This is a genomic window from Candidatus Mycobacterium wuenschmannii (assembly GCF_030252325.1).
In the GTDB taxonomy this organism is placed as follows: domain Bacteria; phylum Actinomycetota; class Actinomycetes; order Mycobacteriales; family Mycobacteriaceae; genus Mycobacterium; species Mycobacterium wuenschmannii.
This window is the reverse complement of record NZ_CP126981.1, coordinates 3,706,084-3,763,754: the sequence shown is the minus strand read 5'-3', so window position 1 is coordinate 3,763,754 and position 57,671 is coordinate 3,706,084. Positions and strand designations below refer to the sequence as shown.

The following is a 57,671-nucleotide window of genomic DNA, read 5'->3' as shown; positions in this document are numbered from 1 at the left end:
ATCACGGTGGACGACGGGTTGGTGCGGGTCGTGGTGGACCTGAGCCAGATCGACCAGCCGCTCGACCTGCTGATCGACGCGCTGCTGGCGACGGCGCACCGCTTCCTGGGCTGGGCGATCGGACGCAAGGTCCCGCTGCACCACATCGAGGTGCCGTACTCGCGGCCCGACGACGTCGACGACTACGACCTGATCTTCGGCGCGCCGGTGCTGTTCGACGCCGCGTCGGCGGCGCTGGTCTGTAGCGCGGACGTGCTGACCGCGCCGCTGGTCCGCTCCGAGGCAGAACTCGACGACTTCATCCGCAATTCACCGGGCGACCTGCTGGCCCGCCGCGACTACGGCACCTCGCTGGCCGACCAGGTCCGCAACATGATCAAACCCGGCCGCCAGGAACAACTTCCGAGCATGGACGACATCGCGGCGCGGCTGGCGATGAGCCCGCAGACGGTCCGCCGAAAGCTGCGCGAGGAGGACACGTCGCTGCGGGAGATCCGCGACGACATTTTGCGCGACGCGGCGATCGCGTCGCTGTCACGGGGCGACGAGACCGTCGCGGCCTTGTCCGAGCGGCTCGGCTTCTCCGAGCCGAGCGCGTTCACCCGGGCGTTTCGTCGCTGGACGGGCAGCCCGCCCGGCTCCTATCGGCCGGAGTGAGCCGGTTCAACACCCCACGCGGACAACAGCTCTCGTGCGGAGTTGTCGTCCTTCGCGTGCGGCCTGGGAACGGGTAGCGGCGTGCGGCTGAACCTCGGGGCCGGCGCGGGCTGGCGCAGGCCGTCCACTTCGACGAACGTGCTGCGGGCCTGGTTGTGCGGATGTTCGTGAGCTTCCCAGGGCGACAGCACCGGCGTGACGCACGCATCGGACTCGGCGAACAGCTCCGCCCACTCGTCGCGGGTGCGCTCCTTGAAGCGGGTGCCGATCGCGTCGCGCAACTCGGTCCAGCCCGTCTTGTCCAACTGGAACGGCAACTCGGGGTCGTCGATGCCGAGCAGGGCGAGCATCTGCATGAAGAACGGCAACTCGACGCAGCCCACCGCGACGAACAACCCGTCGGCGCATTCGTAGGTGTCGTAGAACGGCGCGGCGCCGTCGAGCATGTTCTCGCCACGGGGCTCGTTCCACAGCCCGACGTCGTGCAGACCGTGCATGAATGCGGTGTAGAGCGCCGATCCGTCGAGCATCGCCGCGTCGATGACCTGACCGCGTCCGGACTGCGCGCGCTCGTACAGCGCGGCGATCACGCCGAGCGCGAGAAGCATTCCGCCACCGGCGAAGTCACCGATGATGTTGCCCGGGGGCAGCGGGCGCTCGCCGGCCCGGCCGATCAGGTCGAGCGTGCCGGCGACCGCGATGTAGTTGATGTCATGGCCGGCCGTCGGGGCCAGCGGGCCGTCCTGCCCCCACCCGGTCATCCGGCCGTAGATGAGCCTCGGGTTGCGCGCGATCAGCTCGTCGGGACCGATGCCGAGCCGTTCGGCGACCCCAGGCCGGAAGCCCTCGACGAAGACGTCGGCCTGAGCGACAACCCTGTGCAGGGTGGCGAGATCGGCCGGGTCCTTGACGTTCAGCGACAGGCTCTGCTTGCCGCGGTCCAGCGGACCGTCGGGCGGGATGAGACCCTCACCGCCGGGTCCGCCGCGCTCGATGCGCAGCACCTCGGCGCCGAGGTCGGCCAGCACCATGCACCCGAATGGGGCAGGCGCCAGCCCCGCCATCTCGACAACGCGCACACCCTGCAGTGGTCCCATGGGGATCGACGTTAAGGCGCGCGCGGCCGCGGTGCAGTGGCCGATGCGACCACGTTTAATGACCGAACCGCTTACCGCAGTTGCTCGGTGGGTATCTCGTAGCGCTCCTGGTAGGCGCGGACCTTGTCGCGCACCTCGTCGGCGTCGAGGCCGGTGTCGGACCAGGTGTAGCGGCCGTGGCCACCGTCCGAGGGGTGGGCGTCCAGGAAGTCGCGCATCAATTGCACGGTGTCGGGCCGCAATTCGCGACCCAGCGCCTGGTAGATCCCACCGATGGTGCTCCAGGGGTACTTCATGAAGTCGGCGAACTTGACGTCGATGACCCGGTCGTCGGGAATTGCGCCGCCGTCGCGCAACGCCATTTCGCGTTCGAGTCCGACGATGATCTCCTCGTAGCTCTGCGCGGCGCATTCGGCGACGGTGGAGTCGTCGGTGCTCATCCGCCGTAGGTGGTTGGTCAGCGCGGCGATCGACGAAATGACGTTCAGCGGATCGCGGTGGGTCTGCACGATCAACGCGTCCGGATATTCAGCGAGCAGGGCGTCGAGCTGCCACAGGTGCGCCGGCGATTTCAGTAGCCACTGACCGGGAACGCCGGATTGCAAGTGTTGCAGAAACTTTCGGTGGTAGCGGTAGGCACCGCTGTGGTCGGCGTAGTGGAGCAGCCAGCGGCAGTAGGTCGGCAGCCGGTACTGAACGGTGTAGATCATGCTGGTGAACTCGCCGCCGGTGATGCGTACGCATTCCTGGCCCACCAAGGCGCCCATCGGGTGGTATTTCAGGAAGCCCGGCACGATCTGCTCGGAAAGCTCGATGTTGCCTTGGATTTGGGCGATCCGCGGATCGTCGTGGTAGGTATCGAGCTGCGGCACCGGGCAGGGTTCGTCGACTTCCCACGTCAGCGGCGCGCGCAGTTCCGGATCCTGGGCGAGCAGGTCGTAGAGGATCGTGGTGCCGGTGCGCGGTTGACCGACGATGAAGATCGGCCGGTCGATCTTCTCGCGAGCGACACTGGGGCTCTTCTTTCGCCAGTCGATGACGCCGAGCCGGTTGACCAGCGCGCGCATCAGGTCGCCGTAGGCGACTTCGACGCCGATCACCGAAAGTCGGGACTCGTTGATGAGTCCGTCGACCAGCAACTCCAAAGCCGGACGCCAGCCCTCGTCACCGAAGTCGTCGAATCCAGTTTGTGCACAGGCGGTTTCGAGGAGGTGATCGACCGCGAACCGCTCTTGCAAGGTCATCGGCGCTCCTGGTGGATCGTGGTCGTGACCGCCGGTGGTTCGGGGTTGTCCAGCCAGCGCAGCACGATGAAACCGCGGTGCCGGCCACCGGTGTCGAGCCAATGACCCACGCCGAGGTCGCGGGCCGAGATCGCAATGCGCACATGGCCGTCCGCGTCGGTCTCGACACCTCTGTTGGTCACCGAGCTGTGCCGGCGCCGCGGCTCCAGGCATTCGTGCCAGATGTTTTCCAGGGTCACATTCCAGTACCGGGTGTCGGGCGGCACGATGTCGAGCACGAGCGCCTCATCGGGTTCGAGCCGAAAGGTGCCGATCATGTACAGGTTGTCCGGCGTGGTGTCGGCGTCGCCGAGATCGGCCGCCTGCGCTGTCACCAGAGTGTTGGGTTGCTCCAGCAGTTCGGGTTTGATCGTGCGGTGCAGGGTGGCCAGCTTCATCAGCGTCCAGGCCATCGCGGTCAACTGGTCGGCGAGCGCGACATCGGTGAGGGCAGAGACGGGATCGGCGTCCAGCGGTTCGATGTCAAGTGTTGCGAGTTCCTCGGAGTTGTGATCGCCGATGTATTCGCGAACGACCACCGAGGATGCGTCCTCGGGAATCCGGACCCAGTGTGCGCCGCCGAGGTCGGCCGGCTCGATTGCGGAAAAGATCAGCTCGAATTGCCCTGCGACCGTGACCAAGTCACGGTCGCTGACGTAGGCCGCCATCCGGCGCGGGTTGAGGCCGGTGCCGGCCAGAACCTGCAGCCCGAGGTAGGCGCTGGTGCCGCGATGCCCGGTGATCCGGTAACTGCGGTCGCCGCGAATCATCGCGAGGTAGTAGTTGCCGTCCGGGTTGGGTCCGCCGACCATGCGGTTCGGCGTGCACATGTCGAAGAACGACGGCTGGTCGGCGTCGGACTCCACGGACAGTTGGGCGCATAGTGCCGAGATCCGCGAGACGGCCCGCAACCCTTCGAGGAACTCACGTTCGGATTCCGCGTCCTCGGTGACAACGGTCGTCATGTTGCCGAGCATCTCCTGGAAGAATTGCCAGGCAGCGACCGATTGCAGCTCCGCGACGTCGTCAGGCATGGGCTCACCGTACGACCGCGGAGTGCGCACTGTCTCGCATCTGAATGATTTACGTAACGGCGGGTTACGAAATAGCAGGTCTGTGACCCAATCGTTTCCGGCGCGTGCTCGCCGCCCGGCAACGATTCCGGTTGGCTGATCGACGGCATACCTGACGGCACAGGCTGAGAACCGATGACGGGCAAGGAGTTCTATGGATTTCGAGGGTGACCACGCCCGCGAACTGATGTCGCTGGCTCACCACGCATTACGCAGTGACGATGCAGACAAGGGCATGCTGTGTACCGCCGCGATCGGGGTGATCGACAACCCGCCCCGCGACGGCATCTTGCGCTCGCTGGCCGATCACGTCTGCCAGGCCGTCTTCGATTGGGCCTGCTTCGACGGCTCCACAGCACGGTTGGCGGGCGTCGTCAAAGGTTACGAAACTGCAGCTGGTGCGGTGCGCGCACTTCAGATCGAGGAACGCTTGGACGCGCACTGAGCGAAAAGTGTTTCGACTCAATGGCTTAGCGGAACATCGAATACGCCGCGACTTCCGCGGCCAGGCCGGGCTCGTTGAGAACCCGCCGCAAGAAGATGTCGACGTGCGCGGTGACGGCCGTGGCGTAGCTGGGTGACGCGTCGAATTCGTGGTTGCATTCGGCGAACGTCACCAGTTCGTTGACCACGCCCAGCCGGGTCAGCTCGTCGGCCAGCCGACGGGAATTGATCGGCTGGATCAGTATGTCGGCGGTGCCGTGCACGATCATGGTCGGCGGAAAAGCGGCGTCGACGAGGGCCAGCGGGCTGACGGCGTCGGCCTCCGCCTCGGTGCACGGCTCCCCCAGCAGGTCGGCAGCCGGTATCGCACCGTCAGTGCGCTGGCCGGCCAGGATCGCCGCGAGATCGATTCCGGCGGGCCCCATTCGGAGTGCCGGAGGGTCTTCGGCGCGGAAGCTGACCGGCGCGTAGCAGTCGATGACCGCGGCGACGGAGATCGGTACCGCCGTGTCGTCGTCGCCGTCGTCCAACGAACCGTCGGCGCGAGTGGCGGCCGTCGTCAGAGCGATGTGCCCGCCGGCACTGTGGCCCCACAACACGAGTGCGTCGGGTCGCACGCCGAGTTGGTCCGCGTGGGCGGCGACCCACCGCAACGCCGACCGGACGTCGGTGATCGGCGCCGGCCAGCCCGCCTGGCCGAGCAAGCGGTACTGCGCCTGGACGACGGTGTAGCCGTGCGCGGCGAGCGCGGCCGACCGGGCGTCGAGCATCTCCGGCGTTCCGGCCCGCCACGCGCCGCCGTGGAGGTGCAGCACCGCCGTCGAGCGCCGGGCCGACCCAGCGGGCCGGAATACCCGCAGTTTCAGCGGGCCGGTGGCCCGGTGGGCGTAGACGAACTCCTCGACGGTCACGCTTGCACGGTAACCGCCGCCGGCCTCAGACCAAAGTGGCTGTCAGGTAACCGGATCCATCGCCGAACGAGGCCAGTTCGTCCTTGGGAACTTCGAAACCGTTGGCGGAGTAAGCCTGTTCGGTGGTTCGGACGTCCGTTTGCCAACCGTTCGCGCCGAGGTAGTCGGCGGCGGGGTTGCGGTCGCCGGTGTAGAACAACTCGGCCAGGTTGATGTCGGAGCCGATGCGTTGCGATCGCTCGGTGAGCCGCTCGGCCCAGTCGGCGGGCACGTCACGTAGGTCCATCTGCTCGGTGGCGATCCGGCTACCCGGCGCCGAGAGCGTGGCGATGTTGTCGAACAGTCGGTCCTGCGCTTCCGGCGGCAGATAGACGAGCAGGCCCTCGGCACTCCAGGCCGTCGGCTGCGTCGGGTCGAACCCGGCCTCGACCAGTGCCGTCGGCCAGTCTTCACGCAAATCGATTGCGACGGTTGTCCGTTCGGCGGTCGGCACGGCGCCGAGATCGGCGAGGGTCCGCGTCTTGAACGCGATGACCTGAGGCTGGTCGATCTCGAAGACCCTGGTGCCGGCCGGCCACGGAAGTCGGTAGGCCCGAGTGTCCAGCCCCGACGCGAGGATCACGGCCTGGCGGATACCGGATTCGGTTGCCTGCACGAAGAATTCGTCGAAGTACCGGGTCCGTACGGTCATCTGCTCGCTCATGGCGCGGCGACTCAACAGCGGATCGTCGCCGTGCTCGATCTCACCGTCGATGAGTTTCACGAAAGTCTCGATGCCCACCGCCCGCACCAGCGGGTCGGCCCACGGGTCGTTCAACAGCGCGTCCGGGTCTTGCGACGCCATCGCGCGCGACGCGGCAACCGCGGTTGCGGTCGCGCCGACGCTCGATGCCAGGTCCCACGTGTCCTTGTCACTACGAGCCATGTCGATTGCCTTCCTACGAATGAGATTTAGTTAGTTGCTTTAACTATATCACGTAGGAACGTTGCCTCGCAAAAAGTTAGCCTAGCTCGGCATAGGCTGCATGCAGGGCATCCAGGCGTCGCAGCGTCTCGTCGCGAGGCTGTGTTGGCAGCTCGACGGTGACGTGCTCGATGCCCAGGTCGCCGTAGCCGGCGAGGAGTTCCGTCGTCACCTTCCCGACGTGCGAGGCGATCACCGGCACGTCGGCGCCCGCCTGATCACGCAGCTTGGCGAGGTCAGGGGCGAGCGCGTCGGCGGACGGGCTCAACGAGAGCCACCCGGCGTCGAATTCGGCGATGCGGGGAAAGTTCGCCGGACCGCCACCGAAGTACACCGGGGTGTGCGGCTTTGCCAGCGGCTTGGGCCAGCTGTAGATCGGGTCGAAATCGACGTACTCGCCGTGGAATTCGGCCTCGTCCTTGGTCCAGATCTCGATCATGGCGCGGATCCGCTCGTCCATCACGCGACCGCGCACCTTCGGATCGACGCCATGATGCGCGATCTCCTCGCGCAGCCAGCCAACGCCGACACCGAACAGGAAGCGGCCCTGGGACACCAGGTCGAGCGAGGCCACCTCCTTGGCCGTCTGGATCGGGTCGCGCTGAGTGACGAGTGAGATGCCGGTGCCCAGGAGCAGTGACTCGGTCGCGACCGCGGCAGCCGTCAGCGACACGAAGGGATCGAGCGTCCGGTAATACTGCGGCGGAATCGGACCACCCATCGGATACGGGGTCTTGGTGTTGACCGGAATGTGGGTGTGCTCGGTGACGAACAGCGACCCGAAACCGCGCGACTCGAGCGCGACCGCCAGGTCGACCGGCCCTATTCCCGTGTCGTTGAGAAATGTGAACACCCCGAACCGCATCTGCGTTTCCTTCCGCTGCCGACCGAACGAACCGGAGCAGTCCAACCCTGCCGGTGCCCGGGCTTATTCCGTAGGCTGCGGGCTGTGGGGAACCGCGATCATGGCGATGTCGGCGATGCACCGTCGGTGCCGCCGCCGCTGCACGAGGTGACGATCCCTGCTCAACCGTCCGCGGCCGAGCAGGCTCGCACGATCGCGGCCGCCGCCAACGCGGCGACGCTGGCCACCCTGACGGCTGACGGCGATCCCTGGGCCTCGCTGGTGGCATACGGGTTGCTGGGTGGCGCGCCCGTCCTGTGTGTGTCGAATCTTGCCGAGCACGGCCGCAACCTCGCCGCCGATCCGCGGGCCAGCCTGTCGATCGCTGCGGCGAGCACTGACAGCGACCCTCTGGCGTCGAGTCGGATCACCCTCGCAGGCGCCGTCGCCGCGCCCGCTGCCGATGAACTGGATGCGGCGCGCGCGGCGTACCAGGATGCGATACCGGCGGCGCGCTTCTACATCGACTACAGCGATTTCACGCTCTGGGTGCTGCGCGTCGACCGGGTGCGCTGGGTCGGTGGATACGGCCGCATGGACTCGTCATCCGGCGCCGATTACCTTGCCGCCGAACCTGATCCGGTGACGCCCGCAGCGGCCCGGGCGATCGCGCACCTCAACGCCGATCACGCCGATGCGCTGTCGTCGATGGCCCGGGCCTTCGGTGGCTACCCGGACACCGACGAGTCGGTGTGCACCGGCATCGACCGCTACGGCCTCGATCTACGAGTACACACCCCACGTGGCATCGCCTACACCCGGGTCGGCTTTCCCGAGCCGTTGCAATCCGCTGACCAGTTGCGTTCGGTGATAGCGGAGTTGGCGCACGCGGCGGACTGACTACTTCGCCGCCACCGTCGCGAAACGGGTTAGCGGCGATTGCGCAACCAGTCGAGCACCGCGCGACTGCCCGGCTTTCGACCATTGACATACTCGTAGCGACTGGTCGCCTGGCCCGTCCTCTTCGCCTGGTACATCGCCTGATCCGCGTCGTGCAGGATCTCCTCGGCGCTCCGTCTGTCTGCCGACTGGAAGGGGACCAGTCCGATGCTCGCGCTGATCCACACGTAACGTGTTGCCGTCGAATCGGTTTGGTGATCGACGGCGATCGGCTCGGCCAGCGCCGCGTGCAGTCGCCTGGCCAGATCGTCGATCTCCACCGGCTGCAAGGGCGCGGCCAGCAGTGCGACGAATTCGTCGCCGCCAACCCGGCCGACCACGTCGTTGGGACGCAATGCCTGGTCGAGCCGTTGCGCGGCGATCTGCAACACCGTGTCACCGGCGTAATGACCCAAGGCGTCGTTGATGGCCTTGAAGTTGTCGCAGTCGATGAAAAGCACTGCGCCCAAACTACTTTGACCGGAAGCCACTCCGCTGTTGATGAGCTCGATCACTCGAGTGCGGTTGGGCAGACCGGTCAACGGGTCGTGGGCGGCCTGATGCTCGAGCCGTCGCTGCGTGGTGTGACTCTCGGTGACGTCGATGAACGAGATCAACACCGACGACCGCGCGGTATCGGTGGGGTCCAGCGGCGACCAATTCACCGAGACCCAGATCCGCTGGCCGTCCAGCAACCGGTCGACACCGTAGACGGTGCCCTGTCGACGGCTGGTGGCAAGGGTTTTCAGCACCGGCCACTGGTCGGGGCTCAGCAGCGTCCCAGTGCTGTCGTAGATCGGAACCGACGCGAGCTTTGCGAACTCGACGGCGTCGACGCCCGTCTCCGGGACTCCCATGATCCGCAGGGCCGCGGGATTCACCGACTCGACTTCGCCACGGGGGCTGATCACCACCACGCCGCCCTCGAGTGAGGCCACCACGCTCTGGAAGTGTTGCTCGGCGCGCCGGAGCGCAGTCTGGTCCGCGCACAGCACCACGTAGCCGTCGCTCATCGGCGATACCGACACGCGCATCGCGAGCGCGGAGCCGTCGACGGCCCGGTGTGTGGTGTGCTCAACTCCCCCGGCCGCCACGATGCTGGCCGGATTCAGCGGAGCACCGACCGCCTCGCTGACCGGCAACCCCAATGCGCGCGCGGCCGACCGGCCATAGATCGCTTCGGCCGCGGGGTTCCAACTGGTGATCTCGCCGGTCACCGTGGTTGCGATGAAGGCGTCACTGACGTGCGAGACGAGCGCGGCCTGTAGGCGCAGCCTGGCTTCGGTTTCCTTCTGCTCACTCAGGTCGCGGAAGATCACCTTGTGCGCCGGCTGACCCTCCCAGCGGGTGCGGATCGCGATGGCCTCGACCTCGCGCTTGGTGCCGTCCAACGGCAGGATCGTGAGTTCCAGCGGCGGAGTCGCATCGCCCTCGTGCCGGCGCGCGGCGATGTGGGCAGCCACGGCGGCCAGCGAATCGGGATGCACGAAGTCGGTGATCCGGCGTCCCAACAATTCGTCCGCGGACTTCGCGCCCATCCGCCGGACCAGTGTTTCGTTGACGTAGACGTAGCGCCCGTCGGCATGGACGCAGATGGCGAGCGGGCTGTGGTCAATCAACCACCGATACCGCTCTTCGGCCTCCGGCGTCAGGGACCGCTCAGCCTCATTTCGCGCAATTGGCTGTGCGCTGAGGTCTTGCTCCATCCGCCCCGGCCTTCGATCGGTTGTGTCCAACCTGTGCTGACCAGTTCAGCACACGACGACCGTGCGGGTATGCAGGTTGATGGGTGTCTTTCGCGACGTCACGGCTGCGCGAACGCGCGCGGGTCTTCCTCGGTCGCGGGTTACCGCGACGCCTTGACGGCCTGGCGCCGTTCCTTGTCTTTGGCGTGCGACGAGCAGCAGTGGCTCATATCGCGGTGGTATTGATCGCAACATTCGTGCGAGCAGTAATTCGAGGCGACTGAGTGCCAGCCCGGATTGGCCAGATCGCGCCATCGGTTGTTGGGGTCAAACGAGTGGCCGCAATGTACGCAAGTCTTGACCTTGGTCTTGGTAGCCATGCAGTTCACGCTACGCGCAAAAGCGTTACGGCAGGGCTAATTCTCGGACGGCGGCACGCAATTTTCGATGCGAAAATCGGGGGCGCGTATTTCGCCGGCTATTCGCACGAGTCGGTGCCGCAAGTTATTTTCTCAAACTAATTACCGAGTTCCGACAATGCCGCCGTACTCACCGTTTCAGCCCCCGTCGCGGCTCAGGTGGACGACCCGTCTCGACGGACCGGGGCGTCGCGCGGGAATGAACCCGACGAGAGTGACGTTCGGTCCCTGCGGTGGCGCACGCGCCAATTTGTCTTAATATTTTGCCAGCAAGCATTCGTGAGCGGGGGATACCTTGACGATTCTCAAGCGGGCGTGGGTCCCGCTGGTCGTGGTCGTAGCGCTGATCATCGGCGGCGTCGCGGTCATGCGGCTCAACGGCGTCTTCCCGGGTCCCGGCCTGCCCAAGCCCGACCCTCGGGACGCGACCCCGCCGTACGCCACCAAGACCGCCGTCTACGAAATCTTGGGGCCGCCCGGAACGACCGGCACCGTCAACTGGATGGACGCGGAATCGCTACCGCAGAAGGCGGACTTCACCACGCTGCCGTGGTCGACGACGATCACCGCCGCGATGCCCGGCATCTTCGCCTACGTGATTGCCCAGGGTGACAGTCCGTCCATCGGCTGCCGGATCACGGTCGACGGCAAATTGGTCGACCAGCATCAGGTCGACAGGCAGAACGCACAGGTCTCCTGCTTGGACAAGTCCGCGTGACCAACGGCCCCAGCGACAGCACCGACACCGACCAGATACCCGTCCCCCAACACCACGAGCTCGAGCGCAAGCCGCGGATAGCTCGCACCATCCGGGTCTTGGCGCTCCCGATTGTCATCGTGTGGGTGCTACTGGCGGTAGGCGTCAACGTCTTCGTCCCGCAGTTGGAGAAGGTCGCCGAAGAGATCTCGGTGCCACTGTCGCCATCCGACGCGCCGTCGGTGACCGGCATGAAGCACATCGGCGAGAAGTTCAAGGAGTACGACTCCGACAACCTCGTCCTGGTGACACTGGTCGGCGACAACAAGCTCGGCCCCGACGCGCACAAGTTCTACGACGAACTGGTCAAGAAGATTCAGGCCGACCACGAACACGTCGAGCATGCGCTGAACTTCTGGGGGCAGCGATTCACCTCATCGGGTGTCGAGAGCTACGACCACAAGGCCGCCTACGTCCAGGTCAACCTGAAGGGTGACCAGGGTGGTGCCGAGGGCGACAAATCCGTTGCCGCGGTTCGCAAAATCGTCGCGGATACCAAGCCGCCGGCGGGCGTGAAGGCCTACGTCGCCGGCCAGGGGGCCCTGACCGCCGACACGATCGTGGTCGGTGACGCCAGCCTCGCCAAGATCACGCTCATCACGGTCGTGATCATCGCGATCATGCTGGGGTTCGTCTACCGGTCCATCGGCACCGTGCTGCTGACCATGTTCATCCTCTTCGTGGGGCTGGCGGCGGGCCGCGGCGTGGTTTCGCTGCTGGGCGAAACCGGCGTCATGGGCCTGTCGACCTTCGCCGTGAACCTGTTGACCTCACTGGCCATCGCGGCGGGTACCGACTACGCGATCTTCATGGTCGGCCGCTATCAGGAAGGCCGTGAACGCGGGCTGGACCGCGAAGCCGCTTACTACGACACCTTCGCCGGCGTCAGCAAGGTGGTCCTGGGCTCCGGCCTGACCATTGTCGGGGCGCTGGCCTGCTTGAAATTCACCCGGCTGCCCTACTTCAGTTCACTGGCTTTCCCGTGCGCGGTGGGCCTTCTGGTGGTGGTGGCGGCGGGGGTCACGCTGACGCCCGCGCTCATCGCATTCGCCAGTGGCTTCGGTCTTTTGGACCCCAAACGCAAGTTCAACTACACCCGCTGGCGCCGCCTGGCGACGGCCATCGTGCGGTGGCCCGCTCCCATTCTCGCCATCTCGGTCATCCTGGCGATCGTCGGCGCCTTGGGCCTGGCGGGCTTCACTCCGCGTTACAACGACCTCTACTACCTGCCGCACAGTGCCCAGTCGGTGCAGGCGTACGACGCGGCCGATCGACACTTCACCCAGGCTCGGTTGAACCCGGACCTGCTGATGATCGAATCCGACCACGACCTGCGTAATCCCCGAGACATGCTGGTGCTGGACAAGGTGGCCGGGGCCATCTTCCGGGTGCCGGGCATCGAGCGGGTGCAGAGCATCACCAGGCCACTCGGTCCGCCGATCGAAGACGGATCCATTCCGTTCCAGCTCAGCGTGCAGAGCGCGCCGATCCGCGACAACCTCAGCTATCTGAAGGCCCGCGTCGGTGACATCAAGAAGATCACCGGTTTCCTCGACGTTCAGATCTCGCTGCTGGAGAAGCAGTATGCGATCACCCAGAAGCTCTCCAACGCGACCGACGACAGCGCAAAGACCACGGCGGAAACGGCTGCCGTCACAGATGAGATCCGGGACCATATCGCCGATTTCGACGACTTCTGGCGCCCGATTCGCAGCTACTTCTACTGGGAGAAGCACTGCTACGACATCCCGATCTGCCTTTCGCTGCGAAGCCTGTTCGACGCCCTGGACGGATTCGACCAGCTCGCCGAGAAGTTCCACGCCCTCACCAGCGACCTCACCAACACGGCTGCGGCCACCCGTGAATTGTTGGCGATCATTCCGGAGAACATCGCCGTCTCCAAGGCGATCCGGGATACGACGCTGACGATTTACAGCTCGTTCGACAGCCTGATCGACCAGTTCGACCGGCTCACCGACACCAACGCGATTATGGGCAAGTCGTTCAACGACGCGCGGGTGGAGAGCCTGTTCTACCTGCCGCCGGAGATCTTCCAGAACTCCGATTTCCAGTTCGGGCTGAGCCTGATGGTGTCGCCGGACGGAAAGGCCGCGCGGTTCATCATCACGCACGCCGTGGACCCGGCGACCGCGGAAGGCATCAAGTCCGTCGACCAGGAGCGCAACGCGGCCAAAGAGGCGCTGAAACTCACCTCCCTGGAAAACGCCGACATCTATCTCGGCGGCACCGCCGCGACGTTCAACGACATCGCCACCGGTGCCTGGTACGACCTCCTGATCGCCGCGGTGGCGTCGATCGTGCTGATCTTCATCATCATGGTGATCGTCACCCGCGCTCTCGTCGCCGCGGGCGTCATCGTCGGCACGATCGTGCTGTCGCTAGGGGCGGCTTTCGGATTCTCGACGCTGATCTGGCAGCATCTGGGCCACTTCCAATTGCACTGGGTGGCAACGGAATTCGCGCTGATTGTACTCTTGGCGGTGGGGTCCGACTACAACCTGATGCTGGTGTCCCGAATCGAGGAAGAGATCGGCGCCGGCCTGAACACCGGGCTCATCCGCGGCGTGGGTGTGACCGGCCCGGTGGTGTCCGCAGCCGGTGTGGTGTTCGCCGTGACGATGGCCGCGATGCTGAGTAGCGATCTGCGGGCGATCGGTCAGTTCGGCTCCACGATCGGTATCGGTCTGATGTTTGACACCTTCGTCGTCCGGACGCTGATCACGCCGTCGATCATGAGGTTGATGGGGCGCTGGTTCTGGTGGCCGAAACGGGTCCGGGTCCGCCCGGCCAGCCAGATGCTTCGGTCGGTCGGGCCGCGGCCATTGGTGCGCGCGCTGCTGTACCAACCGCGACACCCGAACCCGGAGCCATAAGCGTCACTCCGGCTTTCGCGGATGATCGCCCATCACCTCACTGAAGCTCTGCGCAATGTTGGAGATCATCCGCTGCTGGAGATTGCTGTCGCGCTGCGGCTGATACTTGTCGGGCAGGTCTGCCGCCGTGACGTAGGCGCTGGCGGTCACGGCCGACCACATCGTCAGCGCGCGCTGCAACCGCCGGTTGTCGACGCTGACGCCCATCCAGTCGGCGAGCGCGGGCGCGATCACCCGTCGACGCGCCGCCGACACCTTCCGGTGCAGGTTGCGGGTTGCGCTCACGATGCGCGCCAGCGCGATGAGGCGCTCGAGCGGTACGGCTCCCCGACCTTCGACGATCGCGGTCACCATCGCGGAACCGGCACTGAGCAAGGCGCTCTCGGGGTCGACACCTTTCGACGTACGCTGCAACTCGGCGGCGGTCGCGTGCGACATGGCGTCGACGATGCACACCAAGACCGCCTCCGCGTCATCGAAGTGTTTCGCAAAGTCGGCGGGCGATGCGTCTGCCCGTGCAGCGATCTGATCGGCACTGGTGGCGTCATAGCCTTGTCGCACAAAGAGTTCCAAGGCGGCGTCGATCAACCGCTCGCGCAAGTCGTCAGACAGCGACTTGTCCGCCGAGCCGGCCCCGGGGCTGGACCGTGCACCCACGCAGTGAGTATTGCACCGCCGCCGTCAAATTCACGCCAGGTTGGTCGAATGACTGAGCAGCAGATGCCATCCCGGGTCGATGTCGCGAACCTGCTCGACCTCGGTGTCGGACACGCTCAATGCTCAGCACCGTTAGCGCCTGCGCAACAATGAGGGCGTGCAGATCCGCATCGAGGGCACGCAGCTACCCGGCCGCGACTGCGGCTCAGGTGACAACTTTCCCGGCTATGCCAACATCCACGTCGGCGTGCAGTCCAAGAGCCCCCGCGACGAACTCGTGGGCGTGCACCGCGGCGACGCAGCGTCGGCGGCCTGGACGCTGGACTGCTCGGTGGACGGCGACGATATCCGCGGCCCGCAGATTCACGGGCGACCGGGCGATCGGTTCATCTACCTCAGCTGGGGCACGGTCGACGATGCCGGCCACTTCGCGATGTTCCGTCGCGCCAAGCTGATGCTCGCCGCTGTGCCCGCCGAGGTGATGACCGGGGCCCTGGCGTCAGGGACGCTGGTCGGAGCGCTCGGCCTGACCGACACGAAGGGACAGCCGCTGTGCGCCCGGGTAGTACCGCCGAACATCCACTGGAGCAGCCGATGACACCCCGGTACGACCACCTGTGGCCACTCGTGCACGTCGAGCGGGCGGCGCTGGCGGACGACCTCGCCGGCCTGAGTGAGGAGCAGTGGGAGCACCCGACGTTGTGCGACGCCTGGAATGTCGAGGAGGTTGTGGCGCACCTGACCGCAGCGGCGAGCACGAGCCAGGGAAAGTGGCTGCGCAGCATGACTTTTGCGCGTTTTCGCACCGACGTACACAATCGGCGCCGGCTGGCCGAACATCGTGGCGACGACCCCGCCGACACACTGAGCAAGTTCCACGCCGTCATCCAGAGCACTACCGCGCCGTCGTCGCACACCCCGGCCTACCTCGGCGAGGTGCTCGTGCACGCCCAGGACATTCGCCGGCCCCTCGGACTCGAGCGGACGCCCGGTGTCGAGGCTCTGACCGCGGTGGCCGAATTCTTCGCCCGCCGCAATTTCGCCGTGCCCAGTAGCAGCCGCGCCGCCGATCTGCAGTTGCGCGCCGACGACGGACCGTTCGTCGCCGGAGACGGGGCGGTGGTGACCGGGTCCACCCTCGCACTCGTGATGAGCATGGCCGGTCGTCCCGCGTACGCCGAGGAACTCGACGGCCCCGGCGCCCAGCTACTGCGGGCACGAGCCCAGCCCCTACCGCGAAAGTGATTGCCGGAGCGTCGGCGTATCAGCCGGCTGACGTTCCGGTCCAGTACTCGGCAATACGACGGCCGTCGGCGCTGACACGCAGGATGTCGTTTCCGGTGAATGACATTGCGCCATCGGGACTTTGCCCCGTACCCCGCCAGCGTCCGGTCAGGAAGTCCCCGTCGACAAACGGACCCAACTCCACGGCGAAGCTCAGCTCGCGGACTTGGTCTCGCGTCTGCTTGATGATCTGTTCGAGTTCAGCGGGCCCGTGAACATCACGCTCGGGCCAGTGCCCGACGAAGTCGTCCGTCACGAGCTCAGCCGCAACCACTGCTCCGGCCCACAGCTCATCGATCCAGCGGCCGTACAGAGAATGTGCATCCATCGCTCGGTCTTACCCGATGGAAGGCACCACTATGCCCCGCGGTCCGCATCCATAGGACATGCTTGGCCGATGGATCACTACACCCACAAGGGGCTGACCTTCGACGTCCGCGATGCCGGGCCTGCTGACGGACCCGTCGTGGTGCTGCTGCACGGCTTTCCGCAGCACAACGACAGCTGGGACGCCGTCGTCGATCGCCTCACCGCTCAGGGTTATCGATGCCTGCTACCGAATCAGCGCGGCTATTCGCCGGGCGCCCGCCCGCCCCGTCGGCGCGATTACACGATCCCCGAACTCGTTGGGGACGTCCGCGCACTCATCGACGCCAGCGGCGCGCAGCAGGTACACCTCGTCGGCCACGACTGGGGCGCCGCGGTGGCCTGGGGCGCGGCCGCCGAGATGCCCGAGCGGCTGAAGACAGTGTCGCCGGTGTCCGTGCCGCATCCCGCCGCATTCCTCAAGTCATTTCTGAACAGCCGGCAGGGGCTGGCGTCGTACTATATGTATCTCTTTCAGTTGCCCCGTATTCCGGAGTGGTCCCTGCTGCGCGGCAACGGGAGCTTCATGGTGAAGTCACTGCTGCGGGCCGGGCAATCCCGGGCCGCAGCCGAACGCGACGCGCAGGCGATGCGCGAGCCCGGAGCCCTGACCGCTGCCATCAACTGGTACCGCGCGATGCCGCTGTCCAGCCCCGGTGCGATCAACCAAAAGGTCTCGGTGCCAACGCTTTACGTGTGGAGCGACCAAGACATCGCACTGATGCCGAAGTCGGCGTACAACACCGGCCGGTACGTGACCGGCGAATACCGGTTCGAGATCATGCCCGGGGTGTCGCACTGGATTCCCGACGAGCAGCCCGACAAGCTGGCCGATCTATTGCTGGAGTGGTTCGCCGCTCACTGACCGAGCCGAGATCGACTGTCGCCCAGGGCTTTCTCGATCTCCGCCCACGTCTGCTCGACGATCTTGGCGGCCGGCATCAGCTCGGTGATCCGCGAGGACACCTGCCCGGTGTTGGCGACGCTGGCGTCCATGTCGCCGTCGAAGTACAGGTCGGTGATGCGGCCGAGCAATTGGATGCCCGGCTCGGCCGCGGCGACGCGGGCCGCCAGACCGGTGCGCAGGACGCGCATCGTCGGGTTGCCGGGCAGATCCAGCATCACGGTGCCGTCGTCGCCGGCGGCAAGGATCTCGTTCTTGAAATTGGCGTGCACGCCGGCTTCGTGGCTGGCCAACATCCGGGTGCCCATCTGCACGCCCTCGGCCCCGAGAACTACTGCGGCCGCCGCGGACCGGGCGTCGCAGATTCCGCCCGCCGCGATGATCGGTAGGTCGACCTGGTCGGCGACGAGTGGCAGTAGCACCAACGTCGACGCCCCGAGCGCCGATTTGAACCCGCCGCCCTCGACGCCCTCGACCACCAAGGCGTCGACGCCCGCATCCAGAGCCTTCAGCGCTCCCTTCAGTGAGCCGATGACGTGGATGACGGTCATGCCGGCGTCGTGCAACCGGGCGGTGAACAGCGCCGGATCGCCGGCGGAGGTGAAGACGTGGCGAACCTCGGCGGCCGCGAGTTCGTCGACGATGGACGGGTCCTTCTTCCAGCCCTGGATCATCAGGTTGGCTCCGACGGGACGGTCGGTGAGTTCGCGAACCCGGCGCAGGTCGGCGCGACCTTCGGGGGTCAGCGTCTCGATCATGCCCAGGCCGCCTCCCTCGGAGACGGCGGCGGCGAGTTCGGCCCGGGCGATGTAGGTCATCGGCGCCTGAACGACGGGGTACTGGACGCCGAGCAGCGATTGGATGCGGTTGATCACCGCCTGATTCTCTCCCTCAGCCGTCGACTCCATACCGACGGATGGCGCAGCAGCTGGGGCAGCACCACCAGCGGTCGACCCGTGGCCGCGGCGAACCACTGATCAGGCACGCGCCGAAGTGGTGGGATAGCCGCGCGTTACTGTCTTTTTCATGACTGCAGCTGCGGAATCGCCGGCGCTCGAGGAACGGATCGGCCATCACTACACGATGGACGGTACCTATCTGGTCGGTCGCGAGAAGCTTCGCGAGTACGCCCGCGCGGTCCAGGACTACCACCCGGCGCACTGGGACGTCGACGCCGCCACGAAGCTGGGCTACTCCGACCTCATCGCCCCGCTGACGTTCACCTCGACGCCCGGCATGACCTGCAACCGCCTGATGTTCGAGCAGATCGTGGTCGGCTACGACACGTACATGCAGACCGAAGAGCTTTTCGAACAGCACCGACCGATCGTGGCCGGTGACGAGCTGACGGTCGACGTCGAGCTGACCTCGGTGCGCCGGATGGCCGGACGGGATCTGATCACCGTCACGAACACCTTCACCGACGCCGCCGGCGAACGGGTCCACACCCTGCACACCACCGTCGTCGGCGTCACCGCCGCCGATGTCGATCCGGCGATCAAGTCGGCCGTGCAAAACGCGATGATGCACGACGTCGACATCTTCGGGATCGGCGAAGTCGACTACCAGAAGACGGTTCGGCCCGAGGGCGAGATCCGGATCGCCGACAGCGGTCTGACCCGCACGCCGGGCACACCCTCGTTCGACGACGTGAAGGTCGGCGACGAGCTACCCGTCAAGCACGCCCGCCTGACCCGCGGCGACCTGGTCAACTACGCCGGCGTGGCGGGCGACGCCAATCCGATTCACTGGGACGAAGACATCGCCAAGCTGGCCAACCTGCCCGACGTGATTGCGCACGGCATGCTCACCATGGGCCTGGGCGCCGGGTTCGCGTCGACGTGGACGGGTGATCCCGGTTCGGTCACCCGCTACGCGGTGCGGCTGTCGGCGCCGGCGATCGTGTCGGCCCGCGAAGGCTGCGATATCGAATTCGGCGGCAAGATCAAGTCTTTGGACCCCGAGACGCGTTCTGGTGTCGTGATCGTCACCGCGAAATCGGACGGCAAGAAGATCTTCGGCATGGCAACGCTGGGCGTGCGGTTCAGCTGATCGGGTCGAACTCGATATTCAGGGCGCTGAGTCCTCGCATGATGAACGTCGGGTCGTAGGTGTAGCTGCGGTCCTCCGGCGTGCCGTGGTGTGACTCGGAGATCCGAAAGTTCGCGGCCCGATCGAGTAGCCGGTTCACCGCGATGCGCGCCTCGGCGCGGGCCAGCGGGGCGCCCGGGCAGGAGTGCGGTCCGCGGCCGAACGCCACGTGCTCGCGGACGTTGCGCCGGTCGTGCCGGAACTCGTGCGGGCACTCGAACTTCTCCGGATCACGATTACTGGCACCGGGCAGCAACATGATGATCGTGCCCGCCGCGATGTCCACGTCGCCGACCCGAGTGTTGGTGCGCGCCAACCGGAAATGGCTCTTCACCGGGCTCTCCATCCGCAGCGACTCCTCGAGGAAGGCCGGGATCAGCGACCGGTCGTCGCGCACCTTCTGCTGAATCTCGGGACGCTCGCTCATCACGCGCATGCCCGTGCCGAGCAGTTTGGTGGTGGTCTCCATGCCCGCCGCGAACAGGAATGTCGCCAGCTTCACCACTTCCTCGACGTCCGGGATCGAGCCGTCCGGGTAGGTCGCCGCGGCGAGTTCGGTCAGGACGTCTTCGCGTGGTGCGCGCCGACGGTCGGTGATGTAGGACCGGAACCTGTCGTCGAGCCACATCAGCGGGTTGTGCGCGACGGTGTCGTCCTTGCCCAATTCGCCGACGTGCTCGTTACCCAGCACCGCCCGGAATTCCTTGTGGTCCTCGACCGGAACACCCAGCAGGTCCGCGATGACGAGCATCGACAGCGGCTTGGCGAAGTCCTCCATGAACTCGCAGGAGCCTTTGGCGAGGAACTTGTCGATCTGCTCGTCGACGAGACGCCACATGAACTCTTCGTTCTCGCTGAGCCGCTTGGGGGTGATCAGCTTGCTCAGTAGGCCTCGGGTCTTGGCGTGGTCCTCGGCGTCCATCGTCACGACATGCTCGGCCATCGGGATCGCGGCGCGATGCTCGGCGATCAGGTCGCTGATGTCGTCGCCCGCGGGGGTGAAGGGCAACGGCGGGAATGGCCCGGCGACGGCCACGCAGGAGGAGAAGGCCGGGTCCTTGTAGGCGGCCAGCGCAACGGCGTGGCCGGTGACGGCAACGACGCCGTGCGGGGTCGCGGGCCGCACCGGGCAGGACGAGCGCAGGTAGTCGTAGTACGGGTACGGGTCGGGAACCAATGACTGGTCGGTGAAGTAGTCGACCGACTCGAAATCGCTCACAGCGCCTCCTGGATCCGTTGCAAGCGGATGTTGCAGTTGGAACAAAGATTTGGTGTGATCGTATACGGTTCCGGCGGCGGGCCGCGCGCTGGGATGTGGGGGCGCGTTGAACAGGAGTTTCCCCGCGGCTGGGTGTGACCAAATGTTCGTTTCCACGAAGAGATGACGATGATCGACTTGCACGGCCAGGTAGCGGTGGTCACCGGTGCCGGGCGCGGACTGGGACGGCTCTACGCGCTGGAGCTGGCGAGGCGGGGCGCATCGGTCGTCGTCAACGACCTCGGCGGCAGCATGCACGGCGACGGCGAGGACACCTCGGTCGCCGATGCCGTCGTGAAGGAGATCGAGGACGCCGGCGGTACCGCGGTCGCATCGCACGACTCCGTCGACAGCCCGGAGGGCGGCCGGGCGATCTGCGACGCAGCGCTGGACAACTTCGGTCGTATCGATGCGGTGGTCAGCAACGCCGGGATCTTCAACAGCGTTGCGTTCAAGGACCTTTCGCACGATCAGTGGACCCGCATGCTGCGTGTTCATCTCGACGGTGGCTTCAACCTAGGTCAGCCGGCTTACCGAGCGATGAAAGAGCAGGGCTACGGGCGCTTCGTCTTCATCTCCTCGTCGGGTGGGATGTTCGGTCAGCCGTCCGAAGCTCACTACGCCGCGGCCAAGGCCGGGCTGGTCGGTCTGTCCAACGTGATTGCGATCGAGGGAGCGGAGCACGGTATCAAGTCCAATACCGTTCTGCCATTTGGCTTTTCGCGGATGGTCACCGAGACCATCGGCGACCCGAAGGCGCTTGAGGAAATCGGGTTCACCAAGGTGATCAAACCCGAACTCGTCGTGCCCATCGTCGTGTTCTTGGCCAGCCGGGCATGTGAGTTGACGCACCAGAACTACTCGGCCTGTGGCGGCAGATTCGCGCGGGTGTTCGTCGGGCTCGGCGAGGGATGGCTCGCCGACCCGGAGAGCGAACCGAGCGCCGACGACGTCGCCGCCCACCTCTCGGAGGTGTCCGCCACCGATCCCTTCACGGTGCCCGGCTCGATCTTCGAGGAGGTATTCGCGATCTGCGAGCGGCTCGGCGTTACCGCGCTCGGGTGAGTCAATCCACCAGCAGGGAGCGCAATTCGGCGAGTGCGGGCTGCTCGAGCGGTAGCAGGGGCGGCCGCGGATCCCCGACCGGGGTACCGAGCAGGCTGAGGCCCGCCTTGACAGTGGTCGGCAGGCCACCCGCGACGATGAAGCGCAACAGCGGCGACAGGTCGTCGTAAATGGACTCGGCTTCGTCCTCATCGCCGGCCTGAGTTGCCGCGTAGAGGTCCAAGCACGGTTGCGGCCGCAGGTTGGGCGCGGCCGTGCACCAACCGCTCGCGCCCGCGGTGAGTGCGTCGAGGATGAGCGGGTTGCTGCCGTTGTAGAAGGGCAACGTGTCCCCGGTGAGTTCCTTGATCCGCAGCATGCGGTCGAGGTCGCCGGTGGACTCCTTGACCATCGTGAGGTTGTCGATGTCGGTGAACATCTCCACCAGCAGTTCGGGGGTCATGTCGATGCCGCTGGTGGCCGGATTGTTGTACGCCATGATCGGAATATCCAGTGCCGCAGCGACTGTGGTGTAATGCTGCGCTATCTCGTGCGGGGTGAGCTTCCAGTACGAGACGGGCAGGATCATCACGGCATCGGCGCCTGCGCGTTGTGCATAGCCGGCGCGGCGAACGGTGTTGGCTGTGGTCAGGTCCCCGGCTCCGACGATCACCGGGACCCGGTGGTCAACGGTGGTGACCGTGGTGTCGACCACGCTGTCGAACTCCGCTTCGGTGAGATACGCCGCCTCGCCGGTGCTGCCGAGCGGGGCGATTGCGTGAACGCCTGCGGCAACCAGCTTTTCGACCAAGGTGGACAGTGTGGCGGTGTCCACCTTCCCGTCGCGATCGAAGGGTGTGATCGGGTAGGCGATGATGCCGTGGATCTTCGCGGTCATGGATGTCTCCTAGTCGGACAGCACGTCGGGATGGCGGGCGAGCGCGCGCCGCGCGTAGTAGGCGAAGTTGGCCTGACTGCGTCGGGGGGTGAGCGACCAGTCGTGCGCCTCGCGCGCGAGTTCCTCCGGTAGCGGCTTGACGGTGCCGGCCGCCATCGCGGCCAGCTGCAGTTTCGCGCCGCGTTCGATGAGAACCGCGAGTGAGCACGCCTCCTCGACGCTCGCACCGGCGATCACGTGGCCGTGGTGCGCCAGCAGCACGGCCTTCTTGTCTCCCAGTGCGGCACTAATGATCTCGCCCTCTTCGTTGCCAACCGGCACGCCGGGCCAATCCGGCAGGAATGCGCAGTCGTCATAGAGCGGCGTGAGATCCATATGCGAGACCACGAGCGGCACCTCGAGCATCGACAGCGCCGCCACGTGGAACGCGTGCGTGTGCACGATGCACTGCACGTCGGGGCGGGCCCGGTAAATCCAGGAGTGAAAGCGGTTGGCGGGGTTCGCCATTCCGTCACCCGACAAGACATTGAGGTCTTCGTCGACCAGCAACAGGTTGGTCTCGGTGATCTCGTCGAAGCCCAGGCCGAGGCGCTGAGTGTAGAAAGTGCCCGGTTCCTCGGCGCGGGCGGTGATCTGCCCGGCTAGGCCCGAATCGTGTCCCGCGTCGAACAGGGCTCGGCAGGTCAGCGCCAGCTTCTGCCGTAGCGTCCAGCCGGCGTCGCCGAAATGCCGGTCCATGGCGTCCTGGGCGCGTCGCTTGAGATCTTCTTTCGAGTCGTCGAACGTCGCACTCATCGTGGGACACCTCGGTTCACCTGCAGTGCCTCGATCACCTCGTGGGCGACTCGATGGCCGGAATCGATTGCCCCCTCAAGATAACCGGGGTGGTCGTGAGCGGTCTCGCTACCTGCCCAGTGGATGTTGCCGACGGGCTCGGACGGCATCGGGAAGTGCGCCGCGGAGCCGGGATTCGGCACCGCCATATAGCCGCCGCCGGCGTATTCGTCTCGATGCCAAGCCTTTTCATGCCAGTCGACGGGCTCTAATACCTCCAGGCCGATGTGGTGCGCGAGAATGCCGAGCACGGCCTCGCGGCGATCGGGAGGGTCGAGTGCATCGAGCTCACGGGCCTCCGGCCCGGCGACCAGGATGCACAGGTGCCCAGGTCCGTCAGGCGGCGTGGTGTCGAAGACGGCCCGGCCCGGGCGGTCCAACACGATGAACTCGCCGCCGTTGCGCTCTCGCCAGAACGGCTTCTCGTACACCGCGATCGACTTGTAGACCGACCCCATATAGGAGTCGCGTTGGAGGGCGGCAAGGGCATGCGGCAGCGGCGGGTCATATGTGATGCGAGCGGCCATCGGGGGCGGTGCGGTGACAATGACCTTCGCGGCGGCGATATCACCGGTCGAGGTCTGCACGACGACGCCTTCGTCCGTCGCGCGTATCGTGCTGACCCGTTGCCCGGGCAAGACTCTCGGGCCGAGCTCGGCGGCCAGCGCGTCGATCAATGAGGCAACCCCCCGAACCAGCAGCGAATCCTGGGCTCCACCCTTCGTCGCCATCGCCGTGTGCAGGCCACCCTGCAGCCGGATCATCTTGAGCATTGCCCGAACGGAGAAGCGGTCGAGGTCGGCCGTCCACGAGATCCAGGCCAGCACTTCCAGCAGTCGCCGCACGCGGCGTCCGGGCACTTTGCGCAGCCAGGACTCCACCGCGGCGTTGTCCCACCGTCGCGGTGTTGCGACGTAGGCGACCGCCTCGACGCCGGCCAGCACCAGGAAAGCCCCGGCCAACGAATGTGCCGGTAGCCGCCGGGGACCTTCGACGAGTCTCGGTAACAGTTGGGTGTGCATCGTGAAATGAGCCGAGTCGAACTCTTTGGCCAGAGCCATGATTCGGTGGTGATCGTGACCGATCCATTGGCCGCCGAGGTCCACCCACGAGCCCAGCGACGTGGGTTCGCTCATGGCCCGCCCGCCGAGGCGATCGGCGGCCTCGAGCACGACGACGTCGATACCACGGCGGTGCAGTTCCCGGGCGGCCGTCAAGCCGGCCATCCCAGCGCCGACCACCACCACGGTCGCTTCCGAAGGTGCGGGGTGGGCCATGAAGAGCCTCCATCTGAGACGGGCGTATCACTTATCTTGCCGAATGTCGGCTCGGCTCGAAAGGCGCACCTGGTCGGGTACATTTCGGGCGGTGGATCGACGCAGGCGGGCACTCGTCGCGGTGTGCGTGCTGATTGTCCTGGTAGGCGGATGGTTCATGACGCGCACCCAGCATCCCGATCCTGCGCCGACGGCCGCGCGCGGGACCGGCGACCACACCTGCCCGATCGCCACGCTGCCGCGCGAGGTCGCCGACACCGTGCAACGCATTCACGCGGGCGGCCCGTTCCCTTTCCCGCGCAGCGACGGCGCGGTGTTCAGCAATCGTGAAGGCCACCTGCCCAAGCAACGTCGCGGCTTCTACCACGAGTACACCGTGGTCACGCCTCGCGCCCGAGACCGCTCGATGAGGCGTCTGGTAACCGGTGGGACACCGCTCGCGCATCCGACTCAGTACTTCTACACCGGCGATCACTACGACTCGTTCTGCCTGGTCACGGATGCGGGCGGGCAACCATGACACGCGACACGGCCAGCGGCCGGCCGGTTACCTATACCATCGACGGCCGGAAGATCAAGTCCGCCAGTGACTTTTACCGTGAGATCGGAGCGGCGGTCAACGGGCCCGGCGGGTACTTCGGGCGGAATCTGGACGCCCTGGCCGACTGTCTGAGGGGCGGATTCGGAACTCCGGACCGCGGACGTTTCGAATTCGAGTGGCAGCACAGCGCGCTGTCACGGCAGCGACTCGGCGACTCCGGAACCGCCAAAAGTGCTGTGTTCGAGTCGATTCAAGACGTGTTCCGGGATGCCGGGGTCCCGCTGCACCTCAAGTAGCGGAGCGGTCGATCGCGGTTTTCAACGCGATCCCGACGGCCCGCATGCCGGATAGCGCCGCGGCGCTACGATCGGTTCCATTGACATCCCAATTCGCGACGACGGCGTAGGCATATCCTTCCGCGCCACGGCCGATGGTGCCGACGTCGGCCCGAATACCCTCGTCGGCACCAGTCTTGTTGCGCACGAACCAGACTCGACTTGACGCGGCATGCGTGAGCGGGTCGAGACCAAGACCCGAGGCGATCATCGACAGGTCCACCCCCGTGGCCAGCCACCCGTTCACCCGGTCGGACACTGCCTCCGAGACCACCTGGCGCCGAGACAGTCGGCTCGTCAGATCCGATAGTTCCGAGGCTGTTCCGGTCGAGAGGGTCGGCGGATCGGCGACGTCGCGGTGATCCCGGACATAGTCGAGCAGCGCCGTATGAGCAAGGCCCAGCGATTCGGCGAGGGCCTTGACCGATTGCACGCCAACGTGTTCGAGCAGAACGTTGGTCGCTAGGTTGTCACTGACGCTGGCGACGAGCACGCACAGGTCATCGACCGACAGCTGCTCGATGCCCAGGTGCTGCCACAGCCCGGAGTCCGCGGCCCAGGGCGCGGTACTCCGGCTCAACAAGGTCGCGCCGTCGAGGTCGTCCGCGGCAGAGCGCCGTGCGACCTCGATGAGCAACAGCAATTTGCCGACGCTCGCGGTGTTCAGTACCCGGTCGGCATCGAGAACGGCCAATTCTCGGCCGGTGTTGTCCCGCACGGACATCGACCACTCGATACCGATGCTTTCCGCCGCGACAGCGTCGATTGATTTCTGCAGCACCTAACCATCATGAAGGAACAGCGCGGCGAGGGTCGCGGCGATACCGGCGCACAGCAGAATCGTCGCGGCAACCGCCGCCCAGCCGCGCGCGTCGAACGCGACTCCGCCCAGCCATCCGATGGCGCTCGAACCGCCGTAATAGAACAGGTTGTACAAGGATGACGCCTGCGCTTTGCCCACCGGTGCGGCTTGGCCGGTCCAGCCGGCGGCGGTCGAGTGGGCGCCGAAGAAGCCGGCCGTGGCGACCACCAGACCGGCCAGGACAGCAATCACGTTGGCGCTCAACGTCATCAGAATGCCTGCCATCATGATCGCGACGGAGACCAGTAGGACGCGTTTACGGCCGAAGCGCGTCGCCTCGGCACCCGCGCGCGACGAGGCCCAGGTGCCGGCGAGGTAGGCGAGAAACATCAGGCTCACCACCGACGGGGCCAACCGAAACGGGGCGCGGGTCAGATAGAAGCCGAGGAAGTTATAGAGCGCCACGAAGCCGCCCATCAGAAGAAACCCCTGTGCGAACAGCACCAGTTGTCGCGGGGTACGCAGGTTCACAATCAGCCGATGACCAAGCCCACCTTCAGGATTGACGTCGTGACGCTGTACCGGCGTGAAGCCGCGCGGGTCGGGCGCCAACCTGACGAAACCCATTGCCGCGACACCGCAGATGACGGCGACGGTGAAGACACCGACTCGCCACCCGGCCACTTCGGCGATCGGGCTCGATACGATGCGTCCCAGCAGTCCTCCGATTGTGGTGCCGCCGACGAACGTGCCGGCTGCCTGCGCCGCGTGGACCGGGTCGACTTCCTCGGTCAGGTAGGCCACCGCAATAGCCGGGACCCCGCCGACCATCGCGCCTTCGACGAAGCGCCCGGCCAGCAGCAACGGAAACGACGGGGCGAACGGCACCAACATCCCGACCAGGGTGGCGACCGTCACGGAGATCGAGATCGCCCGCACCCGTCCGATCCGGTCGGCCAACGCGGACCACGGGATGACACCGAGCGCCAAGCCCACAGTGGATGCAGAGACGACCAGTGCCGCGCTCGCCGCTCCGACGCCCAAGTCCGTTGAAATCAGCGGCAATACCGCCTGCGGCGAGTACAGCTGCGCGAATGTCGCGACGCCCGCGCACCCCAGCGCGGCGAGCAGGCGACTGTAAGCCGCCGAACCCCGGGTATGCCCGGTCCAGTCTTGCTCGCTCGACACATCCTGAACCGTAAGAAGCGTCCGTGCAGGATGTCCAACGGATTAGCTATGGCATCGCTCACCCGGCGTCAGTCGAACTGCGGCGGCTCCGTTTTGGATCTATGTGTCCAACTGCTGGCGCCGCCAGGCCAACGCGTGAATTCTGGAGACATGGCCAAGCGCATCCTCAACGTCGTCTCCAACGTCTCTCATTACGAAGATCCGTCCGAGCCGACCGGGCTGTGGCTGTCAGAGCTGACACACGCCTACCACGTGTTCGCCGAAGCCGGATACGAGCAGACGATCGTCAGCCCGAAAGGCGGGACGTCGCCGCTGGAGCCGCGTTCGTTGAAGTTTCCGAACTACGACAAGAGCGCCAAGAAATGGCGGAAAGACGATCGAAAGATGATGCTCCTACACCGGACGGTGGCACCCGACGCGATCGACGCGACTGATTTCGCCGCGATCTACTTCACCGGCGGGCATGCGGTGATGTTCGACTTTCCGGATAGCGCAGGGCTGCAACGCATTACGCGCGAGATCTTCGAACGCGGCGGAGTCGTCTCGTCGGTGTGTCATGGCTACTGCGGGTTGTTGAACACCACGCTGTCGGACGGATCGTTGTTGGTCGCCGGCCGCAAGCTCACCGGATTCGCCTGGTCGGAGGAGGTGTTGGCGCGGGTCAACAAGTTGGTGCCGTACAACGCCGAGGACGAGATGAAGAAGCGCGGCGCCCGCTACGGCAAGGGACTGATTCCGTTTGCCTCGCATGTGGTCGTCGACGGACGACTCGTCACCGGTCAGAACCCCGGGTCCGCCAAGGCCACCGCCAAGAAGGTCGTCGAGGTGCTAGAGGGCTGACTCGACCGCCGCGTCGTCGTCCGGTTCGTCTTCGTCGTATTCGTACTCGTATTCGTCCTCGTCCTCGTAGATCTCGTCGAGGTCGAGGGGGTCCTCGCTGTGCGGGTCGACGACGTACTGCTGCCAATAGCCGCTCGCGAAGTAGATGGTGTCGGCGTGGTCCGGGTCGTCACCCACCTGGACCCAGAGTTCGCCCTGCTCGCGTCCGTAGCTGAGCGCGTTGTCGTAGACAACGCCGCCGTCGACTGTCTTGACGTGAATTTCATGAGCCACGCGCGGCAGTCTAGAGCCCGATGTAGACCGCCTTGGTGTTGAAGTACGCCTCGATGCCCTTGCGGCCGCGCTCGCCGCCCCAGCCGGACTGCTTGTGGCCGCTGATCGGCATCGAGGGGTCTGCCGCTAGCGCCGAGTTCACCCAAATCTGGCCTGCGTGAAGCTCATTCACCACCCGGTGGGCACGGCTGAGGTTCTCGGTCCAGATGGAGCCGGCCAGCCCGTAGTGCGTGTCGTTGGCCGCGGCCAACACCTCGTCCTCGTCGTCGAACGGGATGACGCAGCCGACCGGCCCGAAGATCTCTTCCTTGATCAGCCGCATGTCGGGCGTGGTGTTGGTGATGATCGTCGCCTCGTAGAAATATCCTTTGCGATCCATCGGCTGGCCGCCGGTGATCACCTCCGCGCCACCGGACACACCGTCGTTGACGATGCCGGCGACCCGGGTGCGCTGCTTGTCACTGATCAGTGGTCCCAGAACCGAATTGGGGTCCTCGCTGCCGCCCATCGGCAGCATCTTGGCGAAGTTGGCCAAACCCTCGACCACCTGGTCGTAGATCCCGCGCTGGACATACATCCGGGAGGTGCACGAACAGTTCTGGCCGGAGCCGGCCAGCAGACCCATGCCGGCACCCATGATCGCCTTGTCGAGGTTGGCATCGTCGAACATGATCAACGGCGACTTGCCGCCCAGTTCCAGCGTCAGGCGCTTGAGGTTGCCAGCGGCCGCCTTGACGATCAGCCGGCCGACTTCGGTCGATCCGGTGAAGGAGATCTTGTCCACGTCCGGGTGTGCGGTCAACGCCGCGCCGGTGGTCTCGCCGTAACCGGTGATGACGTTGAGAACGCCGTCAGGCAGACCGGCCTCACGGAAGATCTCTTCCAGCTTCAGCGCCGTAAGTGGCGTCTCCTCAGCGGGTTTCAGCACGGCGCTACAGCCCGCCGCCAGCGCGGGCGCGACCTTGAGCATCGCGACGAAGAAGGGGCCGTTCCACGGGATGATGAGGCCGACGACGCCGACGGGCTCGAGCTGGGTGAAGGTGTGGTAGGTCTCCCAGCTGCCGAGGAGGCCGTCGGAGACCAGGTTCGCCGACTCGCCGTGGATCTTGCCGACCCATCCGGCGTAGTACTTCAGCATGTCGACCGAGACCGGAATGATGTGCTTTGCCGCGTTGGCGTTCATGCCGTTGTCTTGGGCCTCGAGCGCGGCCAGTTCGTCGGCGCGCTCCTCGATGATGCGGGCCGCACGGAACAGCACGTTCGCCCGGTGCGAGGCCGGCGCCTTACGCCACACCCCCGACTCGAACGTTTCCCGCGCGCGTGCCACCGCCGCGTCGACGGCCGCCTGATCGGAGTCCGGGACCTCCGCGATCTGCTCCTCGTTGGACGGGTTGAAGACCGCAATGGCGTTACTCAAAGTCCTTCATCCTTTCGGCGGGGCCGCTCGCTCAAGAGAATCTACTCTATAAAATTAGAGTCGATTCTGGCGGTCAGCCGCAAGGGGTGTACCGGCCCTCGGCACGCATTCGTCCCGACGCATATTCAGCGGCCGGCCGGGAAATGCGCGGCATTAATGGCACCGCCGTCTGGTTTCGTTCCGGGAAACCCGCGTCAGTGGGCGGGCGCGGTGCTCGGAGGTAGACCCTCACGCGCAGCGTCGACGGTCGGATAGATCGCCAGCAGGTCGTCGATTCCCAAGAGCTGCATGGGCATTACGGTGACGGGCCCGTCTGCTACCACCCGAAACACGATCGATCTTTCCTTGCTCGTGCGATCGGTCTCCATCAGCACACTCATGCCGGCGGTGGCAAGGAAAGTGACTTTCGTGAGATCGATGATCAGGACGGCGGGGCGTCGGCGCAGGGCCGCGCGTATCTGCTCGGTCAGCGTCGGGGCGGCGGCCATGTCGACGATGCCTTCCGCGGATATCACCACCGCGTCGCCGTCGGTTCGTTCGGCCAACTTCAACGGGGAGGGGCCATTCACCACGCGCACACCTCCCGCTTCCTTGCGATGGAGATTCAGCCCGGCACCTGCCCGCCTGATCACCCGAACAGATTCCCGTTGGAGGCGCTGTCTAATCGCGCTCCGTGCTCATCCCCGTGCCGAGGTCGAATCCGAACCTAGCGGTTGGGGTGTGACGACATCGCGGCTTTCGGCCGACGCGGTGCGCCGATTCCACGCCCACCGCGCTGCCGCAGCCGCGGTGAGCAGTCCGCCGATGACAATGACAGGCCAGAACAACGCCTGGATCAGCCAGATACGGCGCTGGACCTTGGCGACTTTGAGCGACGCCCGCTGCGCGCGGACCAGCGTTTCCATGGACAGCCTGTACCCGGGCGAGCGCCCCGGAAACCCCACGAAGTAGCCCTGAGACCGTCGCCTGAGTGTGCGTGCCTCGAAGAAGTGCCGGGATGATGGGGGCGTGAGTCTGCACTTAGGTCTGGTGTTGTTGTTGTCCGCCGTCGGCGTCATCGTCGGGGTGCACTGGATCGCGGAACGGACCGGATTGCCCAGCGCGGCGCTGCTGGCCCTAGGCGGGATCGCCTATGCGTTTTTGCCTGGACCCAATATCGCGCTGCGACCCGAGCCCGCGCTGTACTGCATCCTGCCGCCGCTGCTCTACTACGCCGCTCTGGAGTCGTCGCTGGTCGAGATCCGGCGCAATCTGCGCGCGGTGATCAGTTTGTCGGTGGCGCTGGTGCTGTTGACCGCGTGCTCGGTAGGCGTGGCGTTCGCGTTTCTGGTCGGCGGCGCGACCTTCGCGGTCGGCACGGCGCTGGGTGCGGCGGTGGCCCCGCCGGATCCGGTGGCCGCGCTGGCCGTCGCGCGCAAGGTCGGGCTGCCGGCCAACATCATCACGTTGATCGAGGGCGAGGGATTGCTCAACGACGCGACCGCGCTGACCACGTTGTCGGTTGCCGTCGCCGCCGCCAGCGGTGGTGGCTTCTCGGCGCCATCGGCCATCGGTAAGTTCGCGCTCGCCGCGGTCGGGGGTCTCGCGGTCGGGGTGGCGATCGCGATCTTCCGGCGCCTTGTAAGCCGTTGGACGTCAGACATTTTGACGGCCAATGCCGTGTCGCTTGCCACCCCGTTCGTGGCGTACCTGGCCGCCGAGGAAGTCCACGCGTCCGGTGTGCTGGCCGTGGTGGTGTGCGGGTTGATAGTCGGGCACGATCTGCCGCGAACGGAATCCGGCGCCAGCCGGTTGCAGACACGGGCGGTGTGGCGGCTGACCAACTTCCTGCTCGAGGGATTCGTCTTCCTGCTCATCGGGCAACAGTTACCGCGAATCCTGAAGGGCCTGCATGCCTTTCAGCCATCGACGATCGTGGTGGCGGTGGGGATCACCCTCGCCGTGGTGCTGTTGCTGCGGCCGTTGTGGTTGCTGGTGACGCAGCTACTGCCACGCCCGCTGCACACCCGCCTCGGCGATGTGTCGGGCCCCGACGAGGCGGCCGACTCCGTCCCGCGTCGCCTGTCGCGCGAACGCAACTCCCAACGACTCAGCGGCCGTGAGGTATTCGTCTTGAGTTGGGCCGGCACCCGCGGCGTCGTGAGCCTGGCCGCCATCTTCACGGTGCCGCTGGTGACCGAGACGGGTGCACCCTTCCCCGAACGGGACCTGCTGCTGTTCTGCACGTTGGTAGTCGTGTTGGTGACGCTGATTGGGCAAGGACTGACCTTCGCCCCACTGGCCCGCGCGCTGGGTATCCGCGCCAAGCCGGCCGACGAGTCGCGGCTGCGAAAGCTGGCCGGCATTGCGGCGATCCGAGCGGCTATCGAACGCTTGGACGCGCTGAAGCAGCAGAGCGACAACACGATTGAGGGCCCCGCCATCGACACGGTCCTCAAGCAGCTGTCGGCACGACTTACGGTACGCCAGCAGCAACTCGATGTGCTCGACGTGACGGACACCGATGACATCCCCGCCTTTCCCAACGACGAGGCGCTACTCGAGATGCGGCGCGAGGCGATCGACGCCCAGCGCGAGGAATTGGTGCGCTGGCGGGACGCGGGCATGCTGCCGGACCAGGGTCTGCGGGCTCTCGGGCGCGCACTCGACCACGAGGAAGGCATGTTGACGTTCAGCCGGCCGTGATCACCGCGTCAGAGCGGGTGTAATTTCCCGCATTCCGGTCAATGCTGCGCGAAACATTGGAGGACTGATGGCACGGATCTTGACCGTCTCGGACACCGTCGACATCGACGCGACTCCGGAATCGCTGTACGCAATGGTGAGCGATCCGACCCGGATTCCGGACTGGAGTCCGGAAAACCGCGGCGCAACCGTATTGAATCCGGCCGACGATGGCGCGGCGTTCGTCGGAATGACCTTCGAAGGACGCAACAAGCGCGGGCGGGCAAAGTGGGTCACCCGGTGCACCGTCACTGACGCGGACCCGGGCCGGAAGTTTGCCTTCACGGTGCATGCGATCGGGGTCCGCACTCCTCGCATCAAAGCGCCGAACGCGTCGTGGGAGTACCTGTTCGAGCCGATCGGTGAGGGCACCACGCGGGTCACCGAAACGTGGACCGACGACAGGACGTCCTGGCCCGACCCCGTCGTCGCGGTGTTCGATCGAATTGTTACCTCGGGCAAGACCTTTCCGGAATTCCAGCGGACCAACATCCGCAAGACGCTGGACTCGCTCAAGCGTGCGACCGAGGCCAAGACCGCCTGACCGACCAGGGCACATCTCCGCCGCACGGACGACACTGACGCCGAGACGGCTTCCGGAGAATCTTCTGGTTTGCAGCGGCGAGGCTACATCTTTAACATCAGCCACACTGTTAACATCACGCGGTGCACGATTCACGTCCGGTTACCCGGCGGGACGCACTCCGCTATGCCGCCGCGATGTCGGCGGTCGCCGGACTCGGTGCGGCTTCCGCGAGCGTGGGCAGTCCGACGGCCTCGGCCGCGGCGCCGACGCTGATCGACTACGCCATGCACCAGATCCCGGCGCAAGATATTCGGGCGGCCGGCCACGCCGGCGTGGTCAACTATGTCTCGCTGTCGCGTCCCGGATCGTCCTTCGGCGCCAAGCCGATCACCCGGCCCTACGCCCAATCGCTGACTGCCGCCGGGTTGGTGATCGTCAGTAACTACCAGTACGGCAAGCCGGGCGGAACGGCACCGTCAGATTTCCTGCGTGGGTACCCCGGCGGCGTCGCCGACGCCAAGACGGCCTGGCAACTGCACACCGCCGCCGGCGGTGGCCAGAGCGCCCCGATCTTCTTCACCGTCGACGACGACATCAACCACGACACGTGGAATAACGTTGCACTGCAATGGTTTCGCGGCATCAACTCGGTCATCGGCGTGCAGCGCACCGGCGTCTACGGCGGCATCAACGTCTGTCAGTGGGCCGCCGCCGACGGTGTCATCGGCAATTCGCGCACGCCCGGCAAGAAGTGGGCCTGGCAGACCCGGTCGTGGTCGCACGGTCAGATCGATCCCGCCGCGGTCCTCTACCAGCGCATCGTGAGCACCGCATCGACGCCGGGCCCGGTGGTCGGCGGGTCGGAGGTCGACGTCAATGACGTCCTGGCCCAGGACTGCGGCCAGTGGAATCTGCATCCCTGAAGTTCGCGACAAACTGACCTGGACAATTCCCCGATCTCGGTGTGATCGTTGCAGTGACAGATGCAGCGTCGGGAAGAGACCGTGATGGGCCAGCACAGGGACAGTGCCGTGGTCTGCGGCGCGAGTATGGCTGGTTTGCTCGCCGCGAGGGTGCTGTCCGACTTTTACGCTTCGGTGACGCTAGTGGAGCGGGATGCGTTACCCGAGAACGCGATTCAGCGCCGAGGGGTGTCGCAGGGCCGGCATCTGCACGCGCTGTCGACTCGGGGTTCGATGGTGCTGACGGAACTGTTTCCCGGACTATTCGACGAACTCCTGGCTTCCGGTGCCAACCTGATCGACGGCACCGATGCGTCGCAGATCTATGCCCGAATCTTCGGGCATGAGCTCAGTCGGACGGGAGATATCGCCAACCCCGAGGCATTGCGGACCCATCTCGCGAGCCGACCACTGCTGGAGGCCCACGTGCGGCGGCGGGTCCGGGCGCTCGCCAACGTGACGTTCTTGGAGGATCACGACGTCGTCGAGCCGGTACTTGGCGACGCGAACCGCGTCGTCGGGGCTCGGGTCGTCGACCGTGCGGCCAACCGGGAACGGGTGCTGAAGGCCGACCTGGTGGTCGACGCGACCGGACGCTCGGCCCGCACGCCGGCCTTCCTGGAGAAGCACGGCTACGCCGGCCCTCCCGAGCAGAAGTATGCGGTGGATTTGAGCTATGCGACTCAGTTCTTCCGCGTGCCCGACGGCGCCCTTGCACAGAAGATGCTCATCGTCGGTCCGACCGTCGAACGGGCAACGGGCGCAGGTGTTTTGACATACGAGAACGGCACGGTGTGCCTGACACTGATGGGCATTGCGGGGCACAAATTACCGACCGACTTGCCTGGGTTGCTCACGCTGGCAACCGAACTGCTCCCGGCCGCGACGGTGGCGGCGTTGCGTGCGGGCGAGCCGATCGGAGAGGTGGCCGCGCAGCACTACCCCACGAGTGTGTGGCGCCGATACGACCGGCTCAAGCGGTTTCCCCAGGGATTCCTCGTCATCGGCGACGCGGTGTGCAGCTTCAACCCGGTCTACGGCCAGGGCATGACCACTGCCGCCCTGCAAGCCAAGGCGTTGGGCGACTGCTTGCGGGACGATGCCGCCGACGACGTGGGTCGGCGCTATTTCCACCGGGCCGCCAAGAAGCTGGCCCCGATCTGGCAGTCCAACCGCCTCAACGACTTCGCCCTCCGTCCCGTCGACGATTGGCGTGCGGTTCCGCAACGCGTCCTCAACTGGAACCTCGACAAAGTGGTGGCTGCGGCCGCCGACGACATCGTGCTGAGCGAGGCTTTCATGCGCACCTTGACGCTGACCGGCGCGCCCAGCCGACTACTGCGACCGTCGATGCTGATGCGCGTGATCAGGGGTAACCGGCGACGCGTGCGGACCACCTAGCCGGACACGGCCCGGGAGGTGAGGTCGCTCCCCGTCAGTACGATGGAGCGAAACGTCGAGGCCCTGCCGCCCGACAACACCGGGGCTAGGCCCGTGAGGCCGTTATCTCGAGTTGGAGGTGAAGATGACTGCCGGGGCCGGTAACCGCAGCATCCACACACTGCCCCGCGTCGGAGTGCGCGGGTTGGCGCGCGACCGCGGACGCTTCTTCCGTCCGCTGGGCCTACAGTCGCCGTTACGCAGTATCGGCGAGCAGTTCCTCATCGACATCCCGTTCGGACCCAAGATGGTCGTCACGTCGTCGCCCGATGACGCCAAGGCCGTGTTCGCCGACCGCGACGGCGCGCTGTCCTTCGGCGAACTGATGAAGCGGTTCTCTCCCCACGAGAAGCTGTTCGGCAGCGACGCGTTCATCTTCCTCGAGGGCGAAGCCCACATGGAAGAGAAGCGCAAGGTCGCGCCGCCCCTGCACGGTAAGGCGCTGAAGTCCTACGAGCAGGCGATGACCGACATCGTGCTGCGCAGGCTGCCGGAGTGGCCGGTCAACGAGCGCGTCGAGTTCTGCGACATCGGCGGCCAGCTGTCACTCGACGTGATGATGACGGTGATCTTCGGCGTCTCGAAGCCCGAGCGGATGCGGCGGCTGGAGAAGGCGATGCTGGCGCACTGCGCGGCCACCGAGAGCCCCAGCTTTCTCGGGGTCGGGATGGTCACCATGGTGGTTCGTGGGGACTGGAAGGCAGTCCCGTCCGTTGCACGCACGGCGGCGGCGGTCGACGCGATCGTGCTCGAAGAGATCGCCGAGCGGCGTCGCACCGGGGCCCGTCCCGACGACTGCCTGACGTTGTTCCTGGAGATCAACCAGCAGGACGAGATACCGCGCGACGACGCCTTCCTTGCGCGTTCGATGCGCGGGCTGATGCTGGCCGGCTACGCCGCGACCGCGGTCACCCTGGGTTGGGTGGCCGAGCTGCTGGTGCACCAACCGGAGACGCTCGCGACTCTCGAGGAGAGCATCGACCGGGGCGACGACGCCTACCTCGACGCGGTGATCGCCGAGTCGATGCGGGTACGTCCGGCGCTGCCCATCACCGGCCGCCGCGCGCTGCGTGACTTCGACCTCAACGGCCTGCACATCCCGCGCGGCGCCTACGTGATCCTGGCGATCATGGCGATGCACGAACGCGAGGACCTGCACCCCGACCCCCTGACGTTCCGGCCCGAGCGCTTCCTGAACACGCGGCCGGGCACCAACACGTGGCTGCCCTTCGGCGGCGGCGTCTACCGCTGTGTCGGTGCCGACTTCGTGCTGTTCGAGGCGCGCGTGCTGTTGCGGACCTTCCTGCAGAACCGCAGGCTCCGCGCCGTCGACAACGGACCCGGCGGTCGTCCCAGCCGCAAACACCCCCTGCCCGTGCCGACCGACGGCGCCCCCGTCGTGCTGTCCCCGCGCCAGCGCGCCGGCACGTCGGCGCGGGAAAACATCGCGACGTGATCCCGGAAGCCTTCGACGACCGAGACTGTTGCAGGATGTGGCCGTCACACGCGACGCCGTCGCGGGCACCCCAAACCCGATAGATTCGGACAGCGGCGCCGGCCCGCACGATGTCACAATTTCTCGACCAGGCATCGCTGCCAGCAAATAAGATTCACGCGGAACGACTGGAGAACAAATGCGAGGCGAATTGCGACGCAGTTGCCGCGAAGAAATGCGTCACCGAACGCACCTTTGCGACGCCTCGCAGCGCGATATGATCGTCACCTCGCAGTCGAGATCCCGGCTCGGCGTCCAGAATGAACGCCGGAAGGAATGCGATTGACGGAACGGACATTCCTGGATCTTGTGCGGCAAAGGGTCGAAACTTACCGCGATAAAGCCGCTTTCGACTATTGCCGCTATTTCGCCGACGGCGAAGAACACAGTCAACTGACTTTCGGCGAACTCGACACCCGAGCGCGGGCCACCGCGGCCGTGCTGCAGCGGATGGGCGCCACGGGTGAACGCGTGTTGGTGCTGTGCCCGTCGGGGCTGGACTTCATCGTGGCGTTCTTCGGGTGCATTTACGCCGGGGCGGTGGCGGTGCCGGTCCACCCGCCCGCGCGCGCCAAGGTCGTGGGCCGCGTCGCATCGATCGTGCAGGACACCGAGGCGCGCTTTGCCGTGGCCACCGCCGAGACGCAGGCGAAGTTCCAGACCGCGATCGACGAGATGGCCGACGGGTCGCCCATGCAGTGGTGCGCGGTGGATGCGCTCGCGACGCCGGACGGCGATTGGACCGCTCCGCGCATCGATCCCGACGACACCGCCATGCTGCAGTACACCTCGGGTTCCACCGGGTCGCCGAAGGGCGTCGAGGTGAGCCACCGGAATCTCCTGAGCAACGTCGAGGCGATCCGGACCGCGTGGGGCGGCGGCAACGACCGGGCCAAGGGCGTGTTCTGGCTGCCGCTGCACCACGACATGGGGCTGATCGGCGGCGTTCTGACCTCGATCTACGTCGCGGCCACCACCTACTTCATGCCGCCCGAATCCTTCATCGAGCGTCCGATGCGCTGGCTGGAAGCGATCACCAAGCACGGCGGCACAATCACCGCGGCACCGAACTTCGCCTACCAGCTGTGCGTCGACCTGAGCACCCCCGAGGAACGGGCCGCGCTGGATCTGTCCACGATGGCGACCGCGATGTGCGGCGCGGAGCCGATCCGTGCGGCCACCCTGGAACGGTTCATCGACGCTTTCGCCCCGGCCGGCTTTCCGCCGGAGGGGTTCGCCCCGGTCTACGGCATGGCCGAATCCACCCTGCTGATCTCCGGGAAGGCGGAGCAGCAGCGCACCGCACCGGTGGTGCGATGCCTGGACAGCGACGCGCTGCGCGACCACCGCGTCGTGGCGGTCGCCCCCGACTCACCGGACGCCGCTTCCTTCGTGGCGTGCGGTCAGGTGCAGCCCAACCACGAGGCCGTCATCGTGGATCCGACGACCGGCCGACCGTGCGCCGACGACGAGGTCGGCGAGATCTGGCTGGCGGGCGGGAGCATCGCGAAGGGCTACTGGGGTAAACCGGCCGAAACCGCGGAGACCTTCGGCGCTTCTCTCGCCGACACCGCGCGCGGCCCATTCCTGCGGACCGGTGACCTCGGATTCCATTTGGACGGAGAGCTTTTCGTGTCCGGCCGGCTGAAAGACCTCATCGTGATTCGCGGCCGGAACCACTATCCCCAGGACATCGAGTCCACGGTTCAGGACAGCCACGGCGCGCTGCTGCGCGGCCGCGGGGCGGCGTTCTCGATCACGCCCGACGCGGACTCCACCGAGCAACTCGTGGTCGTGCAGGAAGTCGACCGCTGGCGCGTCGGCGAGATCGACACCGACCAGGTGCTCGACGCGATCCGGATCGCGGTGGCCGAACAGCACGAAATTCGGCCGTACGCCATCGTTCTCACCGAACCGTCCACCATTCCCACGACGTCGAGTGGCAAGATCCGCCGCAACCGCTCGCGGCAGCGTTTCCTCGACGGCGACATCCCGGCGATCGCGGAATGGCGGGCGACGCCAACCGGCACGCCCCGGCACGCGTCCAGCGATCCCGCGCCACCCGAAGTCGCGCCCGAGGCCGGCGAACTGGCCGCGTGGCTGGCCACGCAGCTGTCCGACCTGCTCGACCTCTCCCCCGGTGACATCGACACGTCGCTGCCGTTCGCGCACTACGGCCTCGACTCGGTGCACGCCGTCCGGCTCACGGCAGCCCTGGGAGAGCATGTAGGACAAGAGCTTTCGCCCACGTTGCCGTACGAGTATCCGACCATCGACGCGCTGTGCGGCTACTTGACCGGGGGCGCCGCGACGGAACCCGCGTCGGAGCCCGTCGAAGCACGCGCGGTGAGCGCCGACGAACCGATCGCGATCATCGGCATCGGCTGCCGATTCCCGGGAGCCGACGGCCCGGCGGCATTCTGGCAACTGCTGACCGAGGGCCGCGACGCCGTCGGCGACATTCCGCCGGAGCGCTGGACGCCGGATGCCGACAGCGTCGGCCGGGGCGGATTCCTCGACCAGGTCGACCAATTCGACGCCAAGTTCTTCAACATCTCGCCCCGCGAGGCGGCGCGCATCGACCCGCAGCAGCGGCTGCTGCTCGAAGTGGCCTGGGAGGCACTGGAAGACGCCGGCCAGCCCACGGCACCGCTGGCCGGCACCCGCACGGGCGTGTTCGTCGGCGTCTCCACCTATGACTACGGCAGCCTGCAGTTCGGCCGGCCCGACCTGATCGACGCCTACAGCGGCACCGGCGGCGCGCTGAGTATCGCCGCCAACCGGTTGTCCTACGCGCTGGACCTACACGGGCCGAGCATGGCGGTCGACACCGCATGCTCCTCGTCGCTCGTCGCCGTCCACCTGGCCTGCCGCAGCCTGCGCGACGGCGAATCGACCCTGGCGATCGTCGGGGGCGTCAACGTCATCCTTTCTCCGGCACTGGGTCTCAACTTCAGCAAAGCCACCCTGATGGCGGCCGACGGGCGCTGCAAGACATTCGACGCCGCAGCCGACGGGTACGTGCGCGGCGAGGGCGCGGGTGCCGTCATCCTGAAGCCGTTGAGTCAGGCCCTGACCGACGGCGACCAGATCTACGCGGTGCTGCGCGGCAGCGCCACCAACCACGACGGGCGGACCAACGGCCTGACGGCGCCCAGCCGGCAGGCCCAGGAAGCGGTGCTCGCCGAGGCATACCAGCGAGCGGGCCTGTCCCCCAACAGCGTTCAGTACGTCGAGGCGCACGGCACCGGAACTGCGCTGGGCGACACCATCGAGGCCAACGCGCTCGGCTCGATCCTCGCCGACGGGCGCACGCCGGACAATCCCTGCCTGATCGGATCGGTGAAGACCAACATCGGCCATCTCGAGGCGGCGGCCGGAATGGCCGGGCTGATCAAGACCGCGCTGGCGCTGCACCACCGCGAGATCCCGTCGAGCCTGAACTTCGACGAGCCCAATCCGCACATCCCGTTCGAGCGGCTCGCGCTGAAGGTGGTCGGCACCCGCACGCCGTGGCCGCTGAGCCGCCGGGCCGTTGCCGGCGTCAGCTCGTTCGGGTTCGGCGGCACCAACGCACATGTCGTGATGACCGAGGCACCGGAAGTCCGCGCGCCGCAACCACATCCAGCGGGTAGCGAGTTGCTGCCGCTGTCGGCGCGATCGCCAGAAGCGTTGTCCGCGTTGGCCGCCCGCTACGAGGATGCGCTGCGGAGCGGGTTGTCACTGGCCGACCTCAGCTACACCGCCGGCGCGCATCGGGATCACCACGAGCATCGGCTGGCCGCCGTCGGCCGTGATGCCGCGGAAATGGCCGAGACGCTCGCCGCATATCGGCAGGGCGAGAACCGGCCCGGATCGGCGCCCGGGCGACGCCGTTCCGGACCGGGTGCCGTGTTCGTCTTCTCCGGGCAGGGCTCCCAGTGGCAGAGCATGGGGCGGCAACTGCACACCGAAGAAGAGGTCTTCCGCGACACGCTCGCCGAGTGCGACCGCGCGATGCGCCCTCACCTGAATGCGTCGGTGGTCGACGCGCTGCTCGCCGACGACGGCCTCGACGATATCGGCGTGATCCAGCCTGCCATCTTCGCGATGCAGGTCGCCCTGGCCGCGCTGTGGCGGTCCTGGGGTGTGGAGCCCGCCGCAGTCATCGGGCACAGCATGGGTGAAGTGGCCGCGGCGCACGTCGCGGGTGCTTTGAACCTCGACGACGCGGCCCGGGTGATCTGTGCGCGGGCCCGGCTGCTGCGCGGTGCGGCGCGCGGCGGGGCGATGGTCTCCGCCGAGTTGTCGCGCGCCGAGGCGGACGCGCTCATCGCCGGCCGGGAAGACCGGGTAGCTGTCGCGGCGAGTAACTCGGTGCGATCGACGGTGCTATCGGGTGATTCGGACGTGTTGTCCGAGTTGATGATCGAGATCGAGCGACGGATGAGATTCTGTCGTTGGGTCGACGTCGACGTCGCCTCGCACAGTCCCCGCATGGACGCGCTGCGCGCCGACCTCTCCGCGGCGCTCACCAGCCTCCGACCGACGGCCGCCACGACGCCGATGTATTCCACCGTGATCGGCGAACCGGTCGACGGCGCCGGCCTGGACAACTCGTATTGGGTGGCGAACCTCTGCTCGCCGGTGAGCTTCTCGCCCACTGCGCGACAGCTTCTCGAGCAGGGCCACGAGGTGTTCCTCGAAATTAGCCCGCATCCCGTGCTGCTGAGCGCGCTGCGCGAAGACGCCGAGGACCTCGGCCGCTCCTGCGCACTGGTGCCCTCGATGCGCCGCGATCAGGGCGGGCGCGAGAGCGTGCTGGCCTCGCTCGGTGCGCTGTATGCCAACGGGCAGCCGGTGGCCTGGGATCGGTTGCACCCCCGCGGCGGCCGACTGGTTGCGGCGCCCACCTACCCGTGGCAGCGGGAGCGCTTCTGGCTCGACATAACGGAGGGTTCGGCGCAACCCGTCCCGGAACCGTCGTCGTGGCGCGGGCCGATCCGCTCGGCGGCACAGCCGAACACGGTGGTCTGCGAAATCGACGTCAGCACCGCCCTTTTCCCGACTCTGAGTGACCACCGGGTGCAGGGGGCGGTCGTCGTCCCGGGAGCGACCCTGCTCGAGCTCGCCGTCGCCGGCACCGCCCGCGCATTCGGGACGCCTCTTCGAATGCCGCACGACGTCACGTTCCACCGGTCGCTGGTTCTCGATGGTGTGCAGCCGAGGACCGTGCAGCTGACGCTGCGTGGCGAGCCGTCGGGCCCCATCTCGTTCGAGCTGCAGGGCATGGACCCTACTGCGGCGCTGCTGGCAAGCGGCGGGATGGTCGTCGGTGAAACCGACGGCGGCGTGCACGACCCGGGCGAGGTCCAAACCCGTTGCACAGAGCAGATTTCCGGGGAGGCGTTCTACAGTCGTCTCGCGCGGCATGGGCTCGAGTACGGACCGGCATTCCGCGTGGTGACCGACGTCTGGCGCCGCGACGGCGAGGCGATCGCGCGGTTGTCGCCGGGCGACAGCGGCGACTTCGATGCGGCGTTGCTGGACGGCTGTTTTCAGGTGCTCGCCGCCACCCTTCCCGCGACCAACGGGCACTCGCACGACACCTATCTGCCGGTCGGCGTCGCGGATCTGCGAGTGCGGGCGATGTCGCCGGATGGTGTGTGGTGCCACACTCGGCTGCGCGACGGCGCCGAGAGCACTGTCGAGGGCGACGTGTTCCTGCTCGACCGGTCCGGGTCCGTGCTTGCGGAGGTACATGGGCTGCGGCTCAAGCGGGTTGGCGACTCGGCACCGAGCGCTCCCGCGGTCGTGGCGCGTGACGACCTGTTCGTGCCGCGTTGGGAGGCCGCCGATCTCGCTGCTGCCGAACATGGTTCGCCCGGGCCGGGAGACTGGCTGATCTTCGGCGACGCCGGCGCCATCACGGACGCCGCCCGGACGCTGCTCGAGCAGCGCTCCCAGTCCGGTGTGCTGGTCGAGCAGGGTGCCGACTTCGCGCGTCTCGGACCGGCTCACTACCGTGTCGATCCGACTCAGCCACACCACTTCCGGCGCGTCCTCGATGACCTGCAGGCGCCGCTTCGAGGCGTACTCCACCTCTGGGGTCTGTCGGACTCGATGGAAGCGTCCCGGGTCGTCGGCCCAACCAGTGTGCTGCACCTCGTCCAGGCGCTGACGGCCTCGCAGCAGTCGCCACGCCTGTGGCTGGTGACCCAGGGTGCGCAGCCGGTCGAGCCCGGCACGGACGACATGTCCGTTGCCCAGGCGCCACTGTGGGGCATGGGCCGCAGCATCAACCACGAGCACCCGGAGCTGCGCTGCTCGCGGATCGACCTACCGGTGCGCGAACAACCGGCAGACTTGTCCGCTTTCGTCGACGAGTTGCTCGCCGACACGAGCGGCACCGAGGTGGCCTTCCGGGGTGGACGTCGCTACGTCGCCGGCTTGGCGCCGCTAGTCGTGGAGCCGGAAGTCGTTCAGCCGACGCCGGGCGCCGCGTTTCGGATGGAATATTTGCGACCGGGCGTGCTCGACGACATCGACACCCGTACGGCCACTCGCCGGCTGCCTGACTCGAACGAGGTCGAAATCCAGGTTCACGCAACCGGATTGAACTTCATCGACGTGATGCGCGCCCTCGGCGTCTACCCGGGGCAGGAAGAAGGCCCCACCCAGGTCGGCGTCGAATGCTCCGGCGTGGTCACCGCCGTCGGCCACGATGTCGACGACATCCGCGTCGGCGACTCCGTGATCGCCCTGGCGGCAGAGGGTGTCGGCTCCTACGTCACCACCCTGGCGAGCTTGGTGACCGCCAAGCCGGTCGAGCTCAGCTTCGAACAGGCCGCGACGATCCCGATCGCGTACCTGACGGCCTACTACGCGCTGCACGAACAGGCCCGCCTACGACGCGGCGAGCGGGTGCTCGTCCACTCGGCGGCAGGCGGCGTCGGCCTGGCCGCGGTCGAGGTCGCGCGCTGGCTGAACGCCACGGTGATCGCCACCGCCGGTACCCCAGACAAGCGCAACCACCTGCACAGTCTCGGCATCCAGCACGTATTCGACTCGCGCTCAACCGATTTCGCCGATCAAGTGCTGGCCGTCACCGGCGGTGCGGGCGTCGATGCGGTGCTCAACTCGCTGTCCGGCGACGCGATCGCGCACAGCCTCGAGACGCTGGGCCCCTACGGCCGATTCCTGGAAATCGGGAAGGCGGACATCTACGGCGAAGGCCGCCTGCGGATGTGGCAGCTGCGGAACAACGCGTCCTACTTCGTCATCGACCTCGCCCGGCTGATCGTCGACCGGCCCGGCTACGTGGGCGGCCTGCTGCGCGACATCGTCGCCCACATCGAGCAGGGTGCGTTCCGCCCGCTGCCGGTGCGCGCCTTCCCGGCCGCCGAGACCGCGACCGCGCTGCGAACCTTGTCGCAGGGCAAGCAGATTGGCAAGATCGCCATCGCGGTGGACACGCGCGTACAGCCGGTGGCGTCGGTTGGGCAGCGCCCGACTCAGTTCGAGGCCGACGCGACCTACCTGATCACCGGCGGCCTCGGCGGCCTGGGCCTGGCCACCGCATCCTGGATGGTCGAACGCGGCGCCAGGCACCTGGTGCTACTCGGCCGCGGCCCCGCGTCGCCGACCGGCCAGCAGGCCATCGACGACCTGCCGGCGAATGTGGTCTACGCCCGCGGCGACGTCACCGAGCGTGACGCGCTCGCCTCGGTGCTCGACTCGATCCGCGCCGACATGCCTCCCCTGCGCGGCGTGGTCCATGCAGCGGGAATCCTCGACGACGGCATCCTCGCGCGCCTCGACGACCAGCGGGTGCGTGCCGTCATGGCGCCCAAAGTCGACGGCGCGTGGAATCTGCACACGCTCACCCGCGACGCAGACCTGGACTTCTTCGTGCTGTTCTCCTCTGCCGCAGGGCTTTTGGGTTCACCCGGGCAGGCGCACTACGCGGCGGGCAACGCGTTCCTGGATGCGCTGGCCTGGCATCGGCGCGCAGAGGGCAGGCCCGCGCTCAGCATCGACTGGGGTCCGTGGGCTGAGGTCGGCCTGGTCAACCGGCCCGAGCAGCACCGAAACCTGAACCGGCACGGCATGATTCCCCTACCGGTCACCGACGGGCTGCAGACGCTGGGGAAGTTGCTCCGGTCATCGGCCACCCAGGTCGGCGTCCTGCGGATGGAGTCGGGTGCCGGCCTTCCCGAGACGCCGGCCGAAACCAACGGCCCGTCCGGCCGCGACGACCTTCAGTCCTACCTACGCGATCAGGTTGCGGGCAAGCTCGGCGTGGCGCCGTCGCAGCTGGACATCGAATCGCCGCTGCAGCAACTCGGGGTCGACTCGCTGGTCGCGGTGGAACTGCGCGCGCAGATCGAGCGTGACCTCGGCATCGTCGTGCCGGTCGTGCGCCTGTTGGACGGTCCCAGCGTGACGGGGCTGGCCGGCTGGCTCGCCGACCAATTGGGCGGCACCCCAGCGGAACCCGCGTCTGTCGAGGCGCCGGATGCGCCGGCTGTCAACGGCTCCAATGGTTCGGACCCGGAGTGGATGGACATCCTCGGCCGGTTGCCCGACATCTCCGACGACGACGTCGACGCGCTGCTGCGCGACGTCCTTGCCGCACGGGAGGGTCAGGATGACGGATAACCTCGCCGGCCTGTCCGCCGAAGAGAAGCGCGTTCTGCTGGCACGCCTGCTGATGGAGAAGGCGGAGGAGTCGGCGTCGGCGTATCCGCTCTCGCACGGCCAGCGGTCGCTGTGGTTCCTGTACCAGCTGGCGCCGGGCAGCCCCGCGTACACGATCACCTATGCCGGGCGGATCCGCGGCCGGCTGAATGATGCCGCGCTGGAGGCCGCCGCCCAGGGGCTCGTCGACCGCCACGAGATCTTGCGGACCACCTACACGACGCGCGACGGCCAGCCGGTTCAGCTCGTCCACCCGCGGCTACCGGTGCGCGTCAACCGGCTGGACCTGAGCGCCGACGAGACCCAGCGTTGGTTGCGCCGAGAAGCGGACCGCCCCTTCGACTTACGCACCGGCCCGGTGGTGCGCTTCAACCTGATCACGCAGGGCCCCGACGAACACCTGCTGGTGCTGACGCTGCATCACATCGCCGTGGACATGTGGTCGATCGACCTGATCCTCGACGAGCTTCGACAGCTGTACGCCGCGGAGCATGGCGCACCCACGCCGCCGCTACCGCCGATGCGCTACGTCGACTACGCCGACCAGCACACCCACGCCATCGAGGGCGCCGACGGCGAGCGGCTTTGGCGGTACTGGAGCCGGCAGCTGGCCGGGGAGACGCCAATGTTGCGGCTGCCTATCGACCGGCCGCGCGGCGCGGTGCAGACGTACCGCGGTGCGGTGCACCGCTTCTCGATCGATCCTGCTCTGACCGCCCGGCTCAAGGACGTGGGGCGCAGCGCCGGCGCGACGCCGTACATGACGCTGTTCGCAGCGTATGCGACGCTGCTGCATCGCTACAGCGGGCAGGACGATCTGCTGATCGGCTCACCGTTCGGGTGCCGCGATCACGCGGGGCTGGCCAGCGTCGTCGGCTACATCGCCAACCCCGTGGTGTTGCGGCCCGACCTCGGCGGCAACCCGACCTTCACGTCCTTGCTGGGCCGCGTCAAGACAACCGTCCTGGAAGCGCTTGAGCACCAAGACTTTCCGTTCGCTCTGCTCGTCGAGAAACTGGACCCCGCCCGCGACCTGAGCCATACGCCGCTGTTCCAGGTGTCATTCGCCTGGGAGCAGACCCGCCGCTTCCAAGAGGGCGCGGCATCGGCTCCCGGGACGCTGGACTTCACGACGGCGCACATCGGCCAGGGCGGTGCGCCGCTCGACCTGATGCTGCTGATGGGCGAGCAGGACGGCGAACTGCTCTGCGCGCTGCAGTACAACACCGACCTGTTCGACGACACCACCATCGAGCGGATGGCCGAGCATTTCACCACGCTGCTCGGCGGCATCGTCACCGATCCCGATGCCAGCCTGTCGACGCTGCCGATCGGCACCGAAGCCGAGCGCACGCGGCAGCAGGAGTGGAACGACACGGCGACGCCGTTCGACGCTCCAGACACGTTGCCGGCGATGGTGACCGCAGCGGCCCGCGCGAATCCGTCGGAGATTGCGGTGACATTCGGCGACCGCGACCTGACCTACGCCGATCTCGACCGTCGCACGGACGATGTCGCGAGCCGGCTGCAGACGCTCGGTGTCGGACCGGACAGCGTCGTCACCGTCCTGCTGGACCGTAGCGAAGACTTGGTGGTGGCGCTGCTCGCCGTCGCGAAGTCCGGCGCCGCGTTCATGCCGCTCGACCCGGGGCAGCCCGCCAATCGCATCGCGGCGATGATCGAGGCCGCCGGCACACCGGTCGTCGTCACGCACGAGCGAAACCTGAAGTTGCTCAACGACTTTTCCGGTCAGCGACTCTGCCTCGACCTGCTGGCGACACCGTCGGAGACGTTCGCACCTCGATCCGCCGCGCGGCCGAACGGATTGGCCTACGTGGTCCACACGTCGGGCTCCACCGGCGTCCCCAAGCGGGTGCTCAACACCCACCGTGGCCTGCGCAATCTGCTGCTGTGGATGCGGGCGAACTACAAGGTCGACGCCCGTGACCGGGTGCTGCACCACACCCCGGTGACCTTCGATGCGTCGCTGGCGGAGATCTTCCTACCGCTGATCGTCGGCGCACGGCTGGTGATCGCGAAGCCCGACGGGCACCGCGACGCCGCCTATCTCGTGCGGACCATCGCCGAGCACAGCATCACCCAGATCGTGCACGTGGTGCCCTCGATGCTGCAGTCGTGGCTCGCCGAGCCGGGGCTCCGGGACTGCGTCGCGCTGCGGCGGGTGACGTGCGGCGGCGAGGCGCTGCCCTACGACCTCGCCCAACGTTTCCTCAACACCACCGATGCCGAGTTGTGGAACGAGTACGGCCCGGCCGAGTCCGCCGTCACCGCCACCTACGCGCACTGCAAACGCGGTGCGCCCGGGCCATCTATCCCGATCGGGCGGCCGATGGCCAACGTCCAGATTCATCTGCTCGACGGTTACCTCCAACCGGTGCCGGTGGGTGTGCCGGGCGAGCTGTACATCGGCGGAGCCGGCGTGGGTCGCGGCTACTCCGGCCAACCCGGCCAGACGTCGACCAGGTTCATCGCCGACCCGTTCGCCGCGAGCCCGGGTGGGATGCTCTATCGCACAGGCGATCTCGCCCGTTACGCGGCAGACGGCAACATCGAGTACCTCGGCCGTCAGGACAGCCAGGTCGAGATCCGGGGTGTCCGCATCGAACCCGGCGAGGTCGAGGTCGCGCTGGCCCGGCATCCCGACGTGACCGAGGCCGTGGTGGTAGCCGGCGCCGACGAGCGCGGCCACACCCAGCTGACCGCCCACATCGCGTCCACCGCGGTGCCCACGCCGAGTATCCAGCAGTTGCGGCGCTTCCTCCTCGAGTGGCTCCCGGCCGCCATGCTGCCAGCCCACTTCGTCGTGACGAATGAACTGCCGCGCACGTCAGGTGGCAAGGTCGACCGTCGTGTGCTCGCCGAAACCTCAACGGGCGCAGCGGAACGCGCGCGCGAATTCGTCGCCGCCCGCAACCACACCGAAGAGGTTCTGGTCGGCATCTGGTGCAAGGTCCTCGGGGTCGAACGGGTCGGCGTGCACGACGACTTCTTCGCGCTCGGCGGCTCTTCGACGCACAGCCTCGAGGTCGCGGTCCGAGCGGAGTCCGCGGGTCTGCCGCTGAAGCCGGAGTCGGTGTTCCTGTTCGGCACGATCGCCGAACTGGCCGAGGAGTACGGCGGCGAGCCGCTCGATAGCAGCCCCGCCGAGACGGTCCTTATCGAGCCGGAAGAGATCCGGCCGCAAGCCGAACCACGGGTGCTGCCCGCACCGCAACGGCCCGCCCGCAACACGGTGATCGAAAGTATCGGCACCTACTTGCCTTTCAAAGAGGTGTCGACGGCGGACATGCTCGCCGGCTGCGTCAACGACATTGGTATTCCGCTGGAGAAGTTGACCGGCATCAAGCACCGAAGGGTGGCGGCCGAGGGTGAGTTCTCCATCGACCTAGCCCGACAGGCCATCGCCGACTGCCTGTCCCGGTCGAGCTATCGGCCGGTGGAGATCGACCTGCTGATCTCGTGCAGCATCTCCCGCTACGACGGACCCGACCAGAAGTTCGTGTTCGAGCCCAGCACCGCGGCGCGACTGCGCGATCAGTGTGGGCTGGACAACGCGCTGGCATTCGACATCACCAACGCCTGCGCCGGAATGTTCACCGGCATCGCGATCGCCGACGCCTTCCTGCAGAACGGGCTGATCGGCCGCGCGATGGTGGTCAGCGGCGAATACATCACGCACATCAGCGAAACCGCGCAACGGCAGATCGAGGGTCCGATGGATCCCCGCCTGGCGTGCTTGACGGTCGGCGACGCCGGGGCTGCGGTGATCCTGGAACGCGGCCCCAACAACCGCGCCGGATTCCACGACATCGACATCGCCACGCTCAGCCGCTACGCCCCGATGTGCATCGCGAAGGCGACCGGCGGCCCCGAGGGCGGCGCGATCATGACCGTCGACTCGATTGCCGCAACCGCGATCGCGGTGAAGGCCGCGGTGCCCTACGTCGCCGGCGTGATGCGTCGGCACGGTTGGCGCCCCGAGCATTCCGACCACATCGTGATGCACCAGACGTCCGAGTCGTCGCTCAACGACGCCGTCGGCGCGGTGAACCGGATGTTCGGCGAAGGCTCCGCCAACCCGGGCAACACCATCTACAACCTTGCCGAGCGCGGAAACACTGCCAGCACAACCCATTTCGTCGCCCTCAAGGATCACATCCTGAGCAACCGGATCAGGTCCGGAGACAACGCGGTATTCGGCATCAGCGCCTCCGGCCAGACCGTCGGGGCCGCGCTGTACACCTTCGACGACCTGCCCGACCGGCTGCGCCGCGGTTCGGAGGACCACCGTCGCGGGGCGATGCACGACCCGCCGGCCGTCGAGCCACCGCAACCGCCCGCGGTGGGTATCGCCGGCATCGGCACGATTCCCACCGGCGCGCCCGGATCACGCGGCTCGGTGGAGTTGGCCACGCAGGCCGCCGCGCAATGCCTCGACCACATCGCACTGGACCGCAACGAGCTCGGCCTGATCATCCACGCCGGCGTCTACCGCGACGAGTTCATCAGCGAGCCCGCCATCGCGGCGCTGGTCGCCGGCGAGCTCGGGGTGAACGACGACATCCGATCCCCCGACGGCCCAAAGACTCTCGCCTTCGACGTGTTCAACGGCGCGGTCGGGTTCCTGAACGCCTGCCAGGTCGCCGTCCAGATGATCGGCGCGGGGAAGACCGGGCATGCCATGGTCGTCGCGTCGGAGACCGAGAACAACGATGGCAGCACCGCACACCCCTCCTACGGGCTGAGTGAGACGGGGTCGGCGGTGGTCCTGTCACCGACCGACGGCAATACGGGATTCGGCCGCTTCGTGTTCCGGCAGTACCCCGAGCACGCCGGTGCGCTCACCACGTACACCCGACACTCCGACGATCGGACGTGGCTGGAAATCGAGCGCGACCCTGATCTGGACGCGCACTATGTCGCAATCATCGCCGACGCGGTGGGCGAGTTGCTCAAGCTCGAGGCGATCGCCCCCTCGGACATCGCCGCGGTGTTCCCGCCGCACCTGTCGCAGCCCCACCGCGAGGAGCTCGCCTCCCGATTGGGCATTGCCAGTTCGCTATTCGTCGACCCGGTCTCCGATACCGACCCGTTCTCGTCGTCGGTACCGCACGGACTGCAGCATGCCTGGCAACACGGTCTGGTGCGGTCGGGCGATGTCGGGCTGATAGTGAGCGTCGGCTCCGGACTCCAAGTGGGTTGCGCGACTTACCGTTTCTGACGACGGCTATTCGTCGCGCAGCTGAGTTGCGAGCGCGGCCTGGGTGGTCTTCCACGCCGGAACGACTGCGGCGAAAACCGCCGACAGGATCGCCAGCAGCGCGTAGCCGAAGGCTTCGGACATCGGGAAGATCAGTGGGGTCACCGAGCCGACGTCGACCACCGCGGCCCGCCCGACGGCAGCGATGATCGGCACGGACACGATCGCACCGAGCAGCGCGCCTGTCGCACTCGCGATGACGGCCTCCAGCGTCGTCACCGCGAAGACCTTGGTCGGGGTGGCGCCGAGTGCCTGAATCAGCGCGATCTCGCGACGGCGGCGGATACCGAGCAGCAGCAGCGTCGAGGACACCGAGATGAAAGCGATCGCCAGCAGGCCATACTTCAACGTGTTCAGTGGCGCGAGGAACCGGGACTCGCCGCTGACCACCGAATCCCGGTAGCCCTTCGCGTCCACGACGGTCAGCGGCTGATTGAATTGCCCGGCCTTGACCTCGTCGGCGATGCGTTGCAGGGCAACACCTTTCGCCGGATTGATGAAAACCAGCCCGGGTGGCTGACGCCCGAAGATCTGTTCGGCAAGCGAGTACGACATCTGGATCCGCATCCCGCCCACTTCGGGGGTCGCGACGATGGTCCCGACAGGAATTCTGCGGGCGGTGGGCCCACTACCGAGCAGGATGCTGTCGCCGATGCCAATCCCGTTCTGGCGGGCCAGAATTCCGCCGATGACGAGCTGGTTCGACTTCACGCTCTCCTTCGGGGGCTGGCCGGCGAAGACCTGGTAGGAAAAGGTGGGCCTGTCCTCGGCCCGCACGTAGGCCAGCGATCCGTTGCCGAGGGTGATCTCGACTTCGGCCATCCGCTCTAGGCCGCCCACCCCGGGCAGGGCAGCTAGCTTGGTCATGCTGTCGGGCGAGAATTTCGCGTCCGTCGACCCCCAGTCGGTGAACCGGGTGGTGGTGACCACCAGCCGATCGTGCGCCTGCGCCCGCGCCACGTTCTCGACGCCACGGTCGATCGCCACCAGGAAGCCCGACAGCAGCGTGGCGACGGCGACCGGGACCGCGACGGCACCGGCGATCGCCGTCGTCCGGGTCTGGTCAGCGCGCAGCCCGGTGAAGGCAATCGCCAGGATCGGGTTGTGCGGCCGGTCCGGTTGGAGCCGGATCGACGCCAGGATGTGCGCGCTGAAATAGGCCGCGGCCAAGAGCATTCCGACGATTGCGATGACGACCCCGCCGTTGGCGATCGTGGCCTGCCACGGCGCGAGTCCACCCGACAGCGTCGCCGACCACACCAGGAAGAGGGCCGCGAAGCCGATCGCGAGCTGCGCCGCGGCCTTGGGCAGGATGCGCGCCGACTTGGCGTCTTCGTAGGCGGCACGGCCGGAAAGCTCGGTGGCGATCGGGGTTTTCGACGCCGCGAGGCTCGGCACGATCGCCGCGGCGAGGGCGAGCAGTACGCCGATTCCCAGCCCCGCGAAGACGACACCGGGCTCGACGACGACGGGCACGTTGACCCCGACGAACTGCTGCGTGAGGTCGCTGGCGCTCGCGACGACGGGCCGGGCGATGATCGCGCCCAGCGCGACGCCGACCACCGAACCGGCGGCGCCGAGCAGCGCAGCCTCGGCGAGGAAGCCGACCAGGGTGGACAGCGGCGAGGCGCCCAGCGCCGCGGCGATCGCGACTTCTCGTCGGCGTTCCTGAATCGACAGGCGGGTGAGCTGGGCGATGAGGATCACCCCGACGCCGACCGCGATCAGCGCGAAGATCGCCAGCAGCGGAAACAGCACGACGTTGACGTTGAATCCGGCAGCCGGATCGTTGCGGGTCAGCACCCGATACCCCGGTCCGAGCACCTCCAGCACCTCGCCGAGGCGGGTCTGAATCGCCTTCGCGTCGACGGTGTCAGCCAGGTTCACGTAGACGCTGTCGGCCCGGTCGTCGCGGGCGAATTGCACTTTGGCCGCGCTCAGCGGCAACACGACCACGCGGCCGTTGTTGACGTTGTCCAACTGCGGGATCTGCGCGAGACCCGGCAGCGGCAGTTGACCGACGTCGGTCGCCAGGGTCGCGGACTTGCCCAGGGTGCGCCCGAAGGTGGTCGAGGTCGCCATCACCTGTGGTTCCGTCTGCCCCGCGCTGCACACCTTCGGGTCGATGATCCAGCGCGCCGAACAGTCGATGCCCAACGCCAGCACGACGGTGTCGCGGCCGCCGTCGCGCACCTCGGTCGCGGCGCGGACCACGGGGGCGAGCACCGCCACCCCGGGGACGTTGCGGGCGGCGCGAATGACCGCCGGATCGATCCCGCCTTGGGTCGCGGCGCCGACGATGCGCAGGGGCGCGGGGCCCGCGATCCGGTACCCGACGTCGTCGATAGCCGTACTGACACTGCTGGTTTCGATCATCACCGCGACCACGATCGCAACCCCGCCGCCCAGCGACAGCGAGGCCAGCAGCGCCCGCAGGGTGTGCCGCCGGATCGCCCGGAAGTTGATCAGCCTCAGGACGCTGACGGCCGCGTTCAGTGCGGTGCGCGCCATGCCGTGCCGCGGGATCGGATGTGCCGCTCGTCGCTTTCGATGCGGCCGTCGAGCAAGGAGATCAACCGAGGGGCCTCGTCGGCGATCGATCGATCGTGCGTGACCATCACGATGGTCTGGCCGGCCGCGTTCAGGTCGTAAAGCGCGTCGATCACGCGCCGGCCGTTCTTGGTATCGAGGTTGCCGGTGGGCTCGTCGGCGAGCACGACCTGCGGCGCCATGAACAGCGCCCGCGCGATGGCCACGCGCTGCTGCTCGCCGCCGGACAACTCCGCGGGCACCCGCTTGGCCATCCCGGCCAGCCCGAACTGGTCCAGCAACGAGATCGCCCGGTCGAATTGCACCCGCCCGGCCCGGCCGGCCAGCAGGCTCGGCAGCATCACGTTCTCGGCGACCGACAATCCGGCCAGCAAGTTGAACGACTGGAAGACGTAGCCGATCCGGTGACCGCGCACGCCGGCCAGTTCCCGCGACGACAACTGAGCGACACTCACCCCGTTCACCAGCACCTCGCCGCTGGTCGGCGGCTCCAGCAAGCCGAGGATGCTCAGCAGCGTCGACTTGCCCGACCCCGACGGTCCGACCAGGACGACGAATTCGCCGGCGGTGATCTGCAGGTTGATGTCGTGGATGATCGGGATCGCGGTCGGACCGGCGCCGAACGACTTGCACAGGCCGCGTGCTTCCAGCACGACGGGTCCCGTCACCGGCGGGGGCACCCGGGGCACGACGGCGGCACCCTGTTTGTGCCCGTTGAGGAACGCGGTGGACGAGGCGAACAGCGGCGACGGGGTCTCGGTTGCCTCGGCGGCCGGCGCGGTCGCCGGTTGCTCGGGCGCGCTGACGGGAAGGTCTGTGACATCCGCCAGCGCCGGCATGATCAGCGGGATATCGACACCGGAACCGACCACGAAAACGCCCTGCGGGTCGCCCTCCATCGCGCCGGCACCCTTGACGATCTCGGCCAGCGCAGCCACCGCCGCATCGTCGTCGTGCGGCAGGAACCGGCGACGGACGTCGACGACCAGCCCGTCCGCCGTGCCGACCACCGCGAGCGTCGCGGTGTCCGGCTCGATGCACAGCAGCGCGGTGTGGTCGTGCCCGGCCGATTCCCCCGCCGCGCGGGCCAGCGTGACCGCGGATGACGCCAGCGCGGACGTGTTCGCCGCGGACAGCGCCGCACCCCGGGCGAGCGCCATCGAGGGTTGCTCGGGCGTGCTGATCGGAAGTGACGTCGCCGCAACCAGATCCGGCATCAGCAGCGGGATATCGACACCGGAGCCGAGCAGAAAGACGCCCTTCGGCCTGCCCTCCATCGCGCCCGCGCCTTTGACGATCTCCACCAGCGCGGCCAGCGCCGCCGCGTCGTCACTAGGTAGGTACCGACGCCGCACCTCGGCGATCGACTCGTCGGCGGTGTTCAGCACGGCGGAGGTCGCCGAATCGGGCTCGATGCACAGCAGCGCGATGTGCGGGTAGCCGGCGGTCTGTCCGGCCGCGCGGGCCAATTCGAGCGCGGACGGCGTCAGCAGTTCGACATTGGCCGACGCCAGCGCCGCGCCCCGGGCCAGGGCCGTCTCGGGCTGTTCGGGTGCGCTCACCGGCAGCGTCGTCGCGGCCACCAGGGCAGGCATGACGAGCGGGATATCGACACCGGATCCGACCACGTACACGCCGTCGGGTCCGTTCTCCATCGCGCCCGCGTCGCTGACGATCTCGACCAGCGCGGCCACCGCTTCGTCGTCGTCATGCGGCAGGAACCGCCGCCGCACGTCGATGACCAACCCATCCGCCGTGCCGACCACCGCGAGCGTCGCGACATCGGGTTCCACGCACAACAGCGCCGTGTGGTCATACTCGGCCGACCGGCCGGCGGCGCGAGCCAGCGCCACCGCGGAGGCGAAAGGCGACACCAGAAGGACGTTGGCGATGCTGCGGGTCGCGAGGCCTTCCCGCAGGGCTGTCGCCGTGGCGACGTTCATCCACGTCACGCCCGTGGAATTGACCTCGAAGCCGTCGGCCCGCGCCGTCGCGCGGGTCATCAGGATGGCGGAGATGATCTGCTCCGTCGAGCTGTCAGCGGGCAGGTCCGCGCCACGGATGAAGTCGATGTTGTCGTGGTTGACGGCGGCTCCGTCGGCCTTGGCGCCCGCGACCAGGACGGTGCGAACCGAAGTTGGCGTCATCGCGACACCCAGCACAGCGTCCTCCACGCCTCCACAATAGTTTTGGCCGGCTGAGACTCAGCGCGGGTTCGGGCCTTCGCCCGAGTCGTCGCTCGTCATGGCCCGCTGATGATCGACGACTTCGCGGAAATTGGCGATGAAGCGCCGGAACTCCTGCTTGCCCAGGACGCGGGCGTGCCGGTCCATGATGTCGGCCATGATGGCGTCCGCCGCGGCCATCTGCGCGCGGCCCCGAGTGGTGGGGACGATCAACTTCGCGCGCCGGTCGACGGGGTCTGGCCGACGCTCGACGTAACCCAGCCGCTCCAGGTCGTCGACGATGAGCCCGACCACCTGCTTGACCTGACCCGACAGGCGCGCGAGATCGGTCGCGCGGATGCCGTCGAGTCGCAGATAGGCCAGGACGACGCCGTGCCTCGGGACGATGTCGTCGAAGCCCTCGCCATGGAGGCGAGAGAACAACTCGTCCTGGACGGCGAACAGCAGACGGCCCGCAAGCACGCCGAGGTCCTCGCCCCGCCAGCCACCTGCGGCCACATCGCCTCCACCACCAATTGGTCTATCTGCCAGCCTATCTCGGACCACGTCGCCGGCATGCCGACGCACAACCGCACTCCCCCTTGACAGTTGAGCAACGCGGCAAGTAGTAATTATCGCTGACTATCAGAGAATTTGACTAGAACACGCGACGAACGGGCGAGGGAACATGAAGATCGGCATCATCGTCGGATCTATTCGCGAGGGTCGCAAGGGCCTGGCCGTCGGGCAGTGGGTCGCCGAACGCGCTGGGCGACACGGCGATGCCCAGTTCGAGCTGATCGATCTCAAGGAGTTCGACCTGCCGTTACTGACCTCGGCCGTCCTACCGGCGATGGCCGACCGGAAGTACGACTCGCAGAACGTCACCCGCTGGAGTCAGGCCATCGACGGCTGCGATGCGTTCGTCTTCGTCTCACCGGAGTACAACCACGGCGTGCCCGGCGCCTTCAAGAACGCGTTCGACAGCATCGGCTCGGAATGGAACAACAAGCCGGTCGCTTTCGTCGCCTACGGCGGCGACGGCGGAATCCGGTCCATCCAGCAGTGGCGGCAGATCGTCGCGAACTTCGAGATGCTCGACGTCCGGGGCGCGGTGGCCTTGTCGCTGTTCAACGACTTCAACGCCGACGGCTTCGCGCCGCAGGACCGCCGCAGCGCGGAGCTGGACACGGCGCTCCAGCAACTGGTGTCACTGACCGCGAAGGTGCGGGCCTAACCCGCCACGGCGAACAGGGTGGCAGCAGCGGCCGCCTCGACCACGAAGTAGAACCAGTTCGGATAGAACGACGACGGTCCGTCGAGCAGCGAGGTGAGTCGGCCAAAAGCCATGCCGCCCCATGCCGCTGCCACCGTCACGACGACACCCGCGCGAAGACCGGGGGTGACAGCCGCGGCGCCGAGAACACTCGCGATCGCCAGACCGAACCCCCCGTAGACGGCGCGCACCTCGGATCGGGCTGTAACGGAATTCAGTGCAATGTCGAACGGCGCAATGAGCCGGCTCGGGGCGACGAGCGCGTACCCACCCATTCCGGCGAAGAACACTGCGACGATGGAGATGGCAATCACGGTGGCGTCCATGGGAGGAAGCATGGCGGTCAGAGTCGACTCCGCGCTTCCACAAACCTGCTATCCCGCTGTCTGGCTCTGGCCGGGTCACGGCCTGTACGCCGGCCCGAGCCTGGACCTGGGACATCACTCCGGTTCGGTGTGGTGTCTGGTGCTCGGGGTCGACCGCGAACTGACCGTGACGGCCAACGGTCGCTCGGTTGCCGCGCGCAGTGCGCTGATACCGCCGCGGATGACGCACAAGCTCGACACCCGCGGCGGCCGGCTGGTCTCCTGCTACCTC

The 57,671-nt window shown here is 67.1% G+C and carries 47 protein-coding genes (2 of these 47 only partly in view); 22 read left to right on the top strand and 25 right to left on the bottom strand.

Annotation, left to right across the window (positions count from 1 at the left end; genetic code table 11):
* Window positions 1-657, top strand: partial view of an AraC family transcriptional regulator gene (locus PT015_RS18070; RefSeq protein ID WP_285186277.1) — the 3' portion only. It extends 378 nt beyond the left edge of the window; the window shows 657 of its 1,035 coding nt (coding positions 379-1,035); its start codon lies off the left edge, out of view; its stop codon occupies window positions 655-657.
* Here PT015_RS18070 and PT015_RS18065 read toward each other — a convergent pair.
* The 3 genes from PT015_RS18065 to PT015_RS18055 form a co-directional block, all read right to left on the bottom strand.
* Window positions 642-1,760 carry a CaiB/BaiF CoA transferase family protein gene (locus PT015_RS18065; RefSeq protein WP_285191162.1) on the bottom strand — a complete coding sequence of 373 codons (1,119 nt, stop codon included), beginning with the start codon at window positions 1,758-1,760 and terminating at the stop codon, window positions 642-644. The two genes, PT015_RS18070 and PT015_RS18065, sit on opposite strands and share 16 nt — an antisense overlap.
* A gap of 65 nt (window positions 1,761-1,825) precedes the next feature.
* Window positions 1,826-2,998 (bottom strand): sulfotransferase family protein, encoded by a 1,173-nt coding sequence (locus tag PT015_RS18060; RefSeq protein ID WP_285186276.1) that lies wholly within the window; start codon window positions 2,996-2,998, stop codon window positions 1,826-1,828.
* Entirely contained in the window at window positions 2,995-4,071 is a 1,077-nt protein-coding gene (locus PT015_RS18055; RefSeq protein ID WP_285186275.1) for a DUF1214 domain-containing protein, read from the bottom strand. Before PT015_RS18055 ends, PT015_RS18060 begins: the two co-directional genes overlap by 4 nt.
* A gap of 193 nt (window positions 4,072-4,264) precedes the next feature.
* Between PT015_RS18055 and PT015_RS18050 the strand changes: the two genes are divergently transcribed.
* Complete coding sequence (locus tag PT015_RS18050; protein WP_285186273.1) at window positions 4,265-4,555, top strand: hypothetical protein; 291 nt, start codon at window positions 4,265-4,267, stop codon at window positions 4,553-4,555.
* Window positions 4,556-4,580: 25 nt separating this feature from the next.
* Here PT015_RS18050 and PT015_RS18045 read toward each other — a convergent pair whose 3' ends face one another.
* From PT015_RS18045 to PT015_RS18035, 3 genes are all read right to left on the bottom strand, one after another.
* A complete protein-coding gene (locus PT015_RS18045) occupies window positions 4,581-5,465 on the bottom strand; it encodes an alpha/beta hydrolase (protein ID WP_285186272.1) in 885 nt (294 codons plus the stop codon).
* Window positions 5,466-5,490: 25 nt separating this feature from the next.
* Entirely contained in the window at window positions 5,491-6,390 is a 900-nt protein-coding gene (locus tag PT015_RS18040) for a class I SAM-dependent methyltransferase (RefSeq protein ID WP_285186270.1), read from the bottom strand.
* A gap of 76 nt (window positions 6,391-6,466) precedes the next feature.
* Entirely contained in the window at window positions 6,467-7,294 is an 828-nt protein-coding gene (locus tag PT015_RS18035) for an LLM class F420-dependent oxidoreductase (RefSeq protein ID WP_285186269.1), read from the bottom strand.
* A gap of 84 nt (window positions 7,295-7,378) precedes the next feature.
* Here PT015_RS18035 and PT015_RS18030 point away from each other — a divergent pair, with 84 nt between their 5' ends.
* Entirely contained in the window at window positions 7,379-8,173 is a 795-nt protein-coding gene (locus PT015_RS18030; RefSeq protein ID WP_285186268.1) for a HugZ family pyridoxamine 5'-phosphate oxidase, read from the top strand.
* 29 nt (window positions 8,174-8,202) lie between these two features.
* Here the strand turns inward: PT015_RS18030 and PT015_RS18025 are convergent, their stop codons facing one another.
* Together PT015_RS18025 and PT015_RS18020 are read right to left on the bottom strand one after the other, a co-directional pair.
* Complete coding sequence (locus PT015_RS18025) at window positions 8,203-9,831, bottom strand: diguanylate cyclase (protein ID WP_285186267.1); 1,629 nt, start codon at window positions 9,829-9,831, stop codon at window positions 8,203-8,205.
* A 227-nt stretch (window positions 9,832-10,058) separates the two neighbouring features.
* On the bottom strand, window positions 10,059-10,277 hold the full coding sequence (locus tag PT015_RS18020; RefSeq protein WP_285186266.1) for a ferric uptake regulation protein: 219 nt from the start codon (window positions 10,275-10,277) through the stop codon (window positions 10,059-10,061).
* Window positions 10,278-10,611: 334 nt separating this feature from the next.
* Here PT015_RS18020 and PT015_RS18015 point away from each other — a divergent pair, with 334 nt between their 5' ends.
* Complete coding sequence (locus PT015_RS18015) at window positions 10,612-11,034, top strand: MmpS family transport accessory protein (protein WP_285186265.1); 423 nt, start codon at window positions 10,612-10,614, stop codon at window positions 11,032-11,034.
* Window positions 11,031-13,967, top strand: a complete 2,937-nt coding sequence (locus PT015_RS18010; protein ID WP_285186264.1) for an MMPL/RND family transporter — start codon at window positions 11,031-11,033, stop codon at window positions 13,965-13,967. The genes PT015_RS18015 and PT015_RS18010 overlap by 4 nt, the downstream gene beginning before the upstream one ends.
* A gap of 3 nt (window positions 13,968-13,970) precedes the next feature.
* Here PT015_RS18010 and PT015_RS18005 read toward each other — a convergent pair whose 3' ends face one another.
* Window positions 13,971-14,624: a TetR/AcrR family transcriptional regulator gene (locus tag PT015_RS18005; protein ID WP_285186263.1), complete on the bottom strand. Its 654-nt coding sequence runs from the start codon at window positions 14,622-14,624 to the stop codon at window positions 13,971-13,973.
* 157 nt (window positions 14,625-14,781) lie between these two features.
* Between PT015_RS18005 and PT015_RS18000 the strand changes: the two genes are divergently transcribed.
* Window positions 14,782-15,222 carry a DUF5990 family protein gene (locus PT015_RS18000; RefSeq protein WP_285186262.1) on the top strand — a complete coding sequence of 147 codons (441 nt, stop codon included), beginning with the start codon at window positions 14,782-14,784 and terminating at the stop codon, window positions 15,220-15,222.
* Window positions 15,219-15,869, top strand: coding sequence for a maleylpyruvate isomerase family mycothiol-dependent enzyme (locus PT015_RS17995; RefSeq protein ID WP_285186261.1), 651 nt, complete (start codon window positions 15,219-15,221; stop codon window positions 15,867-15,869). Before PT015_RS18000 ends, PT015_RS17995 begins: the two co-directional genes overlap by 4 nt.
* Before the next feature lie 19 nt (window positions 15,870-15,888).
* On the opposite strand, the gene PT015_RS17990 is transcribed toward PT015_RS17995, so the two are convergent.
* Window positions 15,889-16,236 carry a nuclear transport factor 2 family protein gene (locus PT015_RS17990; RefSeq protein WP_285186260.1) on the bottom strand — a complete coding sequence of 116 codons (348 nt, stop codon included), beginning with the start codon at window positions 16,234-16,236 and terminating at the stop codon, window positions 15,889-15,891.
* A 69-nt stretch (window positions 16,237-16,305) separates the two neighbouring features.
* Here PT015_RS17990 and PT015_RS17985 point away from each other — a divergent pair, with 69 nt between their 5' ends.
* Window positions 16,306-17,139 carry an alpha/beta fold hydrolase gene (locus PT015_RS17985; protein WP_285186259.1) on the top strand — a complete coding sequence of 278 codons (834 nt, stop codon included), beginning with the start codon at window positions 16,306-16,308 and terminating at the stop codon, window positions 17,137-17,139.
* On the opposite strand, the gene PT015_RS17980 is transcribed toward PT015_RS17985, so the two are convergent.
* A complete protein-coding gene (locus PT015_RS17980) occupies window positions 17,133-18,053 on the bottom strand; it encodes an NAD(P)H-dependent flavin oxidoreductase (protein ID WP_285186257.1) in 921 nt (306 codons plus the stop codon). The two genes, PT015_RS17985 and PT015_RS17980, sit on opposite strands and share 7 nt — an antisense overlap.
* 151 nt (window positions 18,054-18,204) lie before the next feature.
* Between PT015_RS17980 and PT015_RS17975 the strand changes: the two genes are divergently transcribed.
* Window positions 18,205-19,230 (top strand): fused (3R)-hydroxyacyl-ACP dehydratase subunits HadA/HadB, encoded by a 1,026-nt coding sequence (locus tag PT015_RS17975; RefSeq protein ID WP_285186256.1) that lies wholly within the window; start codon window positions 18,205-18,207, stop codon window positions 19,228-19,230.
* On the opposite strand, the gene PT015_RS17970 is transcribed toward PT015_RS17975, so the two are convergent.
* Window positions 19,223-20,488 (bottom strand): cytochrome P450, encoded by a 1,266-nt coding sequence (locus PT015_RS17970; RefSeq protein WP_285186255.1) that lies wholly within the window; start codon window positions 20,486-20,488, stop codon window positions 19,223-19,225. The two genes, PT015_RS17975 and PT015_RS17970, sit on opposite strands and share 8 nt — an antisense overlap.
* Before the next feature lie 168 nt (window positions 20,489-20,656).
* Between PT015_RS17970 and PT015_RS17965 the strand changes: the two genes are divergently transcribed.
* On the top strand, window positions 20,657-21,592 hold the full coding sequence (locus PT015_RS17965) for an SDR family NAD(P)-dependent oxidoreductase (RefSeq protein ID WP_285186253.1): 936 nt from the start codon (window positions 20,657-20,659) through the stop codon (window positions 21,590-21,592).
* 1 nt (window position 21,593) lies between these two features.
* On the opposite strand, the gene PT015_RS17960 is transcribed toward PT015_RS17965, so the two are convergent.
* From PT015_RS17960 to PT015_RS17950, 3 genes are read right to left on the bottom strand one after another with little or no spacing between them, the layout of a single operon-like run.
* Complete coding sequence (locus PT015_RS17960; RefSeq protein WP_285186252.1) at window positions 21,594-22,469, bottom strand: dihydrodipicolinate synthase family protein; 876 nt, start codon at window positions 22,467-22,469, stop codon at window positions 21,594-21,596.
* 9 nt (window positions 22,470-22,478) lie between these two features.
* Window positions 22,479-23,264: an aldolase gene (locus tag PT015_RS17955; protein WP_285186251.1), complete on the bottom strand. Its 786-nt coding sequence runs from the start codon at window positions 23,262-23,264 to the stop codon at window positions 22,479-22,481.
* A complete protein-coding gene (locus PT015_RS17950) occupies window positions 23,261-24,580 on the bottom strand; it encodes a flavin monoamine oxidase family protein (protein ID WP_285186250.1) in 1,320 nt (439 codons plus the stop codon). Before PT015_RS17950 ends, PT015_RS17955 begins: the two co-directional genes overlap by 4 nt.
* 43 nt (window positions 24,581-24,623) lie before the next feature.
* Between PT015_RS17950 and PT015_RS17945 the strand changes: the two genes are divergently transcribed.
* The gene (locus PT015_RS17945) at window positions 24,624-25,100 is read left to right on the top strand and encodes a ribonuclease domain-containing protein (RefSeq protein WP_390887854.1); all 477 of its coding nucleotides are present in this window, start codon (window positions 24,624-24,626) and stop codon (window positions 25,098-25,100) included.
* Window positions 25,097-25,417: a barstar family protein gene (locus tag PT015_RS17940; RefSeq protein ID WP_285186247.1), complete on the top strand. Its 321-nt coding sequence runs from the start codon at window positions 25,097-25,099 to the stop codon at window positions 25,415-25,417. The genes PT015_RS17945 and PT015_RS17940 overlap by 4 nt, the downstream gene beginning before the upstream one ends.
* On the opposite strand, the gene PT015_RS17935 is transcribed toward PT015_RS17940, so the two are convergent.
* On the bottom strand, window positions 25,410-26,237 hold the full coding sequence (locus PT015_RS17935) for a serine hydrolase (RefSeq protein ID WP_285186246.1): 828 nt from the start codon (window positions 26,235-26,237) through the stop codon (window positions 25,410-25,412). The genes PT015_RS17940 and PT015_RS17935 overlap by 8 nt on opposite strands.
* Complete coding sequence (locus tag PT015_RS17930) at window positions 26,238-27,446, bottom strand: MFS transporter (protein WP_285186244.1); 1,209 nt, start codon at window positions 27,444-27,446, stop codon at window positions 26,238-26,240.
* Window positions 27,447-27,596: 150 nt separating this feature from the next.
* On the opposite strand from PT015_RS17930, the gene PT015_RS17925 reads away from it, so the two are divergent.
* Complete coding sequence (locus PT015_RS17925; RefSeq protein WP_285186241.1) at window positions 27,597-28,286, top strand: type 1 glutamine amidotransferase domain-containing protein; 690 nt, start codon at window positions 27,597-27,599, stop codon at window positions 28,284-28,286.
* On the opposite strand, the gene PT015_RS17920 is transcribed toward PT015_RS17925, so the two are convergent.
* The 4 genes from PT015_RS17920 to PT015_RS17905 all read right to left on the bottom strand — a co-directional run bounded on the left by PT015_RS17920 (window position 28,275) and on the right by PT015_RS17905 (window position 30,881).
* Window positions 28,275-28,559, bottom strand: coding sequence for a hypothetical protein (locus tag PT015_RS17920; protein ID WP_285186239.1), 285 nt, complete (start codon window positions 28,557-28,559; stop codon window positions 28,275-28,277). The genes PT015_RS17925 and PT015_RS17920 overlap by 12 nt on opposite strands.
* 10 nt (window positions 28,560-28,569) lie before the next feature.
* Window positions 28,570-29,976 (bottom strand): aldehyde dehydrogenase family protein, encoded by a 1,407-nt coding sequence (locus PT015_RS17915; RefSeq protein ID WP_285186237.1) that lies wholly within the window; start codon window positions 29,974-29,976, stop codon window positions 28,570-28,572.
* Window positions 29,977-30,170: 194 nt separating this feature from the next.
* Entirely contained in the window at window positions 30,171-30,545 is a 375-nt protein-coding gene (locus PT015_RS17910; RefSeq protein WP_285186234.1) for an STAS domain-containing protein, read from the bottom strand.
* 108 nt (window positions 30,546-30,653) lie between these two features.
* Entirely contained in the window at window positions 30,654-30,881 is a 228-nt protein-coding gene (locus PT015_RS17905; protein WP_285186232.1) for a hypothetical protein, read from the bottom strand.
* 103 nt (window positions 30,882-30,984) lie between these two features.
* On the opposite strand from PT015_RS17905, the gene PT015_RS17900 reads away from it, so the two are divergent.
* The 7 genes from PT015_RS17900 to PT015_RS17870 all read left to right on the top strand — a co-directional run bounded on the left by PT015_RS17900 (window position 30,985) and on the right by PT015_RS17870 (window position 51,044).
* Window positions 30,985-32,661, top strand: a complete 1,677-nt coding sequence (locus tag PT015_RS17900; protein ID WP_285186230.1) for a cation:proton antiporter — start codon at window positions 30,985-30,987, stop codon at window positions 32,659-32,661.
* 67 nt (window positions 32,662-32,728) lie between these two features.
* Complete coding sequence (locus PT015_RS17895) at window positions 32,729-33,244, top strand: SRPBCC family protein (protein ID WP_285186225.1); 516 nt, start codon at window positions 32,729-32,731, stop codon at window positions 33,242-33,244.
* A 176-nt stretch (window positions 33,245-33,420) separates the two neighbouring features.
* Window positions 33,421-34,149, top strand: a complete 729-nt coding sequence (locus PT015_RS17890; protein ID WP_285191161.1) for a DUF1906 domain-containing protein — start codon at window positions 33,421-33,423, stop codon at window positions 34,147-34,149.
* Between the two features lie 126 nt (window positions 34,150-34,275).
* Window positions 34,276-35,589 carry an FAD-dependent oxidoreductase gene (locus tag PT015_RS17885; protein ID WP_285186223.1) on the top strand — a complete coding sequence of 438 codons (1,314 nt, stop codon included), beginning with the start codon at window positions 34,276-34,278 and terminating at the stop codon, window positions 35,587-35,589.
* A gap of 124 nt (window positions 35,590-35,713) precedes the next feature.
* Window positions 35,714-37,084, top strand: a complete 1,371-nt coding sequence (locus tag PT015_RS17880; protein ID WP_285186222.1) for a cytochrome P450 — start codon at window positions 35,714-35,716, stop codon at window positions 37,082-37,084.
* Between the two features lie 315 nt (window positions 37,085-37,399).
* Complete coding sequence (locus PT015_RS17875; RefSeq protein WP_449247312.1) at window positions 37,400-45,763, top strand: SDR family NAD(P)-dependent oxidoreductase; 8,364 nt, start codon at window positions 37,400-37,402, stop codon at window positions 45,761-45,763.
* Complete coding sequence (locus tag PT015_RS17870; protein ID WP_285186218.1) at window positions 45,753-51,044, top strand: non-ribosomal peptide synthetase; 5,292 nt, start codon at window positions 45,753-45,755, stop codon at window positions 51,042-51,044. The genes PT015_RS17875 and PT015_RS17870 overlap by 11 nt, the downstream gene beginning before the upstream one ends.
* A 6-nt stretch (window positions 51,045-51,050) precedes the next feature.
* On the opposite strand, the gene PT015_RS17865 is transcribed toward PT015_RS17870, so the two are convergent.
* Genes PT015_RS17865 through PT015_RS17855 form a run of 3 tightly spaced genes read right to left on the bottom strand, consistent with a single transcriptional unit; the run spans window position 51,051 to window position 56,317 of the window.
* Entirely contained in the window at window positions 51,051-53,594 is a 2,544-nt protein-coding gene (locus PT015_RS17865) for an ABC transporter permease (protein ID WP_285186216.1), read from the bottom strand.
* Window positions 53,576-55,807: an ABC transporter ATP-binding protein gene (locus tag PT015_RS17860; protein WP_285186215.1), complete on the bottom strand. Its 2,232-nt coding sequence runs from the start codon at window positions 55,805-55,807 to the stop codon at window positions 53,576-53,578. The genes PT015_RS17865 and PT015_RS17860 overlap by 19 nt, the downstream gene beginning before the upstream one ends.
* Before the next feature lie 30 nt (window positions 55,808-55,837).
* Window positions 55,838-56,317, bottom strand: coding sequence for a MarR family winged helix-turn-helix transcriptional regulator (locus PT015_RS17855; protein ID WP_285186214.1), 480 nt, complete (start codon window positions 56,315-56,317; stop codon window positions 55,838-55,840).
* 169 nt (window positions 56,318-56,486) lie between these two features.
* Between PT015_RS17855 and PT015_RS17850 the strand changes: the two genes are divergently transcribed.
* Window positions 56,487-57,035 (top strand): NADPH-dependent FMN reductase, encoded by a 549-nt coding sequence (locus PT015_RS17850; protein ID WP_285186212.1) that lies wholly within the window; start codon window positions 56,487-56,489, stop codon window positions 57,033-57,035.
* On the opposite strand, the gene PT015_RS17845 is transcribed toward PT015_RS17850, so the two are convergent.
* Window positions 57,032-57,400: a DUF4345 domain-containing protein gene (locus tag PT015_RS17845; RefSeq protein ID WP_285186210.1), complete on the bottom strand. Its 369-nt coding sequence runs from the start codon at window positions 57,398-57,400 to the stop codon at window positions 57,032-57,034. The two genes, PT015_RS17850 and PT015_RS17845, sit on opposite strands and share 4 nt — an antisense overlap.
* Window positions 57,401-57,410: 10 nt before the next feature.
* Here PT015_RS17845 and PT015_RS17840 point away from each other — a divergent pair, with 10 nt between their 5' ends.
* On the top strand, window positions 57,411-57,671 hold the 5' end (the start) of the coding sequence (locus tag PT015_RS17840) for a helix-turn-helix domain-containing protein (protein ID WP_285186208.1). 504 nt of this gene lie beyond the right edge of the window; the window shows 261 of its 765 coding nt (coding positions 1-261); its start codon is at window positions 57,411-57,413; the stop codon falls past the right edge of the window.

What these genes read in the sequence shown, in the direction of transcription:
- PT015_RS18060 (WP_285186276.1), bottom strand. Translation starts at nt 2,998, where the DNA reads ATGACCTTGCAAGAGCGGTTCGCGGTCGATCACCTCCTCGAAACCGCC.
- PT015_RS18055 (WP_285186275.1), bottom strand. Translation starts at nt 4,071, where the DNA reads ATGCCTGACGACGTCGCGGAGCTGCAATCGGTCGCTGCCTGGCAATTC.
- PT015_RS18050 (WP_285186273.1), top strand. Translation starts at nt 4,265, where the DNA reads ATGGATTTCGAGGGTGACCACGCCCGCGAACTGATGTCGCTGGCTCAC.
- PT015_RS18040 (WP_285186270.1), bottom strand. Translation starts at nt 6,390, where the DNA reads ATGGCTCGTAGTGACAAGGACACGTGGGACCTGGCATCGAGCGTCGGC.
- PT015_RS18035 (WP_285186269.1), bottom strand. Translation starts at nt 7,294, where the DNA reads ATGCGGTTCGGGGTGTTCACATTTCTCAACGACACGGGAATAGGGCCG.
- PT015_RS18020 (WP_285186266.1), bottom strand. Translation starts at nt 10,277, where the DNA reads ATGGCTACCAAGACCAAGGTCAAGACTTGCGTACATTGCGGCCACTCG.
- PT015_RS17995 (WP_285186261.1), top strand. Translation starts at nt 15,219, where the DNA reads ATGACACCCCGGTACGACCACCTGTGGCCACTCGTGCACGTCGAGCGG.
- PT015_RS17990 (WP_285186260.1), bottom strand. Translation starts at nt 16,236, where the DNA reads ATGGATGCACATTCTCTGTACGGCCGCTGGATCGATGAGCTGTGGGCC.
- PT015_RS17985 (WP_285186259.1), top strand. Translation starts at nt 16,306, where the DNA reads ATGGATCACTACACCCACAAGGGGCTGACCTTCGACGTCCGCGATGCC.
- PT015_RS17975 (WP_285186256.1), top strand. Translation starts at nt 18,205, where the DNA reads ATGACTGCAGCTGCGGAATCGCCGGCGCTCGAGGAACGGATCGGCCAT.
- PT015_RS17965 (WP_285186253.1), top strand. Translation starts at nt 20,657, where the DNA reads ATGATCGACTTGCACGGCCAGGTAGCGGTGGTCACCGGTGCCGGGCGC.
- PT015_RS17960 (WP_285186252.1), bottom strand. Translation starts at nt 22,469, where the DNA reads ATGACCGCGAAGATCCACGGCATCATCGCCTACCCGATCACACCCTTC.
- PT015_RS17955 (WP_285186251.1), bottom strand. Translation starts at nt 23,264, where the DNA reads ATGAGTGCGACGTTCGACGACTCGAAAGAAGATCTCAAGCGACGCGCC.
- PT015_RS17950 (WP_285186250.1), bottom strand. Translation starts at nt 24,580, where the DNA reads ATGGCCCACCCCGCACCTTCGGAAGCGACCGTGGTGGTGGTCGGCGCT.
- PT015_RS17945 (WP_390887854.1), top strand. Translation starts at nt 24,624, where the DNA reads ATGTCGGCTCGGCTCGAAAGGCGCACCTGGTCGGGTACATTTCGGGCG.
- PT015_RS17940 (WP_285186247.1), top strand. Translation starts at nt 25,097, where the DNA reads ATGACACGCGACACGGCCAGCGGCCGGCCGGTTACCTATACCATCGAC.
- PT015_RS17925 (WP_285186241.1), top strand. Translation starts at nt 27,597, where the DNA reads ATGGCCAAGCGCATCCTCAACGTCGTCTCCAACGTCTCTCATTACGAA.
- PT015_RS17905 (WP_285186232.1), bottom strand. Translation starts at nt 30,881, where the DNA reads ATGGAAACGCTGGTCCGCGCGCAGCGGGCGTCGCTCAAAGTCGCCAAG.
- PT015_RS17895 (WP_285186225.1), top strand. Translation starts at nt 32,729, where the DNA reads ATGGCACGGATCTTGACCGTCTCGGACACCGTCGACATCGACGCGACT.
- PT015_RS17890 (WP_285191161.1), top strand. Translation starts at nt 33,421, where the DNA reads ATGTCGGCGGTCGCCGGACTCGGTGCGGCTTCCGCGAGCGTGGGCAGT.
- PT015_RS17885 (WP_285186223.1), top strand. Translation starts at nt 34,276, where the DNA reads ATGGCTGGTTTGCTCGCCGCGAGGGTGCTGTCCGACTTTTACGCTTCG.
- PT015_RS17880 (WP_285186222.1), top strand. Translation starts at nt 35,714, where the DNA reads ATGACTGCCGGGGCCGGTAACCGCAGCATCCACACACTGCCCCGCGTC.
- PT015_RS17875 (WP_449247312.1), top strand. Translation starts at nt 37,400, where the DNA reads ATGCGATTGACGGAACGGACATTCCTGGATCTTGTGCGGCAAAGGGTC.
- PT015_RS17870 (WP_285186218.1), top strand. Translation starts at nt 45,753, where the DNA reads ATGACGGATAACCTCGCCGGCCTGTCCGCCGAAGAGAAGCGCGTTCTG.
- PT015_RS17865 (WP_285186216.1), bottom strand. Translation starts at nt 53,594, where the DNA reads ATGGCGCGCACCGCACTGAACGCGGCCGTCAGCGTCCTGAGGCTGATC.
- PT015_RS17850 (WP_285186212.1), top strand. Translation starts at nt 56,487, where the DNA reads ATGAAGATCGGCATCATCGTCGGATCTATTCGCGAGGGTCGCAAGGGC.
- PT015_RS17845 (WP_285186210.1), bottom strand. Translation starts at nt 57,400, where the DNA reads ATGGACGCCACCGTGATTGCCATCTCCATCGTCGCAGTGTTCTTCGCC.